Raw genomic sequence first — 57,234 nt, forward strand, 5'->3', positions numbered from 1 at the left:
TCTCTCCGCGGAGACAGACCCCTCATCCGGCGCTTCGCGCCACCTTCTCCCACAAGGGGAGAAGGNAGCGAGAGTCGCAACTACTGCCGCAACGCCGCCAGCAATTCATCCGGCGCTTCGGTCATGATCATGTGGCCAGCGCCCGGCACGACGACGGTGCGCGCATTCGGCGTGGCTGCTGCGAGAGTCTTGCCGGCCTTCGCAGGCGTCATCATGTCGCGCTCGCCGAGAATGAAGGTCGCGGGCACCTTGACCTGTGCCGCTGCTGCGAGCGCATTCTGATAGGTGTTGCAGGCGTTGAGGTCGCTGTACAGCACGCCCGGCCGCGTCTGCTGCAGCACGCGTTGCGCGCCCTGATGCATCCACAGTCCCGGTGCGAGGCTGCCGCCGAGTTCGGCCTTGAAGCCGAGGCCCCAGATCGAGACCATGTCGATGGCATCGGGATTATTGACCTCGGCGGCCTTGAGCAGGTCGGGCCCGACCGTCATCGCGGCCGCAGTGCCGATCAGGCTGAGGCCGGAGACCTTGTCGGGATGCCGCGCGGACGTCTCGAGCGCGATCAGCGAGCCCATCGAATGACCGATCAGCTTCGCCTTGGGCGCACCGGCCGTATCGAGCAGCGCGGCGGTCCAGTCGGCCATGTCGGCGATGGTTGGCAGCGGGCTGCCTCCCGAGCGGCCATGTCCGGGCAAATCGGGCGCCAGCACCGAATAGCCGTGATGGGCAAACCAGCGGCTGTGCAGCGCCCAGGTCGAATGATCGAAGCCGGCGCCATGCAGCATCACCACGGCAGGCAGCGACGGATCGAACGGACGGCCGCCGGTCGCAACGAAGGTATCAACGCCATTGACGGGGAGCTGCATGGTTCAAACCTTCTGCGATGCGCGGAGCGCCTGGCCGAGATCGTCGATGATGTCGGACACGGTTTCGATGCCGACCGACAGCCGCACCAGCTCCTCGCCGATCCCCGCGGCCTTGAGCTGATCCGCGTCCATCTGCTGATGCGTGGTGCTGGCGGGGTGGATCACCAGTGTCTTGGCGTCACCGACATTGGCGAGATGGCTGATCATCCGAAGCGATTCAATGAATTTCTTGCCCGCCGCGCGACCGCCCTTGATGCCGAAGCTCACGATTGATCCGGCACCACGCGGCAGCAGCCGCTTGGCGAGCTGATAGTCGGGATGATTTTCCAGCGCCGGATGCAGCACCCAGTCGACGGCCTTGTTCGCGGTCAGCGCTTCCAGCACCGCGAGCGTGTTGCTCATGTGGCGCTCCATGCGCACGCCCAGCGTCTCCACGCCCTGCAGCAGCTGGAATGCGTTGGTCGGCGACAGGCAGGCGCCGAAGTCGCGCAAACCTTCCGTGCGCGCGCGCATGATGAAGGCGGCCTGGCCGAACTGTTCGTCGAAGACGATGCCGTGGTAGCCGGCATAGGGCTCGGTGAGCTGCGGGAATTTGCCTGACGCGTGCCAGTCGAACCGGCCGCCATCGACGATGACGCCGCCGATCGCGATGCCATGGCCGCCGATCCATTTGGTCGCGGAGTTCATCACGATATCAGCGCCGAGCTCGATCGGCCGGCTGAGGAACGGCGTCGCAAAGGTATTATCGATCAGCAGCGGAATTTTGGCGTCGTGCGCGATCTGCGCGACTTCCGGAATGTCGAGAACTTCCAGTCCCGGATTGCCGATGGTCTCGCCGATGACGAGGCGCGTGTTCGGCCTGATCGCAGCTCGGAATTCATCGAGCGCACGCGGCTTGACGAACGTCGTCGTGATGCCGAAGCGCGGCAGCGTGTGGGCCAGCAGGTTGATCGTGCCGCCGTAGAGCGAAGAGGACGCGACGATGTGGTCGCCGGCGTTGAGGATCGTTGCGATGGCGAGATGCATTGCGGCCATGCCGCTCGCCGTGCAGATCGCGCCGACGCCGGCCTCCAGCGCCGCCAGCCGCTCCTCGAGCACGGCGGTCGTTGGATTGGAAATGCGGGTGTAGATGTGCCCGGCGCGCTCCAGGTTGAACAGCGCCGCGGCGTGGTCGGAATCCTGGAACACGTAGGACGTGGTCTGGTAGACCGGAACGGCGCGGGCGCCGGTTGCGGGATCCGGGCGCTGGCCGGCATGCAGGCTCAGGGTCTCGAAGGCAGGCGGCTTGGGTGCGGGCATGCGGGGCTCGTCAAGTCAGCGGTTGGCAGGAAAGTAGTCAGGCTCAGACGTGCACGGCGGTGCGGACGCGGCCGGCATTGCCGAACACGCGCAAGTAACGTTCGATCTCGGACGGCGTGCCGGTGGCCTTCTCGGGATTGTCTGATAGCTTGACCGCCGGCCGTCCATCGACCGACGTCACCTTGCAGACCAGCGAGATCGGATCGAGATCGGCGGACCCGTCAGGCGCGCAGCCGACGAAATCATTGGTGAGGTTGGTGCCCCAGCCGAAGGAGATGCGGACGCGCCCGGCGAAGTGGCGATAGGTCTCCTCGATGGAATCGACATCCATGCCGTCGGAGAACACCAGCAGCTTCTCCCGGGGATCGCGGCCCTTCTGCTTCCACCACTTGATGATGTCCTCGCCGGCTGCGATCGGCGGCGCGCTATCCGGGCGGAAGCCGGTCCAGTCGGCGACCCAGTCCGGCGCGTCGCGCAGGAACGGCTTTGTGCCGAACGCGTCGGGTAGGGCGATCAAGAGGTTGCCGCCGTAGGTATGACGCCATTGATCGAGGATGCGATAGGGCGCCCAGCGCAGCTCCTCGTCGGAATTCGCCAGCGCCGCCGCGACCATCGGCAGTTCATGCGCGTTGGTGCCGATCGCTTCGAGGTCGTTGTCCATCGCCAGCAGCACGTTGGAGGTGCCGGTGAACGATGGGCCAAGACCCTCCTTGACCGCCTCGACGCACCAGCGTTGCCATAGATGGCCGTGGCGGCGACGGGTGCCGAAATCGGAAAGGCGCAGACCTTCGAGCTTGCGCAGCCGTTCGACCTTCGACCACAGCTTGGCCTTGGCGCGCGCATAGAGCACGTCGAGCACGAAGCGTCCCTGGCCCTTGGTCGCCTGCCGCGAGCGCAGCTCGTTCATGATCGCAAGCGCGGGGATTTCCCACATCGTGGTGTGGGTCCACGGCCCGTGGAAGTGCAGCTCGTACTGGCCGTCGACCTTGTTCAACTCGTATTCGGGCAGGCGGAAGTTGGCGAGCCAGTGGATGAAGTCCGGCGAGAACATCTGGGTCTTGCCGTAAAACGTATTACCGGCGAGCCAGATCAGCTCCTTCTTGGTGAAGCGGATGGTGCGCGCATGGTCGAGCTGCGCGCGCAGCTCACCCTCGTCGATGATCTCGGCGAGGCGAACGTGCTTGCTGCGGTTGATGACGGAAAAGGTGACGCGCTGAGCCGGATAGAGATCGCGGATCATCTGCAGCATCAGCAGTTTGTAAAAATCGGTATCCAGCAGGCTGCGCACGATCGGGTCGAGCCGCCAGCCGTGGTTATAGGTTCGGGATGCAATATCGGTAACTGCCATGGCGGAACTCTACCGTGCCGGGGGCCGGCCAACCAGTGGGTTTTGCCCCCAACATGGCAGCTCAGCGCGCATGTTCCCGCCGGATACGGTTAATCGCAGCATGAATATCCTTCCAACCCGGCCTGTCCGGGGCAAATTGTTGCCTGAGATAGACGACGAGTTCAGCGACCTGGCCGTCGGTCAGGCTGTCCCTGAAGGCCGGCATGTAGCCGAGGTCGGTCACGGCTGGCTTGGCGATGCCACGCAGGATGACCTGGATCAGATTGTCAGGCGCGGCGCTATGCAGATTGCTGTTCAGCGCGAGCGACGGCCGGCTGCCGAACAGTGGCGCACCGCCGACCTCGTGGCAGACGGCGCAGGCGCCCTGGTAGATCCGGGCGCCGACGCTGGATGCAGCCGACGCGCGCGTGAGGGTCGAGGCTTCGAGCCTGGCAGCGAGCGCCTCCTGCGTCACGCGATCCATCGGCGCCGCATTGAACGAAGCGAGATAGACCGCCATGGCGCGGATATCGGAATCCGGCAATGCGGCGAGCTCCGCCACCACCGGCGCCATCGGTCCCGCAGCGACGCCGTGAAAGCGGGACTCGCCGGTTCGCAAATAGGCGTAAAGTTCGTCCTCACTCCATGGGATCGGCGCCTGCGACAACGAGGTCAGTGCCGGCGCTTCCCAGCCTTCGGCGAATCCTCCGGCAAGGTGAGCACCAGTCGTTTCCGCGCCGAGCGCATTGCGCGGCGAATGGCAGGCGCTGCAATGGCCGAGGCCTTCGACGAGATAGGCGCCGCGATTCCAAATCTCGGATTTCGCTTGATCGGGCTGGAACACGGCGGGCGTGTGGAACAGCGCATTCCATCCCGCCATCAGCGGGCGAACGTTGAACGGAAACGCCAGTGTATTCGTTGGCGTCTCCGCTCGCACCGCCGGCTGCGCCATCAGATAGGCATAGAGCGCCTGCATGTCGGCGTCGGTGGTCCTGGCGAAATGGGTATAGGGGAACGCGGGATAGAGGTGTCTGCCATCGCGATGGATGCCCTCGCGCATGGCGCGCTCGAAAGCGGGATAGGACCAAGCTCCAATGCCGGTCTCGACATCGGGCGTGATGTTGGTCGAATAGATCGTGCCGAACGGCGTCGGCAGCGGCTTGCCGCCGGCATTAAGAATGCCGTTCGCCGAGGTGTGGCAGACCGCGCAATCGCCGAGTGCGGCGAGTTGCTGGCCGCGAGCGATGGTCGCGGCCGAATAGACCGATGCATCCGGCCGCGCGATCGGTGCGATCACGCGCCAAGGCAGCACGGCTGCGCCGATGCCGATCGCGGCGGCGCACAGGGCCGCGGCCGTTGCAAACATGCCACGCCCAGTGAATGGATTCTGCCACGCGCGCGCGGTGGCTGGTTGGGGCGGTGCGGGCAATGCTTCCGGCGTCGTCTGCGCCTCGCCGCGCAGCCCGCGTAAAATGCGTTCCGGCGTGAACGGCAATTCGCGGAAGCGGACACCGGTGGCGTCATAGATCGCGTTGGCGATCGCTGCCGCGCTGGGCACCGAAGCGGACTCGCCGACGCCGAGCGGCGGCTGGTCCTGACGCGGCAGCATCAGCACGTCGATCTCGGGCAACTCGGGAAACTTGATGATGGGGTAGGCGCCCCATTCGCGCGCCGTTACCGAGGTGCGGTCGAACGACACTTCCTCCATCAGCGCACGGCTGGTCGACTGGATGACATTGCCGTGGATCTGGTGGCGGACGCCGTCCGGGTTGATCATCAGGCCGGAGTCCTGGCCTGCCACGACCCGCGTCACGCTGACGTCGCCGGTCGCCTTGTTCACCGCGACATCGGCGATCCATGCCGACCACGCCGCGCCATAGCCGGGAAACTTGCTGTGCACATAGAGCGCATAGGCAAAGCCGCGCCCGCGCACGATATCGCCTTCGGCCTGCTTGTCCTCGCGAACCGGCCGCGGCTTCCAGCCGGCGCGTTCGGCCACGGCGTTGACGAGATCGACGGCGCGCGGGTCCTTCAGGTAACGCAGGCGATATTCGATCGGATCGACGCAGGCTTCAGCAGCGCATTCGTCGATCCAGGATTCATGCGCAAATGTGTTCGGCAGCGCCGAGACGCCGCGCAGCCACGCGGCGCGCACGATCGGCGGCATGTCGTTCGCCACCACGCGGAGATTCTCGTAATCGTAGGGCGGGATCGCGGTGCGATCGCCCATCTCGAACACGGCGGGCGTGTGCGGGACGGCGCCGGTCAGCAGCAGCGCCAGCGTCGGCGCGCCGTTCGAGGGATAGCGGGTGGCAAAATCATAGCCGGCGACGCTGCCGTCGGCGTTCAGGCCGCCATTGACATCCATCAATTGCGCGGCGCCCTTCGGTTCCCACGCGTGCTCCTGCTCGCGGGTCAACTGCACGCGGACGGGACGGCCGACGGCACGCGATAGCAGCACCGCATCGGCGGAAACGTCATCGGCACAGTTGCGGCCGTAGCAGCCGGCGGCTTCCAGCCGGATCACCTCGATCTCGGCTTCGCGCCGGTGGATCAGCCGGGCCAGATCGGTGCGCAGATGATGCGGGTTCTGCGTGCCGGACCAGACCCGTGTAACATCCTCCTGATAGTCCGCAACCGCACAGGACGGTCCGATCGAGGCGTGCATCTGGTACGGCCAGACATAGGTTCTCGGCATCGGTTTTGCCGCGCCCGCGATCGCCGCCTCGACATCGCCCCTGTCGATCAGCTTGCGCGGCGTTGACGGATTGGCGCGCAGCGCCGTCTCGATATCCTTCAGATCAGGCAGCGTGGGCATCGGCTTCCAGCTCAGCTTGAGCTGCGCGGCAGCCTTGATCGCATTCTCCTCGCGCTCGGCGACGACGCCGACGAAATCGCCGATATGAACGACGGCGACGAGGCCTGGAATATCGCTGACCGAACTTTCGTCGACGGCAATCAGGCTGCTGCCGATGAAGTCGCCGACATCGACGCCGGCATAGGGCGGGCGAACGACACGGCCATGCAGCATGCCGGGGATACGCACGTCGTGGACATAGACCAGTTCGCCGGTGGCCTTTGCGGGCAGGTCGACGCGCGGAACGGATTGGCCGACAATGCTGTAGGAGCCGACGTCCTTCACCGGAACGTCGTCCGCCAGCTCAAGCCGGATGGATTCGCCTGCGATCAGTTCACCATAGCTGACGCTGCGATTGTCCTTGCCGCGGATCAGGCCGTCTTCGATGGCGAGATCCTCGATCGCGAGTTCCAGCCGCGCCGCCGCGCGCGCGACGAGAAACTGCCGCGCCTGCGCCGCGGCCTTCCGCAAGGGCACGGCGGTGATCTGGATCGTCTCGCTCGCGATCGTCGCGCCCTGATTGGGCACCAGCGCGGTGTCACCGAGCACGACGACGACGCGCGCAAAGGACACGTCGAGCTCTTCGGCGACGATCTGGCCGAGCGCGGTGCGGATGCCGGTGCCGAGATCGACATGGCCGTTGTAAGCGGTGACCGATCCGTCTGATGTGATCCTGATGAAAGTCTCGAACTTGACGGCCTCGACCGGCGATGCCGCGCGAACGACGGTGAGCGTGCCTTGCGAACGCTCGGGCGTGTCAGACTTAGCCATCACGCCTGCGCCTCAACGACATGGCCGGCAGCGCGCATCGCGGCGCGCATGATCTCGACATGCGCGCCGCAGCGGCAGAGATGATGGCGCAATGCTTCCAGTACTTCGTCCTCCGATGGGTGAGGGGAGCGCAGCAACAGCGCTTTTGTCGCGATGATCATGCCGTTGAGGCAATAGCCGCATTGCGCGGCCTGCTCGTCGATGAAGGCCTGTTGCACCGGATCAGGATGCTCGCGCGTGCCGAGACCTTCGAGCGTCACGATGTCGCGGCCGACGCAGCCTTCGATCGGGATCACGCAGGAGCGCGCGGCGACACCGTCAATCAGCACGGCGCACGCGCCGCATTCGCCGAGGCCGCAACCATATTTCGGTCCGTTCAATTCGAGGTCGTTGCGGAGCACGTAAAGCAATGCGGTGTCCGGAGCGGCGCCGACATCGTACGCTTTGCCGTTGACGGTCAGCCGCATCGTGCTCTGCGTCATGCTCCCCCAAATCCTCGTTGCGCTGCAAAAGCCCGCACTGGATGCTTCGCGAAAGATACCGTTTGTATACAAACGTGCAAGCCGTGCGGTCCCGCGCTGCAGCGCGTTGCTCGCTTTATGAACAAAGGGGCGAGGCAAATGCGGTATTATACGGCAACTGCGCTTTTCGACCGCGATGGCCGCTTGACAGCGTTCCGGTCCGCGCGCAACATCATTCGTATACGAACAAATGGTCGGGCCCGCGCAAACGCGGCTATGATCGGCGCCTCGAACGAGCAGGCTTGTTCATGACTGATGCGACCGTCGCCGCCGGCGACAAGATCCGCTGCGATGCCTGTCCGGTGATGTGCTACATCAAGCCGGGCGCGGCAGGCGCGTGCGATCGTTATGCCAATCAGAATGGCGAACTGGTGCGCGTCGATCCGCACATCGTGCTGGAGCGAACGGTATCGCATGGTGGACGGCTGGTGCCGTTCCAGGCCGGCGGTGACTGGGACGGCAAGCTCGTCCACGAGCCCAGCGTGTTCGTCACCGCGATCGGCGCCGGCACGACCTATCCCGATTACAAGCCCGCGCCCTTCATCGTGTCCTCGGAAGTCGAAGGTGTCGACATGGTCACGGTCGTGACCGAAGGCATTTTCAGCTATTGCGGCGTCAAGGTGAAGATCGACACCGATCGCTATCTCGGCCCCGAGACGGCAGCCGTTCGGGCGGAGGGCGAGGCGATCGGTCATGTCACGACCAGCGAATACGGCTCGCAGATGCTGTCGCTTGGTGGCGTGCATCATCTGACCGGTGGCTCCAAGAAGGAGGGGCGCGTCACCTGCGATGCGCTGATGGATCTTTCCAACTGCAAGCCGGTGGAACTGACGATCGACGGCGGCGCCACGGTCGTGGTGCAGGCCGGACGACCGCCGATCGTCAATGGCATCGCTGAAGAGCGCATGCGGGTGGGGTGCGGTTCGGCAACCATCGGCATGTTCGCCAAGCAATGGCACGGCAAGGTCGATGAGGTCGTGGTTGTCGATGACCACATTACCGGCGTGCTCTCGGAACATCAGGCCGGCAAGCTGCTCGATATTCCCGATACCGGGATCAAGATGAAGGGCCGGCGCTCGACGCCCGGCCGTTATTTCCAGGTCGCCGATCCCGGGACGGGATGGGGTGGCACCAATATTTCCGATCCGCTGTCGGTGCTGGGGCCGTTCAATCCGAAGGAGGCGCGGCCGGGCCTCACCATGCTCATGGTGTCGACGACCGGCGAGCACGCGGCCTATTACGAACTGGACGAGGCGCTACGGCCGATTGAGAAGCAAATGCCGCCGGATCTGCAGTTCTCGGTGGAACGCATCCAGGAAAATTGCGAGCCGGCACTGTGTACGGTGCTGTTCATGGGCGGCGCGGGTGGCTCGCTGCGGGCCGGTGTCACCGATAACCCGGTGCGGCTGACGCGGTCGGTAAAGGACGCGCTGACGCGGGTCACCAGCGGCGGCGCGCCAGTTTATGTCTGGCCCGGCGGCGGTATTACCTTCATGGTCGACGTCACGCAGATGCCGGCAGGTGCCTTCGGTTATGTGCCGACGCCGGCGCTGGTGGCGCCGATCGAGTTCACGCTGAAACTGTCCGACTACGCGGCGCTCGGAGGCCACATGGATCATGTCCGTCCGCTGGCGTCGTTGCGGGACAACAGCGATTTCCGCCCGATGCCCTTTATCCCCGGACGGCGCGCATGAAACGGCTCCCGCAAATCGCGCTTCTTCCCGACGGCAAGCGGCTGCATTTGCAGGATGGTCCGATCGATCTCATCATCGAGGCGAAGGGAAGTGAAGGCGATATCCGCGCCGCTTACGAGGGGGCGGCACGGCGCTTCACCGGGCTGCTGGACGAGCTGTGCGGAGAGTTGGTCGAACTGAGGAAGGCCGCCGATCCGGTCCGATGCACGCTGAGCGGGGCTGTCGCACGACGCATGCATGCTGCAGTAGCCCCGTTTGCGGCCGGAGAATTCATCACGCCGATGGCAGCGGTGGCGGGCAGCGTCGCGGAGGAGATTCTTGGCGCGATGCTGCGTGTTTCCCGACTGGGCCGCGCTTACGTCAATAATGGCGGCGACATAGCGCTGCATCTCGCTGATGGCGAGGAGTTCGCTATCGGACTGATGGACCGCCCCGATCGTCAGGGCGTGGTGCAAACAATGAACCTTGATGCCGACGATCCCGTGCGCGGCATTGCGACCAGCGGGCGTCACGGCCGCAGTTTTTCGCTCGGCATTGCCGACGCCGTCACCGTGCTGGCGCGAACCGCGTCGCAAGCCGATGCGGCGGCAACCATCATCGCTAATGCCGTCGATCTGCCAGGCCATCCCGCCATTACCCGTTGCCCGGCGAACGAACTGCAGCCGGACAGCGATCTTGGCGGGCGTCTCGTTACCCGCGATGTCGGCGAACTCCTGGAAAACGAAGTCGATGACGCGCTGCGGGCAGGGGCGAGCCGGGCGCAACAATTGCTTGTGGCGGGATTGATCGAAGGTGCGGCCTTGCGTCTACTTGGCGAGACCGTTGTAGTCGGTGCAACAGGGATCAGAACACAGGCGTTGCCGGCGTTTCATCGAAGCGCGATAGCAAGAGTGGCGCATGGTTGATCGGGAGCGAGGCGAGTAAAATGAGCGCGATCATTCGCAAGATCGTCACGGTGGTCGAGGAAACCCATCTGGAGATGGGGCAGAAGGTTGCGCCGCCGACCCGGCGGGCCGCCGCGATTGCCGTGATCGAGAATCCGCTTGCAGGCCGGTACGTCGAGGATCTCTCGCCGCTGATCGAAATCGGCGAGGAACTCGGCGACCTGCTTTCGAAAAGAGCGGTGGCAGCACTCGGCATCGACGGCGCCAAGGCACACAGCTACGGCAAGGCCGCGGCGGTCGGCGAGAACGGCGAGCTCGAGCATGCGGCCGCAATCCTGCATCCGAAGATGGGCGCGCCGGTGCGGAAGGTCCTGAGCAAGGGCGCGGCGCTGATCCCGTCGTCGAAGAAACGTAGTGGCCCCGGAACCACGCTGGACATTCCGCTCGGCCACAAGGATGCAGCCTTCGTGCGCAGCCATTTCGACGGCATGGAAGTGCAGATCAACGATGCGCCGCGCGCCAACGAGATCATGGTCGCGGTCGCAGTCACTGACAGCGGCAGGCCGTTGCCGCGCGTCGGCGGACTGACGGTTTCGGAAGTCAAAGGCGAAGACGGTTTGAGATAGTTTCACAGGACATTGGAGGTAGGGATGCGACGGAGACACTTACTGGGCGCGGGCCTGGCGATCGCCGTTGCCGGCATGGCTGGCAACGCAATGGCGCAGAGCGAGATCAAGATCGGCGAGATCAACAGCTATTCGCTGTTGCCGGCCTTCACCGAGCCCTATCGCAAGGGCTGGCAGCTCGCGGTCGAAGAGATCAATGCCGCGGGCGGCATCAACGGCAAGAAGCTCGTCGTCGTCTCCAAGGATGACGGCGGCAAGCCCGCGGATGCGACGACGGCCGCCAACGAACTGGTGTCGAGCGAAAACGTCGCGATGCTGACGGGCACGTTCCTGTCCAATATCGGTCTCGCCGTCTCCGACTTCGCCAACCAGAAGAAGGTGTTCTTCCTGGCGGCCGAGCCGCTGACCGACGCCATCACCTGGTCGAAGGGCAATCGCTACACGTTCCGCCTGCGTCCCTCGAACTACATGCAGGCCGCGATGCTGGTGGAAGAGGCTGCCAAGTTGCCTGCAAAACGCTGGGCGACGATTGCGCCGAACTATGAATATGGCCAGTCGGCGGTTGCGGTGTTCAAGAAGCTGATGTCGGAGAAACGTCCTGACATCCAGTGGGTCGACGAGCAGTGGCCGCCGCAGGGCAAGATCGACGCCGGTCCGGTGGTGCAGGCGGTTGCCGCCGCCAATCCGGAAGCCATCCTCAACGTCACTTTCGGTGCCGATCTCGTCAAGCTCGTGCGCGAAGGCAATACCCGCGGCCTGTTCAAGAACCGCTCGGTGGTCTCCTTCCTGACCGGCGAGCCGGAATACCTCGACCCGCTGAAGGACGAGACGCCGGAAGGGTGGATCGTCACCGGATATCCCTGGTACGACATCAAGACGCCGGATCATGACAAGTTCCTGAAAGCGTATCAGGCCAAGTTCAACGACTATCCGCGCCTCGGCTCGATTGTCGGCTACCAGACCATCAAGGCGGCTGCGGCGATCCTGGCGAAGGCCAACTCGACCGACCCGGAGAAGCTGATCGCTGCGACCGAAGACCTGTCGATGCCGTCGCCATTTGGCGAGATCACCTTCCGCAAGATCGACCACCAGTCGACGCTTGGCGCCTTCGTCGGCAAGACCGCGCTGAAGGACGGCAAGGGCTTGATGGTTGGTTCGGTCTATCGCAAGGGGGCGGATTATCTCCCGGGCGACGCCGAAGTGGCAAAGCTGCGTCCGAAGGATTGAGAGTGCTTCTCCCTCGCCCCGCGCTTGCGGGGAGAGGGGCGGGGTGAGGGGCTATCTCCACGAGTCGGACTCGCAGAGACAGTCGCTCACCACTATCCAGGGCCTCATGGTTCGAGACGCGCGGCGTTGCCGCACTCCTCACCATGAGGGATTACCAGACCCTCATCCTGAGGAGGCGCGAAGCGCCGTCTCGAAGGATGAAGGCCCCGATCTTTCACCAACGCCGGACCGCCCATGGCCTTCTACTTCGTTCAGTTCCTGACCGGTCTCGCCAGCGCGGCGTCGCTGTTCCTGGTCGCGTCGGGCCTGTCGATCATTTTCGGCGTGACGCGGATCGTGAACTTTGCGCATGGCGCGTTCTACATGCTCGGCGCCTATGTCGCGTTCACGCTGACCGAGCGCTTCTCCGGCGCGCTCGGATTCTGGGGCGGGATCGTCGCGGCGGCGCTGGTCGTGGCCGTCGTCGGCGTGCTGGTCGAGATGGTGCTGCTGCGGCGGATCTATCATGCGCCGGAACTCTTCCAGTTGCTGGCGACGTTCGGCCTCACTTTGATGGTTCAGGATATCGTGGTGATGATCTGGGGGCCGGACGATCTGCTCGGCCGCCGCGCGCCCGGCTTCAAGGGCGCGGTCGATTTCTTCGGCCAGAACATCCCGAGTTATGACCTGTTCCTGATCGCCCTCAGTCCGGTCGTGCTCGGCATTCTCTGGCTGTTGTTCCAGCGCACGCGCTGGGGCGTGCTGGTGCGCGCGGCGACGCAGGATCGCGACATGGTGGCGGCGCTCGGCGTCAATCAGAAATGGCTGTTCACCAGCGTGTTTGCGCTCGGCGTGTTTCTCGCCGCACTCGGCGGCGCACTGCAGATCCCGCGCGATGCCGTGCACCATGCACTCGACCTGCGCATCATCGTCGAGGTGTTCGTGGTCGTGGTGATCGGCGGGCTCGGCAGCATCATCGGCGCCTTCGTCGCCGCCGTGCTGGTCTCCGAACTCAACGCGTTCGGCATTCTCATTTTCCCGAAGATCTCCATCATCCTGGTGTTCCTGGTGATGGCGGTGGTGCTGATCGTGCGTCCCTGGGGCCTGTTCGGCAAGCCGGAAGCGGCGGCGCGCCGCACGCCGGGGCTAACCGTCAATCCGTGGCGGCCGCTGAACTCGGCTGAGCGGTTGATGTCGGTCGGCGCGCTGGCGCTTGCGGCCATGCTGCCGCTGTTCGCCGGCAACTACGCGCTCACCGTCGGTTCGGAAATCGCGATCTTCGTGATCTTCGCCGCAAGCCTGCATTTCCTGATGTCGGTCGGCGGGCTCGCCTCGTTCGGCCACGCCGCCTATTTCGGGCTCGGCGCCTATGGCGTCGCGTTCCTCGCCAAGGCGGCGGGGCTGCCGATGATCGTATCGCTGCTGCTCGGTCCGGTGCTGGGCCTGTTGGGCGCCGCGGTGTTCGGATTCTTCGCCGTGCAACTCTCCGGCGTCTATTTCGCCATGCTGACGCTGGCCTTTGCGCAGATCGTCTGGTCGATCGCGTTCCAATGGGTGGCGGTAACCGGGGGCGACAACGGCATTTTGGGTGTCTGGCCGGATAAGTGGGCGGCGGGCCCGGCCGCCTTCTACTGGCTATCGCTTGCAATCGCCGCGGTCGCCGTCACCGTGCTGCGGGTGATCGTATTCTCGCCGTTCGGCTTTGCACTGCGCGCGACGCGGGATTCGCCGCTGCGCAGCGAGGCGATCGGCATCAACGGCAAGCGCGTGCAATGGACCGCGTTCGTCATATCGGGCACGGTCGCGGGCATCGGCGGCGCGTTGTTCGCCTATCTCAAGGGGAGCGTCTTCCCCGATAGCCTTGGCATCTCGCTGTCGGTTGACGCGCTGGTCATGGTGCTGCTCGGCGGCGTGGAGACGGTTTCCGGGGCTGTCATCGGCGCCATCGTGTTCAAGGCGGCGAATATCTGGCTGGTCAGCCAGACCGATCTCTCGAAACTGGTGCTGGGCGGCTTCATCGTCTTGATGGTGGTGGCATTCCCGAAGGGCATCGTCGGCACGCTGGAGACGATCTGGAATCGCCGCCGATCCACCGATACGAAGTCCGCGCTCGCCACCTCCCGCGTGGAGGTCGCCGAATGAGCATGGTCCCGACATTGCTGAAGGTCGAAGGCTTGAGCAAATCCTATGGCGGCGTCCATGCTGTGCGCAGCGTGTCGTTTGAATTGCGCGCCGGCGAAATCCTGGCGCTGATCGGGCCCAACGGCGCAGGCAAAAGCACCTGCTTCGACATGCTCAACGGCCAGAACACGCCGGACAGCGGCCGCATCACGCTGTTGGGCGAAGATACGATCGGGCGCAAGCCGCGCGCGGTCTGGCGGCTCGGCGTCGGCCGCACGTTCCAGATCACCGCGACGTTCCCGACCATGACCGTGCGCGAGAATGTGCAGGTCGCGCTGGTGTCGTATGGCAGGCAATTGTTCAATCTCTGGGGCTCGACCGCGCAGTTCGCGCGCGACGAAGCGGGGCGGCTGCTCGACCTCGTCGGCATGGGCGCCTATGCCGAGCGGCCCTGCGGCGAGCTCGCCTATGGCGACCTCAAGCGGCTGGAGCTTGCCATCGCGCTCGCCAACCAGCCCCGGCTGCTGCTGATGGACGAGCCGACCGCCGGCATGGCGCCGCGCGAGCGGATCGAATTGATGCGGCTCACCGCGCGCATCGCCCGCGAACAGTCGATCGGCGTGCTCTTCACCGAGCACGACATGGACGTGGTGTTCGAGCATGCCGACCGCATCCTCGTCCTGAACCGCGGCAGCCTGATTGCGGAAGGCTCGCCTGAGGAAGTTCGCGGCAATCCGCAGGTGCGTGCGATCTATCTCGGCGAAGGCCTGGTCTATGACGCGCGTCACCGCGAAGGAGCCGGCGCATGAAGCTGCAGGTCGCCGATCTCAACAGCTTCTACGGCCCGGCGCATATCCTGTTCGATATCGCGCTCGAGGTCGGCGAGGGCGAAGTGGTGGCTTTGCTCGGCCGCAACGGCGCCGGCAAGTCGACCACCTTCCGCTCCATCGTCGGCCTGGTCGAGAACCGCTCGGGCCGGATCATGTTCGAAGGCAAGGACGTCTCGCGCGAGCCGACGCATGCGATCGTGCGTGGCGGGCTCGGCTATGTGCCGGAAGAGCGGCGCATCTTTACGGATCTCACGGTCGAGGAAAACCTCGAAGTCGGCCGGCAACCGAAGCGGCCGAATGCGCCATTCTGGACGCGCGAAAAACTTTTCACGCTGTTTCCGAATCTTGGCGAGATGCGCAACCGCCCAGGTGGGCGCATGAGCGGCGGCGAGCAGCAGATGCTGACGATCGCGCGGACGCTGATGGGCAATCCGTCGCTGGTGCTGCTCGACGAGCCCTCGGAGGGCCTGTCGCCGAAAATCGTCGAGCAGATGGTCGACGCCATCCTGGCGATGAAGAAGGAAGGCGTCAGCATCGTCGTCTCCGAGCAGAACCTGCATTTTGCGCGGCTGATCTCGGACCGCGCCTACATCATCGAACGCGGCAAGATCTGCTTCGGCGGCATGATGGCTGAACTCGACGCGCGGCCCGACATCCGCGACGCGCATCTGTCGTTGTGATCGGCGAAAGGAAGGGGCGGGGGACGCAGATGGGAAGGAGTGTTTCGCCGAAACGAGCGGTCAAGCCGGCGCGGCCGTCCTACATTCTCGACGAGCAGATCGGCTTCATCCTGCGCCAGGTCTGGCAGCGCCATGCCACCATCTTCGCCCGCGAGATCGGCATCAATCTGACGCCGACGCAATGGGCGGCCGTCTCGAAGCTCGTCGAGACCGGGCCGTGCTCGCAGAATCTACTTGGACGACTGACGGCGATGGATGTCGCGACCATCAAGGGCGTGATCGACCGCCTCACCGCGCGGGGCCTGACCGAGACCAGCCCGGACCCCGAGGACGGCCGCCGCCTGCTCGTGAGCCTCACGCGTGCCGGCCAGCAACTGGCCGAAAAGGCCGCGCCGAACGCGCTGGCGATCTCCAGGGAAACGTTGGCGCCGCTGGACGCCAAGGAGCGCGAGACGCTGATTGCGCTGCTCGACAGACTGCGTTGAGGGCCCTGTCCGGGCGTATACTCATAAAGCCTGCGCCTGCATCGCTGATAAAGGGCACCTTGTAGTTTGTTATCATCGCTAGCTCAGCAGTGTACCGCCATCCTTTTCGGCCAAGTCACCTTTTTTTTTCCGCCCTTGGCGAAGCCAGCGACGCCGCCGGAGAATGACTGCCAGTTCACAGTTTTTGCTGGCTTGTAAAGTCGCTGAAGGACGCGCAGTCTAGTCTGCGCGGGGCCCTCTCCCGGTAGTCTGGGCCTGATGATGCTCTCGATTGCGCGGCATCAAATCATGATTCGGAACGGACTTTATCTAGCTGAGACAAGGTTTCTGGACGGCGTGGAAGCCTACAACCGACATGTCATGGTGCTGCACGATGGCACGATGCACGGAGGCGGAGGATTCTACTATACCGTCGGAAGCTACACCTGTTCTGGCGACAAGTGGAAAGGTGAAATGACGAGCCGAGAGCATTCGCCTATTTCTGGTACGTATCCATGGGCACGAAAGGTTCTTACCATTGGATTTACCGGGACCTATTGGGATGACGGTGCCGAGTTCGAAGCCACGGCACTAGCTGGCAAGCAATCCTTTCGATTCAAATCCGTCTACCGGTTGCTCTTCGCAGGTTGAAAGAGTTGCAACGTGGAGGCCTTTAAGTGGCCGCTACGGGTCAAAACCGGTGCTACACCTGATTGAGGAGAATTTCTGCTTAAGACCCCAGAGCCGACGTCTGCACCTCTATGAGTGCACGTCCTAAACCAGGCTGAGCGCCAGCGCGATTGCGCCCACCAGAACAAGGCTGACCGCCCAGGTGGTATCCAGGTTGAACCAGCTCTGCGAGATGAATTTGAGGCCGAGATAACGGTAGGCGAGCCAGGCGCAGCATCCGCCGGCGGCGATCATCGCCACGGCGTGGACGACGGCGACCAGCACGGCCATGCCGAGATTGGCGTTGATCAGCGTGCCGGCGGCGGCGTGGCCGCTGTCGAGTTCGGCTTCCCGGCAGAGACCGAGATAGATCGGCACCAGCATCAGCGCCGCGCCATGGGCGAGCGCTACGGCGAAGGACCACAGCCCCAATTGCGCCGGCGATATCCGCGCCAGGGCTTTTGGGTGACGCCGGTTGGCGAGCCGAAACAGACCGAAGCCGATGACAAGCAGGCTGGCGCCGATCTGGATCGTCCGCTGCCATTCGATGACGGCGACGAGCAGCGCAAAGGGAAGGAGCACGAGCAGCATCGCCAGCAAATGGCCGGCCGTGAGCGGCCACAGCGCCGCCACCAGCGCCCGCGGGCTCCGCTCCATCAGTCCAGCTGAAACGGCGAGCGGCCACCCCATGCCGGGATTGACGCCGTGATAGAGGCCGCTCGCGATCACAGCCAGCCAGAGCCAGGCAGGTGTCCAGTCGGCTGCGCTCAATTTCAAACCGACGGATAGCAGAATGAATCCGTCGAGCAATCGCCGCCGTCGAGCCGGACCTGATGCGCGCGGTAACCGTCGGGGAAATTCACCCAGTAGTCTTTCGCCAGTTCGAGGCCGCCGTCCGGCTTCGCGTTGGCCATCACCATGGCTCCCGGAACACCATCGGGATAGAACTGGTTGTCCCAGGTCGAGTAGAGCGAGTTGGTCCAGTACACCCGCTTGCCGTCACGGCTGATCTCGACCATCTGCGGACCGCCGGCAAAGGCCTTGCCGTTGGGGTGCGGCGTGCGGCGCGCGATGCCGCCGATGTGAACCGAGCCGGCCAGCTTCGGCTTTCGCGGCTCCCGGACGTCGTATTGACGCATCTCGCCGGTGCCCCAGCAGGCGACGTAGAGGAACTTGTCGTCCATCGACAGGTCGATATCAGATACCAGCGGCGGCACGGCGCCGAACCCCTGCAGCAGCGGCGGCAGTTGCTCCTTCGCCGCGGGCTCGGGTGGGATCGTCGCCGTCTTCTCGATGTGAAACTTGCCGCCCTCGCGCCACCAGGTCCAGATCGAGCCTTCGAGATTGGTGGTGTCGACCACGACGCCGAGGAAGCCGTATTCTCTGACAGGATCGTGCGCGGGACGCACTTCCAGCGCCATCTGATGGTTGGCGCCGAGATCAATGGTCTGCACATTGCGTCGCGCGCGCAGGTCCCAGAAATGAATCCGGTGGCCGTATTTGTTGGAGAGCAGGTCCTCCGGGACGATGCCGTTCTCGAACTGCGGCGGCAGCGCCCACTCGCTCGTCACCATGTAATCGCGCGGCAGATTCCACCAGAAATCATAATGCAGGGTTTGCGGACCGCGATCGAGCTCCCAGCGGCCGAGCACCTCGAACGTCTCGCAATCCATGATGAAGACGCCGGGCGGTCCATCGGTGCCGTTCTTGCCACCGCCACCGAGCGTAGAGATGTAAATGCCTTCCGGCCCGCAATGAACGGTGTGGGGCCGCGAATATCCCGTCTTCCTGAAGATCTCTTCAGGCTCGATGATCTTGTGGATTGCCGCCTTGGTTGGATCCGGCTTGGTGTCGACGATATAGATGCGGGACGAGCGCATGCCGGGAATGATGAGATAGCGGCGCTCGAGGAAGGCGTGTCCGGTCAGCGGTGACAGTGCCGACGAGCAGGCGTTCCAGCCGAAATGGTGAAACTCGTCACCCTTGTTGGGCATCGTCACGGTGTGCACGACCTGGCCGTAACTTTGGGAGTCCGGCTTGACGTCGATCACGGCAAGCGCATCCGGCTTTGAGAAGTCCGGGCTGAGCAGCACGGTATAGGCGAAGCTCTCCGGCGGAGCTTCCATGGCAAGCTTTGGCGAAGCGTGAAACGTGGGATCGGGCCGAATATTCATCGTACTGCCTCCCTGTTTGCCTCGATGGTCAGCGACACGGCTCAGCGGCATGCAGCAGCAAGAAATCGCCCGGCTCGTTGAGTTCCTCTCGCGAGCGCCGCCGGCCGGGGTTTGCCGGTCGACAATACACGCAATACGACCGGTCGAAAATAACGATAGTGCCAGCGATTCGACTGGACCACCAATCAGCCGATCACAGAGAACAGGTGGTCCGCGATCTAGCGCGTTCTACTTGATCGTCACGGTAATTTTTTCGGAGATGACCGGAGGGACGTGTGGATAGTGCTCGGCGTCGCCCAGCACGAGCTGAAGTGTGTGCTTGCCGGGCGGAAGTTCGATCCGGGCTTCGGTCTGGCCCGCTCCGAAATGCAGATGCGACTTGTCTTGCGGGATCGGTTCGTTCGGATTGATGGGTTCATTCACGTCGACCAGAAGATGGTGATGGCCGCTGTTCGGGTAGGTGTCGCCCGCGTGAGTTACGCCCATGTTGCGCAGACCAAAGCGGCACCAGAACGCGCCCTTGATGACGGCGCCGTTCTGCGGCCACACGAAATAGAGACGCGCATCCTTCGCGGAGGGTTTTCCTTGAGCGCAGGCGGCGAACGGCAGGCAAGTGAGCGCTACTGACAGAGCGATCCACTGCATGACCTTCATGACTGCCTCTCAACCTCATGGGGATAGCGCAACGCGGAACCCGTGGGTGGGATATCGCACATTGGTGTCATAGCTGCCGCGGTTTGAGGCCCGGGCATAATTGGAGTCTTTCCTCCACGAGCCGGAACGCATCACATGCGAGGGGCACTCGCTCTCGACCCACGCAGATCCGTCCGTGGGAGCGCCTTGGTAGTTCTTGTGCCAGCAGTCTTCGACCCACTGATCGACACTGCCGCCCATGTCGAACAGCCCAAAGGGATTTGGCTTCAGGCTGCCGACCTTGACGGGTTGATCGACGGCCGGAATGTCAGCGCAGTTCTTGCAATTGACCATGCCGGGCTGAAACTGATCGCCCCACCAGTATCTGGTTTGCGTGCCGCCACGTGCCGCATATTCCCATTCGGCTTCACTCGGCAGGCGATATGGTTTTCGAGTGGCTTGCGCGAGCCAGGCGACATATTGCTTGGCGTCGCTCCAGCTTATGTTGGCAACGGGCGCATCGTCTTTTCCGGTCGCGGTAAAGCCGCAGGCCTTTGCGGCGGCGCATGCGTTCCATTCCCGCACGGAGACGGGGAATTTCCCCATCGCAAAGGGCTTGATCGTTACCTGGCGGACCGGCTTTTCCGAAACGTCTTCGTTGCTGCCCATCGCGAAGCTGCCACCCCGAAGGGAAATCATCTCGGGCTCTCGAACCGACACGGCGGCTTGCGTCGTCGGTAGAGGCTCGGGAACGGCGGGAGCTGCCGACGGCGCTAGCGGTGCCGCCAGTTTTGCTGCCGGAGGCGACGGTTCTGGTGACGGTTCAGGCTGCGTCACCTTCTGTTGTTGAGTTGGCGCCGCTGTCGGAGCAGGCTGGGACGGAGGCGGTGATGATCTCGCGACTGTCGTCGGTGCCTTCGGCACTTCCGCCGGAGCTGAAACGGGCGCTGACGCCTGTTCGGTCGCCTTGCGAGCCGGCGCGAACAGGCTCCAGAGAGTGCCTCCTGCGATGATCAGCAATGCAAGGATGAGCAGGAAGGTTAGGATCCTTTCGCGTCGCTTCCGGTTCTCGTGCAGTGCGGACGGGTCGGGAAGCACGCGGTAGACGCGCACCGGATCGGTGATGTTCTTGACCTTTCGATCACCGAGCGACTCATACCCGCAAACCAGCTTATGCTTTATCTGTTCGTAGATGCCGCCGGAGATATAGACTTCGCCGGGAGCGGCTATGCCCTCAAGCCGGGTCGCAATATTGACGCCGTCGCCATAGACGTCATCGGTTTCGATGATGACGTCGCCAAGATTGACGCCAATCCGGTACTCGATCCAATGATGCTTGGGCAGCGATGCATTGCGGCCAACCACATTTTGCTGGATCACGATGCTGGATCGCACGGCCTCGACGGGGCTGTCGAAAATGGCGATGAAGCCGTCGCCCGTGGTTTTGACGAGCCTGCCGTGGTGTTCTCTGATGGTCGGTTCGATGAGGTCGCGCTCAAGCCGCTTGACGCGGTTGTGCGTCCCTTCCTCGTCGATCTGCATCAGGCGGCTGTAACCGGAGATGTCGCCTGCGACGATCGCAGCAAGACGGCGCGGCATCGGCTCGCGCTGTGGGTCACCAGTTCGGCCTGACTTGATGTCGCGGATCTGGGCCATGGAGATTGGTTTCCAAAACTGATTACAGTATGAGGCAAACAATCTTTCCAACGCCCACACCGTACCATGCTGGCTGTTCGCCGCAAAGCAGCCGTACGCGGGTTCCATGCTGGATCATCGGTCTAAGTGTGAGTGAAATCACAAGAATCAGGGTGACCGCCCGGCACCTATCCCGGATACCGGTAGACGATCCCGGTCCTCGCGATTGTGTGAACAGAGGCGCTAAGCACGGCGATGCCAGGACGTGTAGGCGCGGCGAGTTTGGTTCCTCTTTCGACAGGCAGAGGTCAATCTTGCCCCGGCCATCTGACGCGGTAGCGGATTTCACTGCCGTCGCGATTGGCCTGCCACACCCCGAACTCCGGCGTATGCGGCGCCTTGGCCGAGAGCCCGATCAGATAGAGCCGGTCAGGCTGGCCCTTGATCTTGATCTCCAATTGCCGGTGCGCCGTGCGGAAGGCGAGCTGCACTTGGCCGGCGATGACCGGCCTGTCGTCATCGCGGCGGAACAGATCGGGCCGGATCTCGCCCGGCATGGTGTTCAGATCGGTCTGCAGTTCAGCCGCTATGTCACGGGCCGAACTCGGCAATGCCGCTCCGGCGGGCAAGCGAACCTCAAAGACGAGCAGCGGGTTGGGGGCATTCGGATTGAGCCAGGGCGTCGCTGTCGTGACGGCATAGACATAATAGGTCGTGCCGGCCGCGGCGCAGAGCGCAACGAGAATCGCTGCTGCCCTCAGGCTGTTGCGGAGAAGTCCGCCGCTGTTTCCTTCGCCGCGCAGCCGCCTCGCGAGCGCCGTGCCGAGCAGGAGGCCTCCGACGGCGCCGCATGGCGCAAACACCAATAGCGCCAGCACGCCTGACATGATCGGATCGGCCCGGTTTCCGAAGCCGACCAGTTCAAGCAGCAGCAACGTCGCGACAAAGCCGATGATCGCGCCGACGACCCCGCCGGCGACTTGCAATGAATTCTTCAAATGTTCCTCGAAGGTCTGAACAAATGGCCATCAGGCCAGCCCGCATTGGACGGGGCTATCAGGCAATTCGTTCACGGCCTTCGAGGCTTAATGTGACTTTTTCACGTGGCGCCGGCGTCGTGGTGCCGCGGCTGGCCGTCATCAATGTCCGCTGTCGATCTCCGGCACTTTCCCGGCGGGCGGCGTGTTGCGGCTGCGCTGGGTGCGGACGATGCCGTCGATGATGGTCATGCCGATGCCGGGGAGGTCGCCGAGCTGCACGCTTTCGAGGATGTTCTTGCCGGGCGAGTGCTGCGCCTTGTCCATCAGGACGAAGTCCGCCGAGCGCCCGACTTCGATGATGCCGCAGTCGAGCTCGCGCATGCGCGCGGTATTGCCGGTCGCAAGGCAGAAGGCGAGTTCGGCCGGCAGGTCGCCGAGCGAGGAAAGCATCGAGACCATGCGAAGGATACCGAGCGGCTGCACGCCGGAGCCGGCGGGCGCGTCGGTGCCGAGGATGACGCGGTGCAGGTCGCCCATCTCGCGCGCGGTGCGCAGCGTGAACAGCGCCGAGCGCTCGTTGCCGTTGTGAACCAGCTCCAGCCCGCGCTTGCAGCCCTCGCAGATACAACGGATCTGGTCGTCGGGTAGCGCGGTGTGGCCACCATTGATGTGGCCGACCACGTCGGTGTCGGCTTCCAGCACCACGTCCTTGTCGATCAGGCCGGAGCCAGGGATTGACGGGCCGCCGGTGTGGATCGTGCTTTGAATGCCGTATTTGCGCGCCCAGCCGACCATCTTGCGCGCGGTCGGGCCGTCCTTGACGCCGCCAAGGCCGACTTCGCCGAGCAGCTTGACGCCGGCCGCAGCCATTTCCTTGAAGTCGTCTTCCACCATCTCGCATTCGATGACAGGCGCGCCGGCATGAACCTTCACGCCGCCGGGCCGTAGCGTCCAGAATGCGCGCTGCGCAAAGATTGCCATCGCTTTCACGCCGACGACGTCGCGGGGACGGCCGGGCATGTGCACCTCGCCGGCGGAGATCATGGTGGTGACGCCGCCGTGGAGATAGCTGTCGATCCAGTTGATCTGGTTCTGCCGCGGCGTCCAGTCGCCCGCGACGGGATGGACGTGGCTGTCGATCAGGCCCGGCGCGACGGTGGTGCCGTTGGCGTTGACGATCGTGGTGGCGCCCTCGATATCGACGTCCTTGAAGCGTCCGATCGCGGTGATCTTGCCGTTCTCGGCCACGATCGTATCGCCATCCAGGATCGGCTTTTCCAGTGCCCCCGAGAGCAGCAGCCCGATATTGCGGATCACCAGCTTGCTCGGGCCGGTAGCCTGGGGTGCGTCGTGGGCCATGGTTTTTCCTTTTGCTTCAATGCCTTCGCCGGACATTCTGCCCGGCTTGACGATCCGATCAAGCTGGATTATTCATTTGTATACGAATGATCGTATACGAATGATACGGCCGGTCAATCCGGCCAGCAGGTCAGGAAACGGTGCGATGAGCAATTTCAACCAGGAAAGCGTCTTGAGCGTCCATCACTGGACCGACACGCTGTTCAGCTTCACCACCACCCGCGATCCCTCGTTCCGTTTCCGCAACGGCGAGTTCACCATGATCGGGCTCAAGGTCGGCGAGAAGCCGCTGCTCCGCGCCTATTCAGTCGCCAGCGCCAATTACGAGGACCGGCTCGAATTCTTCTCGATCAAGGTGCCGGACGGGCCGCTGACTTCGCGGCTGCAGCACCTGAAGCAGGGCGACGAGATCATCGTCAGCCGCAAGGCCACCGGCACGCTGGTCATCGACAACCTGGAAGACGGCCGCAACCTCTATCTGATCGGGACCGGTACCGGGCTGGCGCCGTTCCTTTCCGTGATCAAGGATCCCGAGACCTATGAGCGGTTCGAGAAGGTGGTGCTGCTGCACGGCTGCCGCCGCGTCGCCGAGCTCGCCTATGGCGAGATGATCACCGAAAAGCTGCCGAACGACGAGCTTATCGGCGAGTACATCCGCAACCAGTTGATCTATTACCCGACCGTGACGCGCGACCCGTTCCGCAACCGCGGCCGCATCACCGACCTGATCACGTCAGGCAAGCTGTTCGGCGACATCGGGCTGGCCTCGCTCGATCCCGCGCACGACCGCGTCATGATCTGCGGCAGCCCGGCGCTGGTGGCCGACACCCGCACGTTGCTCAACGGCAAGGGCTTTGTCGAAGGCAATCACGGCGAGCCGGCGCAGTTCGTGGTCGAGAAGGCGTTCGCGGAGCGGTAATCTCCAGACCCTCATGGTGAGGAGCGCGGAACGCGCGTCTCGAACCATGAGGCCACAGCGGGGGCCTCGTCCTTCGAGACGCTTGCTACGCAAGCTCCTCAGGATGAGGGGATAGATGGTGCCGAGCCGCACACAACTAAGGCCGCACCGCCGGCGCTTCCAGCGCCATGCCCCGCGCCCGGCCCATCAAATACAGTTCGAGCTCCACCAACTCCGGCGCGCCATAGTCATAGGCCTGCGCGCGGATGCCGGTGATGCACGCGCGCAGCCGCCGCTGCAGCGATCCCAGCGATTGCCATTCCAGCCGGTAGAGCGGGTAGCCGGTCGGGTGTCCTTGCGTGATCGCGGAGCCGGCGAGGCGCTTGTCCCAGTTATCGTCATGGCAATTCGTGCAGCCGAGATTGAGCTGGCCCTGCCGCTGCATGTAAAGCTCGCGTCCCTTGGCGATGAACGGCGCAAGCTGCGGATCGGCGCCGGTTTCGATCGGCACGCCCTGCGACTGCCGCGCGACGAAGGCGGTGAGCGCCAGCAATTCGCGGCTCTCGAAGGGAAGCGGCGTTGCCTGCTGGTGGTTGCTGCGGCACGAATTGATCCGCTGCTCCAGATCGATCGGACGGCCGGTTGCCTTGTCGAAAGCAGGGTAGCGGGCGGCGACGCCCTTCATGCTGGTGCGGGCGTCACCATGGCAATCGGCGCAGGCCTTCTCCGTCGCGCCCGACTTGCGCTTCCACAATGCTTCGCCGTCGAGCACCCAGAGCATGCCGGGATTGGCGGTATCCTCGTCCTGGATCGCCCTGGTGTCCGGCTTCATGAAGCTGTAGCCGGAGCGGCGTTCGGCCTGCGGAATTTCGGTAGCGCCAACGGCGCCCGCCACCAGCAGCGCGGCGGTTATGGCGCCGAAAGATCTCATTCGACGGTGATCGAAGCGGACGCGGTTTCGGAAAAACCCTTGTCGCCGATCCATTCGAACTCGAACTTGCCGCTTTGGGTAACGGTCGTGAAGAAGGTGATGAAGGGATTGGCCGAGATCGCCGGAAACAGATCGGCGCGGAAAATCTCGGCGCCGTTGAAGCGGCACGTAAAGCTCGTGATGATGTCGCGCGGCACGACTTCGCCAGTCGCCGTATGGCGATAACCAGTTTCCATGATGTGCGACATCAGTGTCTTGATCTCGATAATGTCGCCGCGCTTGGCTTTCGCCGGGACGTTGATCAGCGCTGAAGCCATCAGATCAACTCCTCGGTGCAGGCCGCCAGCGTGACGACGACATCGACGCTGGCCGACCAGTACGATCCGTCCGAGAGCTTTGCGATCGCCACGATCTTCTGGCTGTCGGCGAGGCGGACGCGGGTCGATACCTGCGCGCGCCCGGCATGCGGACCCAGATAAAAATTGCCGATGTTCGGCTGCGGGTTCTTTTCGTTGAAGACGTGGATACTTGCGACGTGATCCTCAGGCGCCATCGGGCTGTCGACGCTGACCGTCATCGGCACCGTATTGCCGTTCTCGACCAGCGGCGGGATGTCTAGCTTGACCTTGCCCGTCTTCACCGCGGCGCCATTGGTCACGTTGCGGATGGCGGAGGCGAGCATCGCGGGTGTCGCCTCGGCGGGTCGGACCGTGACGATGGGGACGGCGCCGGCCACGGCGACGCCTCCGGCGAGGCCGAGGAATCGGCGGCGTGTGGTGTCGGGTCGTAATTGCATCGCGTCTTCCTATTCGCGCAGCGTCACGAGATACGCCACGATGTCTTCGATCTGTTCCGCCGACAGGATCGGCTTGTCGCGCCATACCGCTCCGACGCGTTGAAGGCCGTCGAGTCGGTAGTAGGACGGCATGATCGTCTCGGCATTGAGGCGCGACGCATCCACCAGGCGGAGCCGTAGTTGACCTTCCGACCAGCGGCGGCCGGAACCGGAAAGGTCGGGCGCCAGGTCGCCCTGGAATTTCTGTTCGGGAAATGGGCCGCTGTGGCAGAGGATGCAAGTGCTGGAACGTTCCACCACAAGTGCTCGCCCTCGCGTTGCGTCCCCGGCTCTGCCCGTCAACGACTGCGGAATAGCGTCGCCATCGACGGAATAGCCACGAAGTTCCGTCGCGGCAGCCAGGCCGGGCAGGGCGAGCAGGACCCCGGCAATGATGTGGGCCGACGTGAGATAGCTGAGTCTAGCCAAAGACTTCCGCCGTAATGGTCGTAAACCAGGATTGCGCGTAGTCAGCTTCGCGCGCGCGGAATTCGCGGGGTACGTCCGCCGGGCTGACGCCGCCGGCGCCTTCGACATCGGCCAGCACGCCGTTCTTAGGCTGGTAGACGCCGGCCACCGAGATGCCATAGCCGGGAGCCGCGAGGCTGTAGCAGGTATTGATCAGCTTTGGCGAAGCAGGCGTGCCACCCGACAGCAGCGTCGCGATCGCCGCCGCGCAGACCTTGGCCTGTGCGTTTGCGGAAAATGCCGATTTCGGCATGGCGCCGGCGAGACAGGCATCGCCGATGACATGGATGTTCGGCGCCGATTTCGATTCGAAGGTGACGGGGTCAATCGCGCACCAGCCGGTGTTGTCGGTGGCGCCGGCTGACGTCGCGATACGGCCGGCCCGCTGCGGCGGAATGACGTTGGCCACTTGCGCGGTGTGATTGCCGAAATCGGTGATCAGCGTGTTGGTCGCGGGATCGACGGCGTTAACCTTGCCGCCCTGCGACAGCGAAACCCATTCGACCATACCAGGATAGAACTCCTTCCAGGCATTCTGGAACAGGCGCTGCTTGGAGAAGGTGTCCTTGGCATCGAGGATGATCAGCTTCGAGCGCGGCTTCTTGGTTTTCAGATAATGCGCAATCAGGCAGGCGCGTTCGTAAGGTCCGGGCGGACAGCGGAACGGATTGGCGGGCGCTGATATCACCACCAGGCCGCCATCCTCCATCGCCTCGAGCTGCTTGCGCAGCAACAGCGTCTGCTCGCCGGCCTTCCAGGCGTGCGGCATCTTCGAAGCCGCGGCTTCGTCGTAGCCCTGCAGCGCGTCGTAGCGCAGATCGACGCCGGGCGAGAGCACCAGCCGGTCATAGCCGAGCGAGGTGCCGTCGGCGAGGGTGACGGTTCGCGCCGCGCCATCGACGCCGGTCGCTGCCTGCGCCACCACGGTCGCGCCGCCGGCGGCGATCTTGTCATAGCCGAATTGCTGCTGCTCGATCGAACGCAGCCCGGCGATGACGTTGTTGCTGAACGGGCAGGCGGTGAAGGTCTTGTTCGGCTCGACCAGCGTGACCTGCAATTTCGGATCGATCTGCTTGAGGGCGCGCGCACAACTCGCACCGCCAAAACCGCCGCCGATCACGACGACACGCGCGGCGGCTTGCGCGAACGCGGGTAGGGGAAACGTCAGGGCCGTTGCAGCGGCCGCGCTGGCGCCGAAGAATTCCCGGCGGCTGATGCGATGGCTGATACCCATGCCGGCCCCCTTACTTCTGTGCCGCGAGCCACGCCGCAATCGCGCGCACCTCGTCGTCCGAAAAACCCTTGGCGATGCGGTTCATCACCGTGGCGGGAATCGAGCCGTCGCGAAATCCGGTCATCGCGGTCACGATCTCATTGGCGTCGCGGCCGTACAGCCGCGTAACGGGCGAGCCTGCCGCTGCATTCGACGAGTGACAGCCGGAGCAGGATGCCACGCCGGGTGGAGGTTCGGAAGCCGCAAGCAGCGGCGTACTCCACGCCATGGCCATGGTAACTGCGGTCGCGACACACAACGCTTTCATCAGCAATCTCCGAAAAGGAGAGCGGCGGCCCCGGAGTGAGGCCGCCGCTCGCTTTTATCAGGCGAACGTGATGTTTTGGTCTTTCAGCGGCACCGAACGTATGCGTTTGCCGGTCGCCGCGAAATAGGCGTTGAGCACGGCGGGCGCGGCGACGCCGATGGTCGGCTCGCCAACACCGCCCCAGAAGCCACCGCTTGGCACCATCACGCATTCCACCTTCGGCATCTCGGCAATGCGCATGGAGTTGTAGGTGTCGAAGTTGGTCTGCTCCATCTTGCCGTCCTTCACCGTGCAGCCGCCGTAGAACAGCGCGGACAGGCCGTAGACAAAGGAGCCCGCGATCTGCCGCTCGACCTGCGCCGGATTGACGATGTAGCCGGGATCGGTGGAAGCGACGATACGGTGCACCTTGATCTTGTTGCCGTCGGTGACGGAGATTTCGGCAGCACCCGCGACATAGCTGCCGTAGCCCATCACCTGCGCAATCCCGCGATAGACGCCTTGCGGCGCGGGCTTGCCCCAGCCGATCTTCTCGGCCACCGCGTTGAGCACGGCGAGATGCTTGGGATGCTTGCTCATCAGCTTGCGGCGGAATTCCACCGGATCCTGGCCGACCGAATGCGCCAGCTCATCCATGAAGCATTCCATGTAGATCGCATTCTGGTTGACGTTGACGCCGCGCCAGAAGCCGGGCGGAACGTGCGGATTGCGCATGGAATGCTCGATCAGCAGGTTCGGCACGGAGTAGCCGATCGCAGCATCACCGGACGGACTGAGGCCCTGGAATGCAGCCGTATCCATGCCGTTCACCAGCGCCGCCGGACGCACGGTGTAGATGATCGACTGGCCGGACAATCGCACATGCAGCGCCGTGAGATTGTTCTCGGCATCGAAGGCGCCGGTCAGCTTGCATTGCGTGACCGGATGGAACTTGCCTTGCGCCATGTCCTCTTCACGCGACCACAACAGCTTGACCGGCGTGCCCGGCATTTCCTTGGCGATGAGAACCGCCTGCCGGACATAATCGGTCATGCCGCGGCGGCCGAAGCCGCCGCCGAGGATGTGCTTGTGCACCTCGCATTTTTCGGCCGGCAGGCCCGAGGCTTCCAGGGTGGCGGCGAACGCCGCTTCGCCGTTCTGCGTGCCGCACCAGACCTCGCATTTATCAGGCGTATAGAGCGCGGTGGCGTTCATCGGCTCCATCGTGGCATGGTTCTGGTAGGGATAGTTGTAGACCGCCTCGACCTTCTTGACGGCCGAGCCGATCGCCGCCTTGGCGTCGCCGTTCTGGTTGCCGATAAAGGCCGGCTGGGAATTGTCGAGACCCTCGGCCAGCCATTTGGCGATCGACTCGCTGGAGACCTTAGCGTTATCACCTTCGTCCCAGGTGATCGGCAGCGCATCGAGCGCGGTCTTGGCGTGCCACCAGGTATCGGCGACGACAGCGACCGCGCTGTCGCCGACCTTCACCACCTTCTTGACGCCCTTCATGCCGGCGACCTTGGCCTCGTCGTAGCTCTTCAGCTTGCTGCCGAAGACCGGTGCGTCCTTGATCGCGGCGTTGAGCATGCCGGGCAGCTTGACGTCGACGCCGTAGATCATTGCGCCTGTCGTCTTGTCGACGGTGTCGAGCCGCTTGACGCCCTTGCCGGCGATCTTCCAGTCCTTCGGATCCTTCAGCTTCACGTCGGCGTCGGCGGGCGGCGTGAGCTTCGCCGCGGCTTCAACCACCTTGCCGTAGGTCGTGGTCTTGCCCGACGGCGTATGGGTGATGACGCTGTTGGCCGCGGTGCATTCCGAGACCGGGACCTTCCACTCGTTCGCGGCGGCCTGCACCAGCATCATGCGTGCGGTGGCGCCGCCCTTGCGGACATATTCCTGGCTGGTGCGGATGCCGCGGCTGCCGCCAGTCGAGAAATCGCCCCAGGCGCGCTTGCGTGCGACACTTTGACCCGGCGTTGGATATTCGGTGACCACCTTCGACCAGTCGCATTCGAGCTCTTCGGCGACGAGCTGGGCGAGGCCGGTGAGGGTGCCCTGGCCCATTTCCGAGCGGGCGATGCGAATCACGGTCGTGTCGTCGGGGCGGATCACCACCCAGACATTGACTTCGGGCGAGCCGTCGGCGGCGCGGACGACCTGCGGTCCGCCGAAGGGAATATCGAGACCGATCGCGAGGCCGGCGCCGGCAGCAGCGGTGCCGATCACAAAGGCGCGGCGGTTGAGCTTGAGATTGGAATTGGGCATGACGTGCTGATTCATGACATCCCCCTCAAGCGCTTGCGGCGGCGTGGATCGCCTCGCGGACCTGCTGGAAGGTCCCGCAACGGCAGATATTGGTGATGGCCTCGTCGATGTCCTTGTCGGTCGGCTTCGGCTTTTCCTTGAGCAGCGCTGCGACCGCCATGATCATGCCGGCCTGACAATAGCCGCATTGCGGCACATCATTGGCGACCCAGGCCTGCTGCACCTTGTGCAGCGTGCCGCCACTGGCGAGACCCTCGATCGTGGTGATCTGCTTGCCGACCGCCTCGCTGACGGTGACGCCGCAGGAGCGCATCGCGACGCCATCGATGTGCACGGTGCAGGCGCCGCATTGTGCAATGCCGCATCCATATTTGGTGCCGGTCAGTCCGACATTCTCCCTGATTGCCCAGAGCAGCGGGGTGTCGTCTTCGACATCCACATTGATTGCCTTGCCGTTGATTGTGAGGTTTGCCATCGCGTATCCCCTTTTCGCTCCATCCACCGAGGGAGCTGCGCGCGGAAGATGGCCCGCAACTTGGAATAGTTCAAATCAAGAAAACGCGTTTTTCCAACGGATGAAAATTGATCGGCCGGTGTTTCGGCGGGTCGGGCACGGTCGTGCCCATCGGCGCGGCCGGGCTATTCTAGGCTATCGAGACGTTCGTTCAGCGTCTTCAAGGTCCGGCTTGCCGCGGCAAGCTCGTTGGGCGTGATCCCCTTGGCCAGCGCATTGGCCCACGGTGCCTGCAAATTCGTGGCCGCCGAAAAGGCATCCTGCCCACGCCGGGTCAGCGCGACGAGATGAGCGCGGCGGTGATTTGGGTTGGGGCGCAGCTCGATGAGGCCATCGTCCCGCATCTCGTTGACGATGCGCTGAACGCCCTGGCGATTAAGCCCCATGCTCCGCGCCAACCACGCCACCGGTTGCAGGCTTGGCGAAAGGGCGATCGCGCCCAGCACCTGCCAGCGCGCGCTGGTCAGGCCGAGGTCGGCCACCAGGCGGTCGCCGGCCGCGAGCAGGCGTCCGTTGAGCCGGAACACCGCCAGTACCAAGTCGGTCAGGGCCTCGCCGCCGGGGGTATGTCGCTTTGTTGCCATTTGACTACTAGTACCCAAAATGACAATATGTTGTCAATTAGCAAACGATATGTGGAGTAACTCATGTTTGCAGGACAGCTAGCGGCGATCGTCGCCGCGGCATTCGCCGGCGCCGCGTTTTTCATCAATTTCGCCGAACAGCCGGCGCGCCTCGGCCTCGATGACCGGAACCTGCTGAAGCAGTGGAAGCCAAGCTACGCGCGCGGTTTCATGATGCAGGCGAGCTGCGCGGTGATTTCAGGCGTGCTCGGCCTGATCGCGGCGTGGCTGACGCGGGACTGGCGCTGGATCGTCGGCGCGGTGCTCATTCTCGCCAACTGGCCGTATACGCTGATCGGCATCATGCCGACCAACCGCGCGCTCGGCGCGATTGACGAGAAGGACGCCGGCCCGCAATCACGTGCGCTGATCGTGAAGTGGGGAGGGTTGCACGCGGTCAGAACGGGGCTCGGGATCGCGGCGACGCTGGCCTATCTGTGGGCGCTCAACTAAGCAGCAACGGCCTTCACGGTTTGTCTGAGCCTACGGTCAAACGCAAAAAACTCATCAGGCTGCCGAGCGCGGCAAATCCGGCTCCGAGCGCCAGCGCCACCGTCGCGCCGTTGTGGCCGGCCAGCGCGAAGCATAGGGCGGCGAGCGCCGCGCCGAGGGTTTGTCCGGTCAGGCGCGCTGTTGCGACGATGCCGCTCGCGCTCCCACTGCGATGCGGCGGCGCGCTCGACATCAGCGCCCGCAAATTGGGCGTCTGAAAAAAGCCGAAGCCGATGCCGCAGATCACGGTGCGCCAGACGATACTGGCAATGCCGGGGTCCGGCGGCAACGTCGCCAGCAGCGCCATGCCGACGCCGAGCAGCACCAGCCCGAGGCCGCCGAGGATGCCGACCGGATAGCGATCGGAGAGCCGGCCGCCGATCGGCGCCATGATCGCCACCACCAGCGGCCAGGGCGTCATGAAGAAGCCGGTCTCCACCTGTGAGCGGTGCAGCACGTCCTCGAAATAGAACGGCAGCGACACGAAAGCCAATCCCTGCACGGCGAATGCGCAGACGGACGTGGCGGCCGACAGCGCGAACATCGGCCGCCGGAACAGGTCGATCGGCAACATCGGCGCCGGATGGTCCTGATATCTGCGGGTAATGGTCCAGCCGAGGGCTAATGCAACGCCAAGCGTGAGCCCGACCAGGACGGGCGGGACCTGATGCGCCGCGCCGCCAATGCCGATGATGAAGAGGCCGAGGCAGCTTGCGGTCAGCGCGGCGCTGGCAAAATCGAACGCGTGCTTTGCGCGCGGCGTTTTTGGCAGGGTCTTGAGACCGATCCAGATCGCGATCACGCCGAAGGGGATGTTGATCGCGAACAGCCAGGGCCACGTTCCGATCGCAAGGATTGCTGAGGCAATGGTCGGGCCGAACGTGAATGCTGTTCCGACCACCAGCGCGTTATGTCCGAAGCCACGGCCCAGCATGCGGGTCGGGTAGACGAAGCGGACCAGCGCCGCATTCACGCTCATGATGCCGCTGGCGCCCAGCCCCTGCAGCGCCCGGGCCGCCGTCAAGCTGGGCAGCGACCATGCCAGGGCGCAGCCGAGGGAAGCCGCCGTGAACAGGATGAGGCCGCCGATATAGATTCGCTCGTGGCCGACGATTTCGCCGAGCGCGCCGAGCGGCAACAGCGTCGCCACCAGCGCGATCTGGTAGATGTTGACCACCCAGACCACGTCGGCCGGGCTGACCTGGAGGTCGGCCGCAATCGCGGGAAGCGCGATGTTCGCGATCGCCGTATCCAGCGAAGCCAGCGCCAGCGCGGTAAAGATCGCCGCGACCGCCCAGCGGCGAAGTTCCGGGGGTAAGCCGTCGATGGGCGCGGCTGATGGCTTTGCGGTTGCATCTGCGGACATTCGTTCGGGCTCTCCACGCCTAAAGGGGCGGTCGCGCCCAGAGCGGCGTGTACTACGGACGCGGCGCAAGCCACAGACACACCGCTGCATGATGCATATGCGAAGGGAGGGGCGGCCCGCCGCGCCATATCCGCGCGCCGACTTTCGGATACCTTTCCGCCTGCCGGGCGATCGACTAGGCTTGGGGTGCACAGCGACCGCAGTTTTACAAAAAGACGGTCACCGGCGAGGGAAAACGCTTTGGACGGACTGGCGAGCCGGCGCGGCGAAGTCATGCGTAGCGCGAGTGAGGGCGGGCGTGGGCGCGTAGGGGCCAGCCTGTGGGTTTCGCTCCTCCTCGCGATCCTCGGCTTCCTCGTCGTCTATCCGATCCTGATGCTGCTGCTCGGCGCCCTTACCGACACCAACCCGGTGGTCGATGGCATCCAGCTCAGTCACCTCTCGGTCACGAATTTCCTCACCGTGCTGGCGAACCCGAATGTCGCGGAGGCGCTCGCCAACACGCTGATTGCCTGCGGCGGCGGCACGCTGATTGCGGTCGCGGTCGGATTGCTGTTTTCCTGGATCGTCGTTCGCACCAACACGCCGTTCAAGGCGGTTATCGCCGCCGCGAGCATTTTGCCGTTGTTCGCGCCGCCGCTGGTCGCGGGCGTCGCCTGGGCCATTCTGGGCTCGCCGAAGACCGGCCTGATCAACACCGTGTTCAAATGGGCGGGGCTGGACTGGCGCGTCGATTTCTATTCGATGTGGGGATTGGTGTTCGTGTTCGGCATCTACTATGCGCCCTACGTCTACATGTTCACCTCGTCAGCCCTGCGCAACATGGACCCGAGCCTGGAAGAGGCCGCCGAGATTTCCGGCGCCAGCGCGTTCGCGACGCTGTTCACGGTGACGTTTCCGTTGATCATGCCGGCGATCGTCTCGGGCATGCTGCTGTCGTTCATCGTTATGCTCGGCATCTACGGCATCCCCGCGGTGCTGGGCGCGCCGACCAACCTGTCCGTGCTGACCACCTATATCTTCAAGCTCACCAACTGGTCGCCGCCGCTGTACAACACCGCCGCGGCGGTTGCGATCATCCTGATGGTCGTCACGGGTTTGCTGGTGTTTCTGCAGCACAAGGTGCTGAGCGGCCGCAGCTATACTACCGTCGCCGGCAAGGCGTTCCGGCCGCGCAGCCTCGATCTCGGGCGCTGGCGCTGGTTCACCTTCGGTCTCGGCATCGTCTATCTCCTGATCGTGGTGGTGCTGCCGTCGCTGGCGCTGATCGTCGCGGCATTCCGGAAATTCATGTTTATCCGCGACGTCTCCAGCCTGTTTGACGCCAGGCAGTATTCGCTGATGCATTTTCAGAGCATCTTCGACAATCCCTTGACCATGCGCTCGATCTACAACTCGGTCGAGGTCGGCATTATCACCGCCGTGGTCGGCGGCGCGCTGGCGTTTGCGATCGGCTACACCATCCACCGTACCCAGGTGACGGGCCGGCGCTGGATCGACGTGATCTCGACCTTGCCGGTCGCGATCCCCGGCCTCGTGGTCGGCGTCGCCTATCTCTGGGCTTGGATCGGCGTTCCCGGCGGTCTCTACGGCACCATCTGGATCCTGGCGCTGGCGTTCATCGCGCGCTTCATGCCGGATACGGTCAAGTCGCTGTCGACCTCGTTCCTGCAAATCCATCGCGAACTCGAGGAGGCGGCCTGGGTCTGCGGCAAGGGCGTGCTCGGCACCATCAGGACGATCGTGCTGCCGCTGGCGCGGCCGGGTGTGATGGCCTCGATGACGCTGCTGTTCGTGCTCGCGATCCGCGAACTCGGCTCGTCGCTGTTCCTCTACACCAGCAACACCATGGTGATGTCGGTGCTGCTGCTCGACTATTACGAGGGCGGGAACCTCGGAAAGACCGCGGCATTCAGCCTGGTGCAGACTGTTCTGCTCGGCGTGCTGATCGGCGGCGCCAACTATTTGTCGCGCGGTGCGGCGCAAGGCAGCGTCGCCCGGACCGGATAACAAAAACGAACGGCAAGAAGAAAGGGAAGGATTGGCTATGACTGGAAGGATCCTCACCAACATCGTCGCAGCCGCCGGTATCGTCGGCCTTGCACTTACCTACGGCGCATCAGCGCAGGCGCAGGAATTCGGCTCGCCTGAATTGATCGCGGCGGCGAAAGCCGAAGGCAAGCTGGTATTCTACACCGCGAATTTCGCCGAGGTCGAACAGCAGGTCATCAAGGCCTTCAACAAGCGCTTCCCCGAGATCAAGGTCGAGATGGTGCGCGCGCCCGGCGGCCAGTTGATCACGCGCGTGAAGACCGAGGCGGCGGCCGGCAAATTGATCGCCGACGTGGTCGATCACTCCGACCGCGCGCTGATGCAGCCGATGGCCGACATGTTCCAGGATTATGCGCCGCCGAACGCGGCCGACTACAATCCGGACGCCCAGATCGCCCCGCAGCTCTGGCCGCGCGCTACGCTGGTGTGGTCGATCGCCTACAATACCGAGCTGGTCAAGAACCCGCCCAAGACCTGGATGGACCTCACCAAGCCCGAATACAACAAGCTGACCGGGCAGGTGATCGCGCCATCAGGCGGCACCACATGGACGCGGGTGATGTTCGAGCGCCAGGTGCTCGGAGAGGACTACTGGGCCAAGCAGGCGGCAACGCGGCCGGTGCTGTACCCATCGGGTGCGCCGATGTCGGATTCGCTGGTGCGCGGCGAAATCGCCATGGGGCCGTTGCTCTACAATGCGATCTATCCGAAGCAGAAGGACGGCGCGCCGATCCAGATCTTCTTCCCGCCCGAGGGCGCCCCGGTCAACCCCTACGCCACCGGCATTCCTAAGACCGCCGCGCATCCCAACGCGGCAAAGCTGTTTCTCAACTGGTGCCTGTCGAAGGAGGGCCAGACGTTCATGATCAAGGAGCTCGGCAATCTCACCTCCCTGAAGGTGCCGCCGGCTTTTCCGGAAGGCTTTGATCCCAAGGTGGTCAAGGTCTGGTTCCCCAAGTTTGACGACTATGTGAAGTTGCACACGGCCTGGGTGGCCGAGTGGAACAAGACCTACGGCTACGCCCAATGATCGTCACAGCAGTGGAATTGTCGGACCGATGACGGCGACCCTCGAAGTTACCGACCTGCGCAAGCAGTTTGCGATCGGCCGGCCGGCGATCGATGGCGTCAGTTTCGGCGTGCCGGCCGGCGAGATCGTGGTTCTGCTCGGCCCCTCCGGCTGCGGCAAGACCACGACGCTGCGCTGCGTCGCCGGGCTGGAGCATCCGACATCGGGCGAAATCAGCATTGCCGGCAAGGTCGTGTCGTCGCCCGAACGCGGCATTCTGGTGCCGCCGCGGTTGCGCGATCTCGGCATGGTGTTTCAGTCCTATGCGGTGTGGCCGCATATGACGGTGCGGCAGAACGTGGTCTATCCGCTCAAGCACCGAAAATTGTCGCGCACCGAGGCTCGCACCAAGGTCGACGAGGCGCTCGAACTGGTCGGCCTGTCGGAATATGCCGACCGGCCGGTGGTCGCGTTGTCGGGCGGCCAGATGCAGCGCGTGGCGCTGGCGCGCAGCATCGTCTACCGGCCGCAATTGCTGCTGCTCGACGAACCGCTGTCGAACCTCGACGCAAAGCTGCGCCTTCGGCTTCGCGACGATCTACGCGCGATCCTCAAGCAGACCGGGATGACCGCGTTGTACGTCACGCACGACCAGGCCGAAGCTGTGGTGCTCGGCGACCGCATCGGCGTGATGCGGGATGGCGTGCTGCTGCAGATGGATACGCCTGACGCGATCTATAACCGTCCGGCGGATCTGTTCGTCGCCAATTTCACCGGCGCGACCAACGAGCTTGCGGGCACGCTGGTGTCACGCAACGGCCAATTCGGCACGGTCGATTTCGGCGAGGGGCGGCGCGGCGAGGTGGCGCTGCTGCATTCGCTTAGCCCCGATGAGAAGGTGCGCATTGCGCTGCGGCCGGAAAACATCACCATCGGTCCGCACAACGGCGCCAACATCTTTTCCGCCCGCGTTCTCGATCGCCGCTATCAGGGCACGCAGACGGCCTACGGCATCGAACTGTTCGGCCGGCGGCTGGAGGTGGTCGAACTCGGCACCGCGGCTCGCCATCAGGTCGGCGTGGAGACCCAGGTCTCACTGCCGAAGGAGAGTTGCTGGGCCTATCGCGATACTGGGCCCGTGGCATTAGAGTAACTGGCCTAGGCGCTCGGGCTCAATCCGAGCCGTGCATAGATCCGCCGTGCATAGGCGCCGAATTCATCCGTTGTCTTGATCGGCAAAGCCCGCGGAAACGGCAGCTCGATCGGAAAATACTCCGCCATCCGCGCCGGGCCAGCGGTGAGCACGGCGCAATGCGAGGCGAGAAATACCGCTTCCTGAATCGAGTGCGTCACGAACAGGATGGTCTTGCCGCTTTCGCGCCAGATCCGCAGCATTTCGAGGTTCATCTGCTCGCGGGTCAGCGCATCGAGCGCGCCGAACGGCTCGTCCATCAGGATCAGCTTTGGGTCGTGGATGAAGGCGCGCGCAATCGCGGTGCGCTGCTGCATGCCGCCGGACAATTGCTGCGGATATTTGTCCTCATAGCCGGCCAGCCCAACCAGGTTGAGCAGATCGCGGGCGCGGTCCCGCGCCGCCTTCATCGGCAGGCCGACGATCTCGGCGGGCAGCAAAACGTTATCGAGGATAGTTCGCCATTTCAGCAGCAGCGCCTGCTGGAACACCATGCCGATGTCGCGCGCGGGGTCGAACGGTGTTCTCGCATTGCCGATCTTGATGGTGCCGCCGTCGGCGTCGTGCAATCCGGCCAAAATCTTCAGTACGGTGGTCTTGCCGCAGCCCGAGGGGCCGACGAGTGACACCAGCTCGCCCTCGTTCACGTCCATGGTGACGTCGGAGACGGCGAGGAACTCTGCGCCCTTGGACCGATAGACCTTGCGGACGTTCTGCAGGCTGATGAAGGGTTCTTCCGCCGTCATGCCAGCCATTTCTGCAGGTTCGCCTTCACGAAGGCGTCGTCGGAGAGATCTGCATGCTCGCGGCAGACGCGGTCGATCTCCTGCATCTGGCCGGGGCTAAGCCCCTCGGCGGGATCGAGGCACCAGAGGCCCTGCATCAATCCTTGCCGGCGCAGGATTTCATGGCAGCCGGCGATGCAGCCATGGAAATTATTGGCGACGTCGAAGAACGCGCTGTTGCAGTCGGTGACGCGGGCGTCCAGCGCCAGCAGGTCGGCCGGCACGGCCTCCTTGCCGCGCGCGGCCTTGCACATCTCGAACTGCATGATCGCGCTCGCGGTCCACACCGACCAGTGCCCGAGCAGGCCGCCCCTGAAGTAGGCGCGGGTGGTGATGCCGTTGTCGCGCAGGTCGAACGGCAAGGTGAGGTCCAGCAGGATATGGTCGTCATTGCCGGTATAGAGCGCGACCCGGTCGAGCGCGCCGGCGGCTGCCACCCCGCGCAGCACGTCAAGCGTCCGGTAGCGGTTGAACGGCGCGATCTTGATCGCGATGACGTTGTCGATGGCCGCAAAGCGCCGCCAGAAATCGGCGCTGAGGATGACGCCGCCGACCGCCGGCTGCAGATAGAAGCCGACCAGCGGGATTTCGCGCGCGACCGCCGCGCAATGGGCGATGATGTCGTCCTCGGATGCCGATTTCATCGCAGCAAGGCTGAGCAGGCCGGCGTGATAGCCGATGCTGCGTGCGGTTTGCGCCTCCGCAACGGCTTGCTTGGTCGGACCGGCGAGCCCCGCGACCATCGCGACCGGCCGCCGGGTCCATGAAGCGGCGGCCTCCGCCGCCAGTTCCAGCACCGGACGGTACAGGCCGACGTCGCGGATCGCGAATTGGGTGGTGTGGACGCCGACGGCGAGGCCTCCGGCGCCGGCATCGAGGTAATAGCGCGTCAGCGCGCGCTGATGTCTGACATCGAGCGCGCGGTTTGCATCGAGCGCGAGCGGATGCGCCGGCAGCACGGTGCCGTCCGCAATCAATTTTCGAATCTCGGCCTTGATCTCGCTGTGGTGCATCGGCACTTCCTATCCAAATTCCGGCCCGGCAACGGCGAACGGCAGTTGCGCAGGCGGCGCGGTGGGACGGCCAAAGCGCATGCGCTGAAACGGCCGCTCGATATTCCAGCCCGACTGAACAAGCCCGTTGAGAAACTCGTCCTGGGAATGGACGGCATCGATCAGAAAGGCACCGGTCTCGGAGCCGACAATGGCGTCCACCAGCGACAGCGCCTGGTCGGGTCGATCGGCCAGCAATGGCCCGATCTGCCGGGCGGCGCGACCGTCGCGGACGAGGGTCATGGCCCGGCCATCCGAGACGATGCGCGAGCCCGGTCGCGTGGAAAATTCCGACAGCAACGTGCTGCGGTCGAAGCCCATGGCGCTACTATCGCGCGACGCCAGGGCGTCGAGGCTGCCGGCCGCCAGTGGCCGCGTCGCGGTGGCGCCTTGCGGCCGTTCCAGCCGCAGCCGCCGCAATTGCAGCGTTGGCGTGAAGCCGAGCGGACCGTAGACGGTGGCGCCGGCCGGCGTCGCATCCAGCCAGGCGGTGAGGCCGCGCCGCGCGGCGGCGCCGAGGCAGGCGTCGACCAGTCTTGTCGCAATGCCACGGCGGCGAAAGTCTGCGGTCACCAGCACCATGCTGATCCAGGCATTGCCCGCCGAATAGGGCAGCAGTGCCGCCGACGCCACCAGCCTCGCGCCGTGACGCATGCCGAACACGACGCCATTGCTCAGGAAAAAACGCCAGTCGGCTTCGTTCTGGTTCCAGCCGGCTTCGGTCGACAGCACCAACCCGGCCGGCGCGTCGCCGACGTCGAGCTCGACGATGTCGATCGGCTCAATAGCGGCCATCGCGCACCTCGTATTTGGTGGGCTTGCCGAGGCTCGGCATCGATCGCGATACCCAGTCGGCGGTCCAATTGATGAGCTGCTCGGTATCGACGATCGGCAGGCCCAACAGTTTTACCGCCTGCGACGTGTCGGTGAGCCACGCCGTCGGCTCCTCCTGGCCGGTGATGACGGGGGCGCGGCCGAAGCGCTGGCCGAATTTTGCGGCGAGTTCGCGCACGGCCAGGATTTCATGACCGCTGACATTGATCGGCGAGGTCGGCGTATCGCAATGCGCCAGACATCGTAGCGCCTGCGCGGAGGCATCGCCCTGCCAGATGAAATTGACGTGGCCGAGGCTGACGTCGATCGGCTTGCCCTGCAACACCTTGCTCGCGATGTCGTGCAACACGCCGTAGCGCATGTCGATCGCGTAGTTGAGGCGGAACAGCCGGCCGGGTGTCGAGTATTTCCGCGAGAAGTATTCGAACATGCGCTCGCGCCCGACGCAGGATTGCGCGTATTCGCCGGGCGGGTTCGGCGCCATGTCCTCGGTAGAGCCCTTACCGTTGACTGGCACGAACGGATAGACGCAGCCGGTCGAGAACGCGACGATGCGCGAACTCGCAAACGCCTGCGCGACCAGGGCAGGGACGTGCGAGTTCATTGCCCAGGTCAGCGAGAGATCGCCTTCCGCGCCGAACTTGCGGCCGGCCATGAATACGATATTCGGAATCTTGGGCAGCGCCTTGATCGCGGCCTCGTCGAGCAGGTCGCAGTTGATGGTCTCGACGCCGCGGGCCTGCAGCCAGTCTTTTACGGCCGAATCGCTGAAGCGGGCGACGCCGATTACGCGCCGCTCAGGCGCGGCCGCTTTCGCCAGACCGGCCAGCGTCGGACCCATCTTGCCGGCGACGCCCAAGATCATGATGTCGCCGTCGACCTTGCGGAGATCGTCGATCAGCGCCTGGCTCGGGCGGCACAGCAGTTCGTCGAGCGCTGCGATATCCGCAATCGTCTGGGGCAGGGTGTCGCGTGTCAGCAGCATGTTTCTTCCCGTCTTATTGCAGCCGGATGTCCCGGACGACGAACATCCGCTCGAGGCCGAGCACGAGCCCGTACAGCGCGACGCCCAGCAATGTCAGCAGCACCACCGCCATCACCATCGCGGGGGTATCGAGCGACGACTGCACCTGGATCATGAGGTAGCCGAGCCCCCGCTCGGAAGCGATGAACTCGCCGACGATGGCGCCGGCCACCGCCAGGATCGCACCCACCTTCATCCCGGAAAACACGTAGGGCAGCGCACCCGGCAACTGGATTTTGCGGAACAGCGTCCAGCGCGAGCCGCGCAGCGATTTCACGAGATCGAGCAGATCCGGCTCCACCTCGCTCAGACCTCGCGCGGTGGTGAGCAGGATCGGAAAGAAGCAGATCGAAAACGCGATCAGGATGTTCGGGAAGATCCCGTAGGAGAACCAGACGATGAACAGCGGGCCGAGCGCGACTTTCGGAATCATGTTCAGCGTCACGAACAGCGGCAGCAGCAACAGGCTGACCAGCGGCGACCAGGTGAACATCACGGCCAGCATGATGCCGACCACGGCGCCGAGGCAGAACCCGCCGAGAATTTCGGCTGCCGTCACCGCAAGATTGGAAAGCCAGGCATAGCCGGGCGTGCCCAGCGTCTTGATGGTTGCAAGCGGCGAGGGCAGGATGAATTTCGGTACCTGGAAGAAATCGACCAACACCTGCCAGAGCACGATCACGGCGAGATGCACGACCAGGATGATCGCGAAAGACCGTGCCGATCCGCCATCACCGCTTAACACCGCATACTCCCTTGGCCCGCGCCCGGTTCCCGAGCCGCGTAACGGCAATCTATCGCGGCCTCTCTCGGTAATCAACCATCTGGTTGATTAAGGGCGCAGCGAGTGCATCACCAGATCGACCACGTGCTTGCGGCGGGCTTGCCGGGCGGCCTTGCTCGACAGGTCCTTGCCGAAGATCGCCGACAGGGTCGGCGTATTCGAAAAGTAGAAATAGCTCAGGCCGGCAATCGAGATGTAGAGGTGAACGGGATTGATACCCCTGCGGAATATGCCGGCCTTCACGCCCTGGGAAAGGGTGGTCGAAACGAGGCTGACCAGCGGCGAATGCATCGCTTCCAGCTTGCGCGAGCCGCGGACATGGCGGGCGCCGCCGCGATTTTCGTCGTTCAGCAGCACGATGAAATCGGGGTGGGCGGCGAGGTAATCGAAGGAACTTTCGATCAGCTTCTTGATCGCCTGCTCGGGCGGCAATCCCTCGAGGTTCAGCTCGCGCTCCTGGGCGCGGATTTCCTCATAGACCCATTCCAGCACCGCCAGATACAGTGCGTCCTTGTCGCCGAAATAGTGGTAGACAAGCTGCTTGTTGACGCCCGCCCGCGCGGCAATCTCGTCGACGCGGGCGCCGGCGAGGCCGCTATCCGCAAATTCGCGGCGCGCCGCGGTGAGCAGCTTCTTGCGGGTCGCGGCCGGATCGCGCCGCTGCGGCTTTAAATCGTCGGATCGTTTTCTGGGCATTTCCAACCAAATAGTTGACAAGTCGTCTGGTCCCTTGTTGCATTGGTAGCGTCACCGAACAGCGACGACAAGATCGGTTGCAGAACGAGGAGGGTGCAATGAAGGCTTTGCGAATTGCGGGATTGGCACTTGCGCTTGCCGTGCCGGCCGCTCCCGGTGCTGCGGCCGAGGCGGTCAACCTGATCCTGAACTGGACACCGACCGCGGACCACTCGCCGTTCTACTACGCCAAGTCGCAAGGCTGGTACGAGAAGGCGGGCATCGATCTTACGATCGAGGTCGGCAAGGGCTCCGGCGTCTCCTCGCTGAAAGTCGGCTCTGGCGGCTCGCCGTTCGGCATCGCGGATCTTGCGACCGCGCTGGTGGCCAAGAGCAAGGGCGCCGACGTGGTGGCGCTGATGAGCATCTACGCCAACACCGGGCAGACGTTTTACTGGCTGAAGAGCTATGGCGTGAACGGGCCGAAGGATTTTCCGAACCACAAGATCGGCAATCCGCCGGGCGATGCCTCCCGGGTGATTTGGCCGGCCTTCGCCAAGGCCGCCGGCATCGCTCCCGACTCCGTGAATTTCGTCAATGTCGGCCCGACCGCCAAGATCGCGGCACTGAAGAGCCACACCGTCGATATCATCAGCGACTTCTACAACGAGCATGATCTGAAGGTGATCGAGTTCGGCGCCGATCTCGGCTACGTCAACTGGAAGGACATCGGGCTCAATCCCTACGGCAATTCGCTGATCGTCAACGGCGCCTATCTGGCGAAGAACCCAAAGCTGGTCGAGGACTTCGTCAGGATCAGCCAGAAAGCCTATGCCGCCTGCGTCGCCGACGTCGAGCCGTGCCTCAAGGCGCTGCTCGACCAGGCCTCGGGCCTCGACAAGGAAAACCAGCAGCGCCAGTGGGAGCGCATCAAGTTTTTGATGACGGACGAGTTCACTACGACCAAGGCGCTGGGCTGGATCGACGCCGAGCGGATGAAGAAGGATTACGAGCTGGTGCAGACCTATCTCGGCATGGAAAAGCCGTTCGACGTGAACACGGCGTTTTCGACCAAGATGCTGGACCCGTCCATCAAGATGGATGCCAGCAAGGTGAAGAAGTAGCCGGCGCTCTCAGCCGTCATTGCGAGGAGCGCAGCGACGAAGCAATCCATCTATCCCCGCGCGGAGAGATGGATTGCTTCGCGTCGCTCACAATGACGTGAGCCAGTCGTCCCGAGCCGTGCTAATGATGGGCACCTTCGCCACTCCCAAAAAGGCCCCCGATGACGATCACCGAGCAAGGCCCGTCCTCAGACAGGGAGGGGCTGCGGCGTGCAAATGGCTATTTTGTGCCACCGCCGCCGTCCCGAACCATCCTTTTGCAGTGAGATGTCATGGTGGAAGATCACCCTCTTCTGAACGTGCTGGCAAACTGGCCGGGCCGTGTTTCGACACAGCTTGCCTTCGAGGCGCGCGGCTTCATGGTCCATCGAACATGGCAGAATCGAATGATTGAGTTCTGCGGCGATTACCAGGCGGACTTGCTCAATCGATACTGGGATGAAGTCGCGTTAGAGACAATGCGGTGCGCAGGAAGGTGATTTCCGAGATAAGGTATTTTGGCATTGAGCCAAAATACCGTTCTGCATTTTTGGACGAGCTCTTCGCGGCCAGGGATTTTCTTGAGCCTCCTTTTCAATCTCCCCCGCTCATCAGATGCCTGTTTGAGCATCTCAAGCAAACCTGGTTTGATGCAGAGTTTAGAAATAGCGAAGCAGCGTTCATAGGGACGCAGAAGAGGCAGGAGAGCGAGCGTTTAGGAATTCAGACGGCAGGTTGGACAGGAAAGAAGCGGGACGTCCTTCCCTTCATTAATGAGTTTGCTCAGCGCATGCATTCAAGCGCCGTCGTAACCTCTGGCATAAAAATCTAAGCTGCGGCCTTGTCTTCGAGGTCAGCACTGATCTCGGGGGAAGTCCTTATTGTACCCAAATGCCATTGATGTTTCGGATATTCCACGCGGACGATCCCGAATTTGCGTTTGAAATTGGGAGGGAATGAGCCGTTTGATCAGCTTGTTTACGGAAGTCGATTGTACGGGGGAGGTGGGGAAGCCAGCAAGTTTGTGCTGGGAGTTCGGGCCAACATCGAGCTGTTCGATGTAATCGCCGAATCCTTTGGGGCGTCTCAGCAGGCTTAGAATCTGAAGGAGTCTTGGCTTCTCGCAAATTGCTGCGAAGCCCTGCACTTCCATCTATCCCCGTACGGATAGATGGATTGCTTCGTCGCTGCGCTCCTCGCAATGACGCGGTGAGATCTGGCGCGTCGCTCTCACTGCAGCGCCATGCCTGCGGTCGCGATCACCTTCGTCAGCTTCTCGTGGTCCGCTTTCATCAGCGCTGCGAGGTCGGCAAGCGGCATCGGCTTGCCCGGGATGTTGGCGACTGCGAGCTGGCGCTGCACGTCCGGATTCTGCAGCGCCTTGTTGATGCCGTCGTTGATCTTCGCGACGATCGCATCGGGCGTTCCCGCCTGAACATAGATGCCGTACCAGGGCACGTAGGTGGCTTCCGGAAATCCGGCTTCCGCAATCGTCGGTACATCGGGCAGGTCGGCGACGCGCTTGTCGGTCATGACGGCCAGCGGCTTCACGCTGCCGGCCTTGATGTGCGGCAGTGCCAGTTCGAGCGAGACGATCTCGAAATGCATCAGGTTCGTCATCAGGTCGATCAAGGCCTGCGGCTGCCCCTTGTAGCCGACATTGGTGAGCTTGATGTTGGCGGCCTGGAACAGCTTTTGCGCGCTGAGGTCGATGGATGAGCCGGTGCCGGGATTGCCGAAGTTCAGTTCGCCCGGCTTCTTGCGTGCGATCTCGACGAATTCCTTGATGGTGCCGGCCGGCATCGAGGGATGCACCAGCGCCACGCTCTGGTTCCAGACCGCGAGGCCGACGCATTTGAGATCCTTCAGCGCGTCCCAGCCCGCGTCCTTGTAGAGCGTCGGATTGACCAGCGCCGCCGGGCCGGTGACCAGCCATGTGTAGCCGTCGGGCTCACTGCGCGCGACTGATGCCGTGCCGATATTGCTGTTGCCGCCCGGCCTTGCCTCGATGACCACCGTCTGCTTCCAGTCGCGGCCGACCTGTTCGGTCACAGCACGGGCGACGATGTCGACGATGCCGCCGGCGGGGTAGGGCACGACGATGCGGATCGGCCGGTTCGGATAATTGCCTTGCGCCTGCGCTGCGCCGGCGAGCAGCATGATGGCGCCCAGCGCGAAGCCCAGCACGGTCTTGATCCGGCTCATTCTTCCCTCCCCATTTTTGGCGCATCTTGCGATCGATGCGCCTTGCCCCTCTATCGGGGGAATTCAGTCGTTCGTCACCAGCGAGCGGATGCTGCGCGCCAGCCCCAGCATGCGCGGCCCGCATTCGCGCTCGATCTGTTCGGCGTTGAAACGAAACGAGGGAATGCCGCAATTGACCGAAAGGCAATCGCCCGAGGGCGTGCGGTATAGCGGCGCAGCGACGCCGAAGATCTCGCGCCGCCATTCGCCGAGCGAAATCGCAAAGCCGCGCTCCTTGCAAAGCTCGACATCCGGCAGCGTCCGCCGCTCGACGTAGTCGGCTTCTTCCGGGCGCTCGGCTTTTACGGCCGCCACATAGGCGTCGAGCTCTTCCTTGGTGAAGAGCGACAGCAGCGCGCGACCGACCGCGGTCGGCGCCAGCGAGCTGGCAAAGCCGACGTCAGGCAAATGCGTCACTGCGTCGGTGGTGCGAAGCGTCTCGACATAGATGAAGTCGAGGCCGAACGGCATCGCGATCGAAACCGTGCCGCCGGTATAGGCGGCGAAATCACGCATCAGCGGCCGCGCCAGCTGCCGCACCTTCAGCGCCGACAGCACTGGATAGGCGGCGGCGAGAATGCCGAGCCCGAGCTGGAAGCGTCCCTTGGCGTCGCGCTTGAGATAGCCGAGCTGCGCCAGCGTGTAGGTCAGCCGCGACACCGTCGGGCGGGACAGGCCGGTATGCAGCGCAAGCTCGGCATTCGACAGCGAGCCGCTGCGGTTACGGAAGGCGGCCAGCACGTCGAGCCCATGCGCCAGCGTGGTCGCGAAGGAGGGATCGGTCTGGTCCTCGGGCGCGCCGGCCCGCGACCCGGCGGACGAATGGGTAAGGGACTTCACTGCCATGAGACGGAATATCGGACCAAAGAAGGAATTTTGTCAATATATCGAAATGAATTTGCCAATCGTGTCGATATGCGCTTAGTTTTCTCCCAAAAGGGAGGCCGGCATGGATTTCGATCTGTCCGATCGATCGGAAGCGTGGCTGGAGAAGCTGCAGTCCTTCTTCGATCAGGAGGTGCTGCCGCGCCATCGCGCCTGGCTTGAACATGCAACCAGAGGGGAAGCCGCGCCCTTCATGGTCGACCTGCAGCGCAAGGCGCAGACGGCCGGCCTGTGGAATCTCGGCCTTCCCGAACTGGCGGATGACGAGCCCGGCACGCGGCTGTCCAACCTCGACTATGCGCCGCTGGCCGAAGTGATGGGCCGGCTGTTCTGGGCGCCGGAAGTTTTCAACTGTCAGGCGCCCGACGTGCCCAACATGATCGCGCTGCAGAATTGTGCGACGCCGGAGCAGAAGGCGCGCTGGCTGCGGCCGCTGCTGGAGGCGAAGACGCGTTCGGCCTTCGGCATGACCGAGCCGGACGTGGCCTCGTCGGATGCGACCAATATCGCGACGCGCATGGTCCGCGACGGCGACGACTACATCATCGACGGGCGCAAATGGTTCATCACCGGCGCGGCACATCCGCGCTGCAGCTTCCTGATCGTGCTGGGCGTGACCGATCCCGAGGCCGGCCGCACCAACCGCCATTCCTGCGTCATCGTTCCGATGCAGACGCCGGGCGTTCGCCTGGTGCGGCGGCTGCGCTGGATGGGATGCGAAGACCATGTCGCCCCGATCGGCGAACTGACATTCGATCATGTGCGCGTGCCGCGCGCGAACCTGCTCGGCGCGGAGGGGGAGGGCTTCAAGGTCGCGCAGATCAGGCTCGGGCCGGCGCGCATTCATCATTGCATGCGTTCGATCGGGCTGTGCGAATTGTTGATCGAACTGATGATGGTGCGCTCATCGGAGCGCTCCGCCTTCGGGCGCCCCGTGATCCAGTACGACACCGTGCAGCGCTGGATCGCCGAATCCCGTGTCGAACTCGAGCAGGCGCGCCTGCTCGCCTATCGCTGCGCGTGGCGGCTCGATCAGGCCGGCCATCAGGATGCCTGGCGTGACGTCTCCCTGATCAAGGTGGCGGTGCCCGCGATGCTGCAGCGGATCGCCGACCGCGCCATGCAGGTGTTTGGCGCCATGGGCGGCTCCGACGACACGCCGATCCACCAGGCGCTGGCCTGGGGGCGCCTGCTGCGTATCGGCGACGGTCCCGATGAAGTGCACCTGCGGCAGATCTTTCGCATGGAGCCGATGCCGTCCTGGTCAGTCGCCAACTCACCTTATCTGTCCGCACATCCGGCCTGAGCGGTGGTAATGACAAAGACATCTCGCAATTTCTGAAAGGCGCGTTCCGGATGACGATTACCGAGCAACCTCCGACCTCGCAAAAGGCTGCGATCGACAAGGAGCGGCTGCGCCAGAAATATCTGGACGAGCGCAACAAGCGGCTGCGCCCCGACGGCAACGATCAGTATCTGCGCGTCGCCGGCCAGCTCGCGCATTATCTCGACGATCCCTATACGCCGGTCACCGCGCGCGAGCCGAAGACCGACCACGTCACCTTCGCCTTCATCGGCGGCGGGTTTGCGGGCCTCGCCACATCAGCGCGGCTGTCGGAGGCCGGCGTCAGGGATGTCCGCATCATCGAGAAGGGCGGCGACTTCGGCGGCACCTGGTACTGGAATCGCTATCCGGGCGCGCAATGCGATACCGCCTCGATGGTTTACATGCCCTTGCTCGAAGAAACCGGGCACATGCCGTCGGAGAAATATGCGCATGCGCCGGAAATCTTGGCCCACTGCCAGCGCATCGGCAAACAATACGGTCTCTACGACAACGCGCTGTTTCACACCGAGGCCGCAAGCCTCGATTGGGACGAAACACAATCGCGCTGGCGCATCCGCACCACCCGTGGCGATGACTTCACCGCGCAGTTCGTCGGCATGGGCACGGGGCCGCTGCACGTGCCGAAGCTTCCCGGTATCGTAGGCATCGAATCGTTCAAGGGCCACTCGTTCCACACCAGCCGCTGGGACTATGATTACACCGGCGGCAATCCGTCGGGCGGGCTGATGGAAAAGCTGGCGGACAAGCGCGTCGGCATCATCGGCACCGGCGCGACGTCGGTGCAGTGCGTGCCGCATCTCGCGCGCGCCTGCAAGGAGCTGTACGTCTTCCAGCGCACGCCGTCCTCCGTCGATGTCAGGGCCAACGCGCCGATCGATCCGGAATGGTTCGCAGGCATCGCAACGCCCGGCTGGCAGCAGCGCTGGCTGGAGAATTTTACGGCGAACCAGGCCGGCGGCTCCGCGGACGAGGATCTGGTGCAGGACGGCTGGACCGATCTGTCGCGGCGGATTCGCGCCAAGGTCATGGGTCTGCCGCGCGAGCAGCGAACGCCCGCAAACATGCTGGCGGCGTTCGAGGATTCCGATTTCGAGAAGATGGAGGAAATCCGCGCCCGGGTCGACAGCATCGTCAGCGACCGCGAGGCCGCCGCAAAACTCAAGGCCTGGTATCGCCAGCTCTGCAAGCGGCCGTGCTTCCACGATTCCTATCTGCAGGCCTTCAACACGCCGGGCACGCATCTCGTCGATACCGACGGCAAGGGCGTCGAGCGGATCACCGAGAATGGCGTCGTGGCTGCGGGCAGGGAATACCAGCTCGACTGCATCATCTATGCCTCGGGATTTGAAGTCGGCACTGAATACAAGCGGCGCGCCGGCTTCGACCTGACCGGCCGTGGCGGCGTCAAGCTGTCGGAGCATTGGGCGTCCGGCATGCGCACCAAGCACGGCATTCACGTGCACGGCTTTCCGAACGCCTTTTTCGTGCAGCCGACGCAGGGCGCCAATCTCATCTCCAATGTGCCGCACAATCTGACCGAAGCCGCCAGGACCATCGCGCTGATGGTCGGTCATGCCCAGGCGAACGGCTTCAAGGAGATCGAGGTGACAAAAGAGGCCGAAGAGCGCTGGGTCGAGCTGCTGCTCACCGGCGCCGGCCGCATGATCGGCTCGCCGGACTGCACGCCCGGCTACTACAACAATGAAGGACGCGAGCCCGGTCCCGCGGCCAAGCTCAATGTCGGCCATCCCTCGGGTCCGATGGCCTACTTCAAATATATCGAGGGGTGGCGCAACAGCGGCCAGTTCGAGGGGCTGCAGTTTCGCTGACCTGCCCGCCAGTTGAAGTTTGTTTTTGTGAGGAGCACACGCGTATGACCCAGCCAGCCACCGTTGAAACGACGAGGGAAATGCCGAAGGAAGCCTCCGCCTCCGTCATCGCGCAGCACGCGGCGACGCTGAAGGCGCTGCCGTTTTCCGATACGCGCGATTTCGACGATGCGGCGCGCGGCTTCCTCGGCACGGTGGAGAACGCAAAGATTACCTCGCCACAGGGCAGGGTGGTCTGGAGCCTGGAGCCCTATGGTTTTCTCTCGGCGGAACAAGCGCCGCCGACCGTCGATCCCAGCCTGTGGCGACAGTCGCGGCTCAACATGCATCACGGCCTGTTCGAGGTGGTGCCCGGCGTCTATCAGGTGCGCGGGCTCGACATCGCCAACATGACGCTGATCGAGGGCGACAGCGGCGTGATCGTGGTTGATACGCTGACCTCGATCGAGGGGGCGCGGGCGGCGATGGAGCTCTACTTCCAGCACCGGGGAAAACGGCCGGTCGCCGCCGTGATCTTCACCCACACCCACACCGACCATTGGGGCGGCGCACGCGGCGTGCTCGACGATGCGACGCTCGCCGGCGGCAAGGTGCCGGTCATCGCGCCCAATCTGTTCATGGAGCACGCGGTCTCCGAAAACATCATCGCCGGCCCCGCGATGCTGCGGCGCGCGCAATACCAGTTCGGACCGTTCCTTGCGAAAGGCGTGCGCGGGCAGGTCGATTGCGGGCTCGGCAAGACCATGGCGGCAGGGGCCGTTGCGCTGGTGCGCCCGACCGATCTGATCATCGCGACCGGCGACAGGCGCACCATCGACGGCGTCGAGTTCGAATTCCAGATGGCGCCGAACAGCGAGGCGCCGGCCGAGATGCATTTCTTCATCCCGCGCTACAAGCTGCTCAACCTAGCGGAAAACTGCACGCACAATTTCCACAATCTGCTGCCGTTCCGCGGCGCCGATGTGCGCGACGCGCTGGCCTGGTCGAAATATCTCGGCGAAGCCTTGCAGATGTGGGGCGGCAAGGCGGATGCGATGTGCGGCCAGCATCACTGGCCGGTCTGGGGTCAGGAGCGGATCGACACCATGATCCGCCAGCAGCGCGATCTCTACAAATTCGCGCATGACCAGACCATCCGCCTGATGAACCACGGGCTAACCGCTGCCGAGATCGCGGAGACCATCCGCCTGCCGGTGAGTCTGGAGGGCGCCTGGCACGGCCGCGGCTATTACGGTCACATCAGGCACAATGTGAAGGCGATCTACCAAAAGTATCTCGGTTGGTACGACGCCAATCCGGTCAACCTCGATCCTTTGCCACCGGTCGAGTCAGGCAAAAAGTATGTCGAGTATATGGGCGGCGCGGACGCGATCCTGTCGCGGGCGCGCGCGGATTTTGCCAAGGGCGAATTCCGCTTCGTCGCGCAGGCCGTGAGCCATCTGGTGTTTGCCGAGCCCGATAACCAGGCGGCGCGCGCGATGCTGGCCGATGCCTTTGAGCAGCTCGGCTACGCCTCGGAGAGTTCGACCTGGCGCAACGCCTATCTGTTCGGCGCGCAGGAATTGCGGCAGGGCATGCCGAAGACCCCACCGCGTTCATCGATGCCGCGCGAAACGCTGGCCGCGCTGCGCACCGAGCAGCTCTGGGATGTGCTCGGCGTCCGCCTCAACGGCCCCAAGGCCGAAGGCCAGCGCATCGTGCTGAACTGGAATTTCACCGATACCGGCGAGACCTTCATTCTCAATCTGGAAAATTGCGCGTTGACCTATGTCGCGGGTGCGCAAGCCGCCGATGCCGATGCCAGCTTCACGCTGGCGCGGGGCGTGCTCGACGAAGTGATCGCCAAGCTGACGACGTTTCCCGAAGCGGTCAGCACCGGCAAGATCAAGGCCGCCGGCAATCCGGCGCGTCTCGGCGAATTGATGCTGCTGATGGACGAATTCCCGCGAATGTTCGAGATCGTGGAGCCGAAGCGCACGGTGGTCTCTTAGCGTCACTGCGAGATATGTAGGGTGGGCAAAGGCGCATACTCGCCGTGCCCACCATCTGTCCGGATCATTGCTTGATGGTGGGCACGCTGCGCTTTGCCCACCCTACGGCCGTCTTGCGACGACCAGGGGGAGCGTTACGCTTTTACTCTGCGCTGCTGACGAGCTTGATCCGCGGCTCCGCTTCTTCCATCAGGCCGCGATAGGCGGCGAGATAATCCAGCGCCATGCGGCGGGCGGTGAAGCGGCTTTCGAACTGTTTGCGGATCGCAGCCCGGTCAAGCGCGGCAAGACGGTCGACCACCGCCACCGCGCTGGTTTCGTCTTCCACGACGAAGCCGGTGAGGCCGGGATCGATAATCTCCGGTACTGAACCGCGGTTATAGGCAAGCACCGGCGTGCCGCAGGCCATGGCTTCGATCATCACCAGGCCAAACGGCTCCGGCCAGTCGATCGGTACCAGGAGGCCGATCGCGCCGCTGAGGAAATCGGGTTTCTCGCGGTCGCTGATCTCGCCGATAAATTCGACCAGCGGATTGGCCTTGATCAGCGGAGAGATCAACTCGTCGTAATATTCCTGGTCGGCGCGGTCGACCTTGGCCGCGATCTTGAGCGGAATGCCGCATCGGGTGGCGATCCGGATGGCGCGATCGACGCCCTTTTCCGGCGCGATCCGCCCGAGCACGGCGAGATAAGATGGCTTCACCTGCTGCGGCGTCAGCAAATCCTCGGGCAGCCCGTGGTGAATGGTGCGCACCCAGTTGGCCTGCGGCACGGGACGCCGCTGTGCGTTGGAAATCGATATCACCGGGATCTTGGAGAAGGTCGTGAACACCGGCTGATGCTCCGGCAGATCAAGCCGGCCGTGCAGCGTGGTCAGAAACGGCGTCGGCTGCCGATTGAACAGCGAGAATGGATAGTAATCGAGATGAAAGTGCAGAAAATCGAACTCTTCATCGTCGCATTTCTGCCGCACGCGCTCCAGCATCACCATATGCAGCGCGTTGGGATCGCGGACCGAGCCGTCGAGGCGCAAGGCCTTCGGCCAGGCCGCGTCGAGTTTCGCCGAGGTGCGGGAATCGCCGCTGGCGAACAACGTGACTTCATGCCCTAACGCTACCAGTTCTTCGGTCAGCCAGTGCACAACCCGCTCGGTGCCACCGTACAGTTTAGGGGGAACAGCCTCCGTCAGCGGGGCGACCTGCGCGATGCGCATATTTCGTCTCCTGTCTCGAATGATAGTTGAATGAAGCCCTCAGCCCGCAAGTCGGCACCGAGCGTGCCGATAGCGGGAACGTTCTTGCATCTGCGAAGTTCCACTCATTCGGCGCATCTTGGTTCTTCCACACGACTGTCTTGCTGATGCCATCTGACACCAACAGATTTGAGGCGACTTGGATGCTGCAGAATTGTTGCGCGGTGATGGCCGTGCGCCGGCAAAACCGAAGCAGCATAGTTCACGACCTCGTGCGCGACGCGCGTTAGGGATTCCCGTTCACTCTCAACAGGTTTGCAGACGACATGGACAATCTTTCAGGGTATGCGCGCCGGCCGTTTCCGTTTGTGTTGCGCTATCTGCGTCAGCGGCGCGCAGCCCATGCCGTCATCTTGACTGCTGTTGTGGCGGCGGTTGCCTGCTCCGTGGGCACGCAATACGGCGTGAAGAATCTGGTCGACAGCCTGACCGCCGGCTCGGACCACGCATCAAACGTATGGCTGGCATTCGCTTTTCTCATGTCGCTGATTGCGGCCGATAATCTGTTGTGGCGCGTCGCAAGCTGGACAGCGAGCTTCACCTTTGTTGGCGTCACCGGCGATCTCCGCCGCGACATGTTCCGCCATCTGACCGGCCACGCCCCCAGCTACTTCTCTGACCGGCTGCCGGGCATGCTGACCAGCCGCATCACCGCGACCTCGAATGCGGTTTTCACGGTCGAGAATATGTTCGTCTGGAACGTATTACCGCCGTGCATCGCGACCGTTTCGGCAATTCTCCTGATCGGAACCGTCAGCCTTGCAATGTCCGCAGGGCTGATCGTCATCGCCGCCATCATGCTGATGGCGATGTTCCGCCTCGCCGCGGCGGGCAAGCCGCTGCATGATGATTTTGCCGACAAGGCCGCTGCGGTCGACGGCGAGATGGTCGACGTCATCAGCAATCTGCCGCTGGTCCGCGCGTTCTGCGGCCTCAGCTACGAACACGACCGCTTCGATGCTACCGTCGAGCGGGAACTCGACGCCCGTGGGCGCAGCCTGCGCTATCTCGAGAAGCTGCGGCTGCTTCACGCCGTCGTGACAATCGTGCTGACCATTGCACTGCTGGCGTGGGCCATTGCGCTCTGGCAGCAGGGCGCGGCGACCACCGGCGACGTCGTGCTGGTCTGTACGCTCGGCCTTTCGATTCTCAGCGCGACGCGCGACCTTGCGGTGGCGCTGGTCGACGTGACCCAGCATGTTGCCCGCCTGACGGAAGCGATCGCCACGCTGTTGCTGCCGCACGAGTTGAAGGATCATCCCGAGGCCGAGCCGCTGATCCGTAGCGGCGCCGCCGTCGGATTCAATAACGTCGCATTTCATTATCCGGGCGGTGTTCAGGTATTTGAAAAGTTCAACCTGCGCATTCAGCCGGGACAGCGCGTCGGCCTGGTCGGTCATTCCGGAGGTGGAAAATCCAGCCTGTTCACGCTGCTGCAGCGCTTCTACGACGTCCAGCATGGCAGCATCACGATCGACGGCCAGGATATTGCGCGGGTGACGCAGCAAAGCCTGCGCGAGGCGATCTCGGTGGTGCCGCAGGACATCTCGCTATTCCACCGCTCGATCATGGAAAACATCCGTTATGGACGGCCGAACGCGACCGACGACGAGGTGCTGCGCGCGGCGATCGCGGCGCGGTGCGATTTCATCGAGAATCTCCCGGAAGGGATGGCGACCATTGTCGGCGATCGTGGTATCAAGGTCTCCGGAGGACAGCGGCAACGCATCGCCATCGCGCGCGCCTTCCTGAAGGACTCGCCGATCCTGCTGCTGGATGAAGCGACGGCTGCGCTCGATAGCGTATCGGAGGAGGCGATCCGTGAGGCGCTGTCGCGGCTGATGCGCGGACGCACCGTGATTGCGATCGCCCATCGTCTCGCCACCTTGCGCAATTTTGACCGCGTGGTGGTGCTGCAGAACGGGCGGATTATTGAAGACGGGCCGCCGGACATTCTGGTGCAGGGCAGGGGTCCTTACCGCGAACTGGTGGCGCGCGAAATGGGGCGTCTCGCCAGCCATGCGGCCTGATCTGCGGCAGTAGCGTTTGCGTCCCGATGCGTCCCTCGCAACGCAATGAAATCGCTTGAGGTCGAAATGACAGCGGAAGTCACTCAATTCATCACCATTGAGGCCGCCGAACACGTCGCGGAATCACCGTTCTACATTCCGATGACGGGACCGGCGACGCGGCAGCGCCGCTCGCTCAAGCACGACGACACCTTTATCGTACTCGACAGCCACGGCGATATTGGCGCCTCTGCCGGCGGGCCCGACGGTCTGTTCAACGCCGATACGCGTTATCTCGCCCGGTTGGAAATGGTGCTCGACGAAGTCCAGCCGCTGCTGCTCGGCTCCAATCTGCGTGACGATAATTCGGCGCTGACCGTCGACCTCACCAATTCCGACGTGTACCGCAACGGCAGGCTGGCGCTGCCAAAGGATACGCTGCACATCGTGCGCTCGATCTTTCTGTGGCGCGGCACTGCCTACCAGCGCATCGCCCTGCAAAATCACGGCGACCGGCCGGCGAGCTTCGACCTGACGCTGCTGTTCGACAATGATTTCGCCGATCTGTTCGAGGTGCGCGGCGAGCGCCGATCGCGCCGGGGAATAGGCTCCAGCCGGTTGCTCGGCCCCGCCGACGTGGTGCTGGAGTATAGCGGGCTGGACGGCCAGGCCCGCATTACCGCCTTGCATTTCGAACCGCGGCCGACCCGGCTTGCCGTCAATTCAGCGACCTATCACTTCGAACTCGAGCCCGGGCAGGTCATCGCCCTGTTCGTCGCGGTGTCCTGCAACAAGCCGATCATGCAGAAGCCGATACCGTTCTTCCGCGGCCTGCTGGCGCATCGCCGCGAGATGCGGCGGTCGACGGCCGGCGCAGCCAGCATCGAGACCTCGAATAACATCTTCAACGAGGTGCTGTGCCAGGCGATGGCCGATCTCAATATGCTGATGACGGATACGCCGCAGGGCCGGTACCCCTATGCCGGCATTCCCTGGTATTCGACCACGTTCGGCCGCGACGGGCTGATCACCGCGCTGCAGATGTTGTGGGTCGATCCGCGCATCGCCAAGGGCGTGCTGCGGCGGCTCGCGCATTTTCAGGCCAAGGCGGTCGATCCGCTTTCGGATGCCGAGCCCGGCAAGATCCTGCACGAGATGCGCGGCGGCGAGATGGCGGCGCTGCGCGAGGTGCCGTTCGCGCAATATTACGGCAGCGTCGATTCGACGCCGCTGTTCGTGCTGCTGGCCGGCCTCTATGTCGAGCGCACCAGCGACGACGACACGCTGGCCGAGTTGTGGCCGGCGATCGAGGCGGGCTTGCGATGGATCGACGGTCCCGGCGATCCCGATCGCGACGGCTTCGTCGAGTACCAGCGCGCCACCGAGCAGGGGCTTGCCAACCAGGGCTGGAAGGATTCCTTCGATGCGATCTTCCACGCCGATGGACAACTCGCCGAGGGCTATCTCGCGCTGGCGGAAGTTCAGGGATATGTCTTCGCCGCCAAGCGGCTGGCGGCACGTTGCGCCCGCCGGCTCGGAAAGATCGATCGTGCGGCGGAACTGGAATCCGCGGCGCTGTTGCTGGCCGAGCGCTTCGAAGCAGCGTTCTGGTGCGAGGAGCTTGGCACTTACGCGCTTGCGCTCGACGGCGCCAAGCG

The 57,234-nt window shown here is 63.8% G+C and carries 51 protein-coding genes (1 of these 51 only partly in view); 21 read left to right on the top strand and 30 right to left on the bottom strand.

What is annotated here, in order from left to right; translation table 11 throughout:
• Positions 1–80: 80 nt before the first annotated feature.
• From CQ14_RS18580 to CQ14_RS18600, 5 genes are all read right to left on the bottom strand, one after another.
• The gene (locus CQ14_RS18580; RefSeq protein WP_057859280.1) at positions 81–863 is read right to left on the bottom strand and encodes an alpha/beta fold hydrolase; all 783 of its coding nucleotides are present in this window, start codon (positions 861–863) and stop codon (positions 81–83) included.
• Positions 864–866: 3 nt separating this feature from the next.
• Positions 867–2,162 carry an O-acetylhomoserine aminocarboxypropyltransferase gene (locus tag CQ14_RS18585; protein WP_057859281.1) on the bottom strand — a complete coding sequence of 432 codons (1,296 nt, stop codon included), beginning with the start codon at positions 2,160–2,162 and terminating at the stop codon, positions 867–869.
• Positions 2,163–2,205: 43 nt separating this feature from the next.
• Positions 2,206–3,510, bottom strand: a complete 1,305-nt coding sequence (pncB, locus tag CQ14_RS18590; RefSeq protein WP_057859282.1) for a nicotinate phosphoribosyltransferase — start codon at positions 3,508–3,510, stop codon at positions 2,206–2,208.
• Positions 3,511–3,571: 61 nt separating this feature from the next.
• Positions 3,572–7,117, bottom strand: a complete 3,546-nt coding sequence (locus CQ14_RS18595; protein ID WP_057859283.1) for a molybdopterin cofactor-binding domain-containing protein — start codon at positions 7,115–7,117, stop codon at positions 3,572–3,574.
• Positions 7,117–7,599 carry a (2Fe-2S)-binding protein gene (locus tag CQ14_RS18600; protein ID WP_057859284.1) on the bottom strand — a complete coding sequence of 161 codons (483 nt, stop codon included), beginning with the start codon at positions 7,597–7,599 and terminating at the stop codon, positions 7,117–7,119. Before CQ14_RS18600 ends, CQ14_RS18595 begins: the two co-directional genes overlap by 1 nt.
• Before the next feature lie 287 nt (positions 7,600–7,886).
• Between CQ14_RS18600 and CQ14_RS18605 the strand changes: the two genes are divergently transcribed.
• The 9 genes from CQ14_RS18605 to CQ14_RS42360 all read left to right on the top strand — a co-directional run bounded on the left by CQ14_RS18605 (position 7,887) and on the right by CQ14_RS42360 (position 16,794).
• Entirely contained in the window at positions 7,887–9,332 is a 1,446-nt protein-coding gene (locus tag CQ14_RS18605; RefSeq protein WP_057859414.1) for a hypothetical protein, read from the top strand.
• On the top strand, positions 9,329–10,237 hold the full coding sequence (locus CQ14_RS18610; protein ID WP_057859285.1) for a UPF0280 family protein: 909 nt from the start codon (positions 9,329–9,331) through the stop codon (positions 10,235–10,237). The genes CQ14_RS18605 and CQ14_RS18610 overlap by 4 nt, the downstream gene beginning before the upstream one ends.
• 20 nt (positions 10,238–10,257) lie before the next feature.
• Positions 10,258–10,842 carry an amino acid synthesis family protein gene (locus CQ14_RS18615; RefSeq protein WP_057859286.1) on the top strand — a complete coding sequence of 195 codons (585 nt, stop codon included), beginning with the start codon at positions 10,258–10,260 and terminating at the stop codon, positions 10,840–10,842.
• A gap of 24 nt (positions 10,843–10,866) precedes the next feature.
• Positions 10,867–12,069: an ABC transporter substrate-binding protein gene (locus CQ14_RS18620; RefSeq protein WP_057859287.1), complete on the top strand. Its 1,203-nt coding sequence runs from the start codon at positions 10,867–10,869 to the stop codon at positions 12,067–12,069.
• Positions 12,070–12,303: 234 nt separating this feature from the next.
• A complete protein-coding gene (locus CQ14_RS18625; protein ID WP_057859288.1) occupies positions 12,304–14,190 on the top strand; it encodes an ABC transporter permease in 1,887 nt (628 codons plus the stop codon).
• Positions 14,187–14,978 (top strand): ABC transporter ATP-binding protein, encoded by a 792-nt coding sequence (locus CQ14_RS18630; RefSeq protein ID WP_057859289.1) that lies wholly within the window; start codon positions 14,187–14,189, stop codon positions 14,976–14,978. Before CQ14_RS18625 ends, CQ14_RS18630 begins: the two co-directional genes overlap by 4 nt.
• Positions 14,975–15,679 carry an ABC transporter ATP-binding protein gene (locus tag CQ14_RS18635; RefSeq protein WP_057859290.1) on the top strand — a complete coding sequence of 235 codons (705 nt, stop codon included), beginning with the start codon at positions 14,975–14,977 and terminating at the stop codon, positions 15,677–15,679. Before CQ14_RS18630 ends, CQ14_RS18635 begins: the two co-directional genes overlap by 4 nt.
• A gap of 29 nt (positions 15,680–15,708) precedes the next feature.
• Positions 15,709–16,164 carry a MarR family winged helix-turn-helix transcriptional regulator gene (locus tag CQ14_RS18640; RefSeq protein WP_057859291.1) on the top strand — a complete coding sequence of 152 codons (456 nt, stop codon included), beginning with the start codon at positions 15,709–15,711 and terminating at the stop codon, positions 16,162–16,164.
• A 258-nt stretch (positions 16,165–16,422) separates the two neighbouring features.
• On the top strand, positions 16,423–16,794 hold the full coding sequence (locus CQ14_RS42360) for a hypothetical protein (protein ID WP_245320397.1): 372 nt from the start codon (positions 16,423–16,425) through the stop codon (positions 16,792–16,794).
• Between the two features lie 123 nt (positions 16,795–16,917).
• On the opposite strand, the gene CQ14_RS18645 is transcribed toward CQ14_RS42360, so the two are convergent.
• The 6 genes from CQ14_RS18645 to CQ14_RS18670 all read right to left on the bottom strand — a co-directional run bounded on the left by CQ14_RS18645 (position 16,918) and on the right by CQ14_RS18670 (position 23,593).
• Positions 16,918–17,583, bottom strand: coding sequence for a hypothetical protein (locus CQ14_RS18645; protein WP_057859292.1), 666 nt, complete (start codon positions 17,581–17,583; stop codon positions 16,918–16,920).
• A gap of 2 nt (positions 17,584–17,585) precedes the next feature.
• Positions 17,586–18,986: a selenium-binding protein SBP56-related protein gene (locus CQ14_RS18650; protein ID WP_057859293.1), complete on the bottom strand. Its 1,401-nt coding sequence runs from the start codon at positions 18,984–18,986 to the stop codon at positions 17,586–17,588.
• 228 nt (positions 18,987–19,214) lie between these two features.
• Positions 19,215–19,640: a DUF4399 domain-containing protein gene (locus CQ14_RS18655; protein WP_057859294.1), complete on the bottom strand. Its 426-nt coding sequence runs from the start codon at positions 19,638–19,640 to the stop codon at positions 19,215–19,217.
• Positions 19,641–19,655: 15 nt separating this feature from the next.
• Entirely contained in the window at positions 19,656–21,275 is a 1,620-nt protein-coding gene (locus CQ14_RS18660; protein ID WP_057859295.1) for an SUMF1/EgtB/PvdO family nonheme iron enzyme, read from the bottom strand.
• 287 nt (positions 21,276–21,562) lie between these two features.
• Complete coding sequence (locus tag CQ14_RS18665; RefSeq protein ID WP_057859296.1) at positions 21,563–22,252, bottom strand: hypothetical protein; 690 nt, start codon at positions 22,250–22,252, stop codon at positions 21,563–21,565.
• Between the two features lie 141 nt (positions 22,253–22,393).
• The gene (locus tag CQ14_RS18670; RefSeq protein WP_057833526.1) at positions 22,394–23,593 is read right to left on the bottom strand and encodes an amidohydrolase family protein; all 1,200 of its coding nucleotides are present in this window, start codon (positions 23,591–23,593) and stop codon (positions 22,394–22,396) included.
• A gap of 145 nt (positions 23,594–23,738) precedes the next feature.
• On the opposite strand from CQ14_RS18670, the gene CQ14_RS18675 reads away from it, so the two are divergent.
• Entirely contained in the window at positions 23,739–24,512 is a 774-nt protein-coding gene (locus CQ14_RS18675; protein WP_057859297.1) for a ferredoxin--NADP reductase, read from the top strand.
• A 136-nt stretch (positions 24,513–24,648) separates the two neighbouring features.
• Here CQ14_RS18675 and soxA read toward each other — a convergent pair whose 3' ends face one another.
• From soxA to CQ14_RS18720, 9 genes are all read right to left on the bottom strand, one after another.
• Entirely contained in the window at positions 24,649–25,422 is a 774-nt protein-coding gene (gene soxA / locus CQ14_RS18680) for a sulfur oxidation c-type cytochrome SoxA (RefSeq protein ID WP_057859298.1), read from the bottom strand.
• Positions 25,419–25,739 carry a thiosulfate oxidation carrier complex protein SoxZ gene (soxZ, locus tag CQ14_RS18685; protein ID WP_057859299.1) on the bottom strand — a complete coding sequence of 107 codons (321 nt, stop codon included), beginning with the start codon at positions 25,737–25,739 and terminating at the stop codon, positions 25,419–25,421. Before soxZ ends, soxA begins: the two co-directional genes overlap by 4 nt.
• Positions 25,739–26,218 (bottom strand): SoxY-related AACIE arm protein, encoded by a 480-nt coding sequence (locus CQ14_RS18690; RefSeq protein ID WP_057859300.1) that lies wholly within the window; start codon positions 26,216–26,218, stop codon positions 25,739–25,741. The genes soxZ and CQ14_RS18690 overlap by 1 nt, the downstream gene beginning before the upstream one ends.
• Before the next feature lie 9 nt (positions 26,219–26,227).
• The gene (gene soxX, locus CQ14_RS18695) at positions 26,228–26,686 is read right to left on the bottom strand and encodes a sulfur oxidation c-type cytochrome SoxX (protein WP_430650192.1); all 459 of its coding nucleotides are present in this window, start codon (positions 26,684–26,686) and stop codon (positions 26,228–26,230) included.
• Positions 26,679–27,959, bottom strand: coding sequence for an NAD(P)/FAD-dependent oxidoreductase (locus tag CQ14_RS18700; protein ID WP_156435131.1), 1,281 nt, complete (start codon positions 27,957–27,959; stop codon positions 26,679–26,681). The genes soxX and CQ14_RS18700 overlap by 8 nt, the downstream gene beginning before the upstream one ends.
• A 10-nt stretch (positions 27,960–27,969) precedes the next feature.
• A complete protein-coding gene (locus CQ14_RS18705) occupies positions 27,970–28,266 on the bottom strand; it encodes a c-type cytochrome (protein WP_057859301.1) in 297 nt (98 codons plus the stop codon).
• Between the two features lie 57 nt (positions 28,267–28,323).
• Positions 28,324–30,528, bottom strand: coding sequence for a xanthine dehydrogenase family protein molybdopterin-binding subunit (locus CQ14_RS18710; protein WP_057859302.1), 2,205 nt, complete (start codon positions 30,526–30,528; stop codon positions 28,324–28,326).
• A 10-nt stretch (positions 30,529–30,538) separates the two neighbouring features.
• Positions 30,539–30,988 carry a (2Fe-2S)-binding protein gene (locus CQ14_RS18715; RefSeq protein WP_057859303.1) on the bottom strand — a complete coding sequence of 150 codons (450 nt, stop codon included), beginning with the start codon at positions 30,986–30,988 and terminating at the stop codon, positions 30,539–30,541.
• A 164-nt stretch (positions 30,989–31,152) separates the two neighbouring features.
• A complete protein-coding gene (locus CQ14_RS18720; protein ID WP_057859304.1) occupies positions 31,153–31,611 on the bottom strand; it encodes a MarR family winged helix-turn-helix transcriptional regulator in 459 nt (152 codons plus the stop codon).
• Positions 31,612–31,674: 63 nt separating this feature from the next.
• Between CQ14_RS18720 and CQ14_RS18725 the strand changes: the two genes are divergently transcribed.
• Entirely contained in the window at positions 31,675–32,103 is a 429-nt protein-coding gene (locus CQ14_RS18725) for an anthrone oxygenase family protein (RefSeq protein WP_057859305.1), read from the top strand.
• Positions 32,104–32,116: 13 nt separating this feature from the next.
• On the opposite strand, the gene CQ14_RS18730 is transcribed toward CQ14_RS18725, so the two are convergent.
• A complete protein-coding gene (locus CQ14_RS18730) occupies positions 32,117–33,508 on the bottom strand; it encodes an MFS transporter (RefSeq protein ID WP_057859306.1) in 1,392 nt (463 codons plus the stop codon).
• A 273-nt stretch (positions 33,509–33,781) separates the two neighbouring features.
• On the opposite strand from CQ14_RS18730, the gene CQ14_RS18735 reads away from it, so the two are divergent.
• From CQ14_RS18735 to CQ14_RS18745, 3 genes are read left to right on the top strand one after another with little or no spacing between them, the layout of a single operon-like run.
• Entirely contained in the window at positions 33,782–35,518 is a 1,737-nt protein-coding gene (locus tag CQ14_RS18735; protein ID WP_057859417.1) for an ABC transporter permease, read from the top strand.
• Between the two features lie 37 nt (positions 35,519–35,555).
• The gene (locus CQ14_RS18740) at positions 35,556–36,590 is read left to right on the top strand and encodes an ABC transporter substrate-binding protein (RefSeq protein WP_057859307.1); all 1,035 of its coding nucleotides are present in this window, start codon (positions 35,556–35,558) and stop codon (positions 36,588–36,590) included.
• 28 nt (positions 36,591–36,618) lie between these two features.
• Entirely contained in the window at positions 36,619–37,722 is a 1,104-nt protein-coding gene (locus CQ14_RS18745) for an ABC transporter ATP-binding protein (RefSeq protein WP_057859308.1), read from the top strand.
• 5 nt (positions 37,723–37,727) lie between these two features.
• On the opposite strand, the gene CQ14_RS18750 is transcribed toward CQ14_RS18745, so the two are convergent.
• The 6 genes from CQ14_RS18750 to CQ14_RS18775 all read right to left on the bottom strand — a co-directional run bounded on the left by CQ14_RS18750 (position 37,728) and on the right by CQ14_RS18775 (position 42,936).
• Positions 37,728–38,516, bottom strand: coding sequence for an ABC transporter ATP-binding protein (locus CQ14_RS18750; RefSeq protein WP_057859309.1), 789 nt, complete (start codon positions 38,514–38,516; stop codon positions 37,728–37,730).
• A complete protein-coding gene (locus tag CQ14_RS18755; RefSeq protein WP_057859310.1) occupies positions 38,504–39,559 on the bottom strand; it encodes a dihydrodipicolinate synthase family protein in 1,056 nt (351 codons plus the stop codon). Before CQ14_RS18755 ends, CQ14_RS18750 begins: the two co-directional genes overlap by 13 nt.
• Before the next feature lie 9 nt (positions 39,560–39,568).
• On the bottom strand, positions 39,569–40,393 hold the full coding sequence (locus CQ14_RS18760) for a GNAT family N-acetyltransferase (RefSeq protein ID WP_057859311.1): 825 nt from the start codon (positions 40,391–40,393) through the stop codon (positions 39,569–39,571).
• A complete protein-coding gene (locus CQ14_RS18765) occupies positions 40,380–41,417 on the bottom strand; it encodes an NAD-dependent epimerase/dehydratase family protein (RefSeq protein WP_057859312.1) in 1,038 nt (345 codons plus the stop codon). The genes CQ14_RS18760 and CQ14_RS18765 overlap by 14 nt, the downstream gene beginning before the upstream one ends.
• Before the next feature lie 13 nt (positions 41,418–41,430).
• Positions 41,431–42,201, bottom strand: a complete 771-nt coding sequence (locus tag CQ14_RS18770) for an ABC transporter permease (protein WP_057859313.1) — start codon at positions 42,199–42,201, stop codon at positions 41,431–41,433.
• A gap of 87 nt (positions 42,202–42,288) precedes the next feature.
• Entirely contained in the window at positions 42,289–42,936 is a 648-nt protein-coding gene (locus tag CQ14_RS18775) for a TetR/AcrR family transcriptional regulator (RefSeq protein ID WP_057859314.1), read from the bottom strand.
• Positions 42,937–43,034: 98 nt separating this feature from the next.
• On the opposite strand from CQ14_RS18775, the gene CQ14_RS18780 reads away from it, so the two are divergent.
• Both CQ14_RS18780 and CQ14_RS46445 read left to right on the top strand, forming a co-directional pair.
• Complete coding sequence (locus tag CQ14_RS18780) at positions 43,035–44,039, top strand: ABC transporter substrate-binding protein (protein ID WP_057859315.1); 1,005 nt, start codon at positions 43,035–43,037, stop codon at positions 44,037–44,039.
• 463 nt (positions 44,040–44,502) lie between these two features.
• Positions 44,503–44,850 carry a hypothetical protein gene (locus tag CQ14_RS46445; RefSeq protein WP_245320398.1) on the top strand — a complete coding sequence of 116 codons (348 nt, stop codon included), beginning with the start codon at positions 44,503–44,505 and terminating at the stop codon, positions 44,848–44,850.
• A gap of 398 nt (positions 44,851–45,248) precedes the next feature.
• Here CQ14_RS46445 and CQ14_RS18790 read toward each other — a convergent pair whose 3' ends face one another.
• Positions 45,249–46,223 (bottom strand): Bug family tripartite tricarboxylate transporter substrate binding protein, encoded by a 975-nt coding sequence (locus tag CQ14_RS18790; protein WP_057859316.1) that lies wholly within the window; start codon positions 46,221–46,223, stop codon positions 45,249–45,251.
• Between the two features lie 63 nt (positions 46,224–46,286).
• Positions 46,287–47,108, bottom strand: a complete 822-nt coding sequence (locus CQ14_RS18795; RefSeq protein ID WP_063800378.1) for an IclR family transcriptional regulator — start codon at positions 47,106–47,108, stop codon at positions 46,287–46,289.
• 103 nt (positions 47,109–47,211) lie between these two features.
• Here CQ14_RS18795 and CQ14_RS18800 point away from each other — a divergent pair, with 103 nt between their 5' ends.
• The 3 genes from CQ14_RS18800 to CQ14_RS18810 are packed head-to-tail and all read left to right on the top strand — an operon-like array spanning position 47,212 to position 52,315.
• Positions 47,212–48,453, top strand: coding sequence for an acyl-CoA dehydrogenase family protein (locus CQ14_RS18800; protein ID WP_057859317.1), 1,242 nt, complete (start codon positions 47,212–47,214; stop codon positions 48,451–48,453).
• A 50-nt stretch (positions 48,454–48,503) separates the two neighbouring features.
• Positions 48,504–50,324 (top strand): flavin-containing monooxygenase, encoded by a 1,821-nt coding sequence (locus tag CQ14_RS18805; RefSeq protein WP_082649933.1) that lies wholly within the window; start codon positions 48,504–48,506, stop codon positions 50,322–50,324.
• 44 nt (positions 50,325–50,368) lie between these two features.
• Positions 50,369–52,315 carry an alkyl/aryl-sulfatase gene (locus tag CQ14_RS18810; protein WP_057859318.1) on the top strand — a complete coding sequence of 649 codons (1,947 nt, stop codon included), beginning with the start codon at positions 50,369–50,371 and terminating at the stop codon, positions 52,313–52,315.
• A 142-nt stretch (positions 52,316–52,457) separates the two neighbouring features.
• Here the strand turns inward: CQ14_RS18810 and CQ14_RS18815 are convergent, their stop codons facing one another.
• Positions 52,458–53,528 (bottom strand): glycosyltransferase family 4 protein, encoded by a 1,071-nt coding sequence (locus CQ14_RS18815; protein ID WP_057859319.1) that lies wholly within the window; start codon positions 53,526–53,528, stop codon positions 52,458–52,460.
• Between the two features lie 305 nt (positions 53,529–53,833).
• Between CQ14_RS18815 and CQ14_RS18820 the strand changes: the two genes are divergently transcribed.
• Together CQ14_RS18820 and CQ14_RS18825 are read left to right on the top strand one after the other, a co-directional pair.
• Positions 53,834–55,597: an ABC transporter ATP-binding protein gene (locus CQ14_RS18820; RefSeq protein WP_057859320.1), complete on the top strand. Its 1,764-nt coding sequence runs from the start codon at positions 53,834–53,836 to the stop codon at positions 55,595–55,597.
• A 66-nt stretch (positions 55,598–55,663) separates the two neighbouring features.
• On the top strand, positions 55,664–57,234 hold the 5' portion of the coding sequence (locus CQ14_RS18825; RefSeq protein WP_057859420.1) for an amylo-alpha-1,6-glucosidase. 628 nt of this gene lie beyond the right edge of the window; the window shows 1,571 of its 2,199 coding nt (coding positions 1–1,571); its start codon is at positions 55,664–55,666; its stop codon lies off the right edge, out of view.

It is taken from the genome of Bradyrhizobium lablabi (assembly GCF_001440475.1).
In the GTDB taxonomy this organism is placed as follows: Bacteria; Pseudomonadota; Alphaproteobacteria; order Rhizobiales; family Xanthobacteraceae; genus Bradyrhizobium; species Bradyrhizobium lablabi.

Coding starts and splice junctions, on each gene's coding strand:
- CQ14_RS18650 (WP_057859293.1), bottom strand. CDS start 18,986: ATGAATATTCGGCCCGATCCCACGTTTCACGCTTCGCCAAAGCTTGCC.
- CQ14_RS18640 (WP_057859291.1), top strand. CDS start 15,709: ATGGGAAGGAGTGTTTCGCCGAAACGAGCGGTCAAGCCGGCGCGGCCG.
- CQ14_RS18765 (WP_057859312.1), bottom strand. CDS start 41,417: ATGCTGCTGACACGCGACACCCTGCCCCAGACGATTGCGGATATCGCA.
- CQ14_RS18800 (WP_057859317.1), top strand. CDS start 47,212: ATGGATTTCGATCTGTCCGATCGATCGGAAGCGTGGCTGGAGAAGCTG.
- CQ14_RS18655 (WP_057859294.1), bottom strand. CDS start 19,640: ATGAAGGTCATGCAGTGGATCGCTCTGTCAGTAGCGCTCACTTGCCTG.
- CQ14_RS18740 (WP_057859307.1), top strand. CDS start 35,556: ATGACTGGAAGGATCCTCACCAACATCGTCGCAGCCGCCGGTATCGTC.
- CQ14_RS18810 (WP_057859318.1), top strand. CDS start 50,369: ATGACCCAGCCAGCCACCGTTGAAACGACGAGGGAAATGCCGAAGGAA.
- CQ14_RS18760 (WP_057859311.1), bottom strand. CDS start 40,393: ATGGCCGCTATTGAGCCGATCGACATCGTCGAGCTCGACGTCGGCGAC.
- CQ14_RS18660 (WP_057859295.1), bottom strand. CDS start 21,275: ATGGCCCAGATCCGCGACATCAAGTCAGGCCGAACTGGTGACCCACAG.
- CQ14_RS18735 (WP_057859417.1), top strand. CDS start 33,782: ATGCGTAGCGCGAGTGAGGGCGGGCGTGGGCGCGTAGGGGCCAGCCTG.
- CQ14_RS18795 (WP_063800378.1), bottom strand. CDS start 47,108: ATGGCAGTGAAGTCCCTTACCCATTCGTCCGCCGGGTCGCGGGCCGGC.
- CQ14_RS18595 (WP_057859283.1), bottom strand. CDS start 7,117: ATGGCTAAGTCTGACACGCCCGAGCGTTCGCAAGGCACGCTCACCGTC.
- CQ14_RS18705 (WP_057859301.1), bottom strand. CDS start 28,266: ATGAAAGCGTTGTGTGTCGCGACCGCAGTTACCATGGCCATGGCGTGG.
- CQ14_RS18815 (WP_057859319.1), bottom strand. CDS start 53,528: ATGCGCATCGCGCAGGTCGCCCCGCTGACGGAGGCTGTTCCCCCTAAA.
- CQ14_RS18715 (WP_057859303.1), bottom strand. CDS start 30,988: ATGGCAAACCTCACAATCAACGGCAAGGCAATCAATGTGGATGTCGAA.
- CQ14_RS18630 (WP_057859289.1), top strand. CDS start 14,187: ATGAGCATGGTCCCGACATTGCTGAAGGTCGAAGGCTTGAGCAAATCC.
- CQ14_RS18615 (WP_057859286.1), top strand. CDS start 10,258: ATGAGCGCGATCATTCGCAAGATCGTCACGGTGGTCGAGGAAACCCAT.
- CQ14_RS18690 (WP_057859300.1), bottom strand. CDS start 26,218: ATGCAATTACGACCCGACACCACACGCCGCCGATTCCTCGGCCTCGCC.
- CQ14_RS18730 (WP_057859306.1), bottom strand. CDS start 33,508: ATGTCCGCAGATGCAACCGCAAAGCCATCAGCCGCGCCCATCGACGGC.
- CQ14_RS18780 (WP_057859315.1), top strand. CDS start 43,035: ATGAAGGCTTTGCGAATTGCGGGATTGGCACTTGCGCTTGCCGTGCCG.
- pncB (WP_057859282.1), bottom strand. CDS start 3,510: ATGGCAGTTACCGATATTGCATCCCGAACCTATAACCACGGCTGGCGG.
- CQ14_RS18605 (WP_057859414.1), top strand. CDS start 7,887: ATGACTGATGCGACCGTCGCCGCCGGCGACAAGATCCGCTGCGATGCC.
- CQ14_RS18600 (WP_057859284.1), bottom strand. CDS start 7,599: ATGACGCAGAGCACGATGCGGCTGACCGTCAACGGCAAAGCGTACGAT.
- CQ14_RS18710 (WP_057859302.1), bottom strand. CDS start 30,528: ATGAATCAGCACGTCATGCCCAATTCCAATCTCAAGCTCAACCGCCGC.
- CQ14_RS18750 (WP_057859309.1), bottom strand. CDS start 38,516: ATGGCTGGCATGACGGCGGAAGAACCCTTCATCAGCCTGCAGAACGTC.
- CQ14_RS18775 (WP_057859314.1), bottom strand. CDS start 42,936: ATGCCCAGAAAACGATCCGACGATTTAAAGCCGCAGCGGCGCGATCCG.
- CQ14_RS18755 (WP_057859310.1), bottom strand. CDS start 39,559: ATGCACCACAGCGAGATCAAGGCCGAGATTCGAAAATTGATTGCGGAC.
- CQ14_RS18720 (WP_057859304.1), bottom strand. CDS start 31,611: ATGGCAACAAAGCGACATACCCCCGGCGGCGAGGCCCTGACCGACTTG.
- CQ14_RS18820 (WP_057859320.1), top strand. CDS start 53,834: ATGGACAATCTTTCAGGGTATGCGCGCCGGCCGTTTCCGTTTGTGTTG.
- CQ14_RS18725 (WP_057859305.1), top strand. CDS start 31,675: ATGTTTGCAGGACAGCTAGCGGCGATCGTCGCCGCGGCATTCGCCGGC.
- CQ14_RS18805 (WP_082649933.1), top strand. CDS start 48,504: ATGACGATTACCGAGCAACCTCCGACCTCGCAAAAGGCTGCGATCGAC.
- CQ14_RS18670 (WP_057833526.1), bottom strand. CDS start 23,593: ATGGCCCACGACGCACCCCAGGCTACCGGCCCGAGCAAGCTGGTGATC.
- CQ14_RS18790 (WP_057859316.1), bottom strand. CDS start 46,223: ATGAGCCGGATCAAGACCGTGCTGGGCTTCGCGCTGGGCGCCATCATG.
- CQ14_RS18675 (WP_057859297.1), top strand. CDS start 23,739: ATGAGCAATTTCAACCAGGAAAGCGTCTTGAGCGTCCATCACTGGACC.
- CQ14_RS18580 (WP_057859280.1), bottom strand. CDS start 863: ATGCAGCTCCCCGTCAATGGCGTTGATACCTTCGTTGCGACCGGCGGC.
- CQ14_RS18625 (WP_057859288.1), top strand. CDS start 12,304: ATGGCCTTCTACTTCGTTCAGTTCCTGACCGGTCTCGCCAGCGCGGCG.
- CQ14_RS42360 (WP_245320397.1), top strand. CDS start 16,423: ATGATGCTCTCGATTGCGCGGCATCAAATCATGATTCGGAACGGACTT.
- soxA (WP_057859298.1), bottom strand. CDS start 25,422: ATGAGATCTTTCGGCGCCATAACCGCCGCGCTGCTGGTGGCGGGCGCC.
- soxZ (WP_057859299.1), bottom strand. CDS start 25,739: ATGGCTTCAGCGCTGATCAACGTCCCGGCGAAAGCCAAGCGCGGCGAC.
- CQ14_RS18700 (WP_156435131.1), bottom strand. CDS start 27,959: ATGGGTATCAGCCATCGCATCAGCCGCCGGGAATTCTTCGGCGCCAGC.
- CQ14_RS18635 (WP_057859290.1), top strand. CDS start 14,975: ATGAAGCTGCAGGTCGCCGATCTCAACAGCTTCTACGGCCCGGCGCAT.
- CQ14_RS18610 (WP_057859285.1), top strand. CDS start 9,329: ATGAAACGGCTCCCGCAAATCGCGCTTCTTCCCGACGGCAAGCGGCTG.
- CQ14_RS18745 (WP_057859308.1), top strand. CDS start 36,619: ATGACGGCGACCCTCGAAGTTACCGACCTGCGCAAGCAGTTTGCGATC.
- CQ14_RS18620 (WP_057859287.1), top strand. CDS start 10,867: ATGCGACGGAGACACTTACTGGGCGCGGGCCTGGCGATCGCCGTTGCC.
- CQ14_RS18585 (WP_057859281.1), bottom strand. CDS start 2,162: ATGCCCGCACCCAAGCCGCCTGCCTTCGAGACCCTGAGCCTGCATGCC.